This window comes from Pseudomonas sp. Leaf59 (genome assembly GCF_920984685.1).
Taxonomy (GTDB): domain Bacteria; phylum Pseudomonadota; class Gammaproteobacteria; order Pseudomonadales; family Pseudomonadaceae; genus Aquipseudomonas.
In genome coordinates, this window is sequence record NZ_CAKLBR010000009.1 from 107,964 (window position 1) to 165,350 (window position 57,387).

The 57,387-nt window shown below is 61.2% G+C and carries 50 protein-coding genes, 1 tRNA gene and 1 pseudogene (2 of these 52 running past the window's edge); 28 read left to right on the forward strand and 24 right to left on the reverse strand.

Annotation, left to right across the window (positions count from 1 at the left end):
- The 3 genes from LUB09_RS12235 to LUB09_RS12245 all read left to right on the forward strand — a co-directional run.
- Positions 1-18, forward strand: the end of a protein-coding gene (locus LUB09_RS12235) for a retention module-containing protein (protein ID WP_231422688.1). The gene continues 10,467 nt to the left of window position 1, outside the view; only the last 18 of its 10,485 coding nucleotides appear in the window; its start codon lies off the left edge, out of view; the stop codon is at positions 16-18.
- Complete coding sequence (locus tag LUB09_RS12240; protein WP_231422689.1) at positions 15-4,952, forward strand: beta strand repeat-containing protein; 4,938 nt, start codon at positions 15-17, stop codon at positions 4,950-4,952. Before LUB09_RS12235 ends, LUB09_RS12240 begins: the two co-directional genes overlap by 4 nt.
- Positions 4,953-5,075: 123 nt before the next feature.
- The gene (locus LUB09_RS12245; protein ID WP_209987399.1) at positions 5,076-5,414 is read left to right on the forward strand and encodes a tryptophan synthase subunit beta; all 339 of its coding nucleotides are present in this window, start codon (positions 5,076-5,078) and stop codon (positions 5,412-5,414) included.
- A gap of 55 nt (positions 5,415-5,469) precedes the next feature.
- Here the strand turns inward: LUB09_RS12245 and lapD are convergent, their stop codons facing one another.
- Both lapD and lapG read right to left on the reverse strand, forming a co-directional pair.
- Positions 5,470-7,416: a cyclic di-GMP receptor LapD gene (gene lapD, locus LUB09_RS12250; protein WP_231422690.1), complete on the reverse strand. Its 1,947-nt coding sequence runs from the start codon at positions 7,414-7,416 to the stop codon at positions 5,470-5,472.
- Between the two features lie 11 nt (positions 7,417-7,427).
- Positions 7,428-8,120, reverse strand: a complete 693-nt coding sequence (gene lapG, locus LUB09_RS12255) for a cysteine protease LapG (protein WP_373460635.1) — start codon at positions 8,118-8,120, stop codon at positions 7,428-7,430.
- A 290-nt stretch (positions 8,121-8,410) separates the two neighbouring features.
- Between lapG and bcsQ the strand changes: the two genes are divergently transcribed.
- Entirely contained in the window at positions 8,411-9,355 is a 945-nt protein-coding gene (gene bcsQ, locus LUB09_RS12260; RefSeq protein ID WP_209987405.1) for a cellulose biosynthesis protein BcsQ, read from the forward strand.
- A gap of 240 nt (positions 9,356-9,595) precedes the next feature.
- On the opposite strand, the gene LUB09_RS12265 is transcribed toward bcsQ, so the two are convergent.
- The 5 genes from LUB09_RS12265 to LUB09_RS12285 all read right to left on the reverse strand — a co-directional run bounded on the left by LUB09_RS12265 (position 9,596) and on the right by LUB09_RS12285 (position 13,800).
- Positions 9,596-10,783: a methyltransferase gene (locus LUB09_RS12265; RefSeq protein WP_231422691.1), complete on the reverse strand. Its 1,188-nt coding sequence runs from the start codon at positions 10,781-10,783 to the stop codon at positions 9,596-9,598.
- A complete protein-coding gene (locus LUB09_RS12270) occupies positions 10,764-11,453 on the reverse strand; it encodes an ABC transporter permease (protein WP_231422724.1) in 690 nt (229 codons plus the stop codon). The genes LUB09_RS12265 and LUB09_RS12270 overlap by 20 nt, the downstream gene beginning before the upstream one ends.
- Positions 11,454-11,491: 38 nt before the next feature.
- Positions 11,492-12,187, reverse strand: coding sequence for an ABC transporter permease (locus tag LUB09_RS12275; RefSeq protein WP_209987410.1), 696 nt, complete (start codon positions 12,185-12,187; stop codon positions 11,492-11,494).
- A gap of 73 nt (positions 12,188-12,260) precedes the next feature.
- Positions 12,261-13,013 (reverse strand): ABC transporter substrate-binding protein, encoded by a 753-nt coding sequence (locus LUB09_RS12280; RefSeq protein WP_057008583.1) that lies wholly within the window; start codon positions 13,011-13,013, stop codon positions 12,261-12,263.
- Positions 13,014-13,026: 13 nt separating this feature from the next.
- A complete protein-coding gene (locus LUB09_RS12285) occupies positions 13,027-13,800 on the reverse strand; it encodes an ABC transporter ATP-binding protein (RefSeq protein WP_209987413.1) in 774 nt (257 codons plus the stop codon).
- Between the two features lie 554 nt (positions 13,801-14,354).
- Here LUB09_RS12285 and gabP point away from each other — a divergent pair.
- Complete coding sequence (gene gabP / locus LUB09_RS12290) at positions 14,355-15,746, forward strand: GABA permease (protein ID WP_209987417.1); 1,392 nt, start codon at positions 14,355-14,357, stop codon at positions 15,744-15,746.
- Between the two features lie 123 nt (positions 15,747-15,869).
- On the opposite strand, the gene LUB09_RS12295 is transcribed toward gabP, so the two are convergent.
- A complete protein-coding gene (locus tag LUB09_RS12295; protein WP_209987420.1) occupies positions 15,870-16,283 on the reverse strand; it encodes a hypothetical protein in 414 nt (137 codons plus the stop codon).
- Between the two features lie 151 nt (positions 16,284-16,434).
- Between LUB09_RS12295 and LUB09_RS12300 the strand changes: the two genes are divergently transcribed.
- Both LUB09_RS12300 and LUB09_RS12305 read left to right on the forward strand, forming a co-directional pair.
- Positions 16,435-17,400, forward strand: coding sequence for an arsenic resistance protein (locus tag LUB09_RS12300; RefSeq protein WP_231422692.1), 966 nt, complete (start codon positions 16,435-16,437; stop codon positions 17,398-17,400).
- Positions 17,401-17,486: 86 nt separating this feature from the next.
- Positions 17,487-19,094 (forward strand): hypothetical protein, encoded by a 1,608-nt coding sequence (locus LUB09_RS12305; RefSeq protein WP_231422693.1) that lies wholly within the window; start codon positions 17,487-17,489, stop codon positions 19,092-19,094.
- Between the two features lie 24 nt (positions 19,095-19,118).
- Here LUB09_RS12305 and LUB09_RS12310 read toward each other — a convergent pair.
- From LUB09_RS12310 to LUB09_RS12330, 5 genes and pseudogenes are all read right to left on the reverse strand, one after another.
- Positions 19,119-19,355 (reverse strand): annotated as a pseudogene (locus tag LUB09_RS12310) (Fic family protein); the annotation flags it as partial.
- 333 nt (positions 19,356-19,688) lie between these two features.
- Positions 19,689-19,764 (reverse strand) — tRNA-Phe (locus LUB09_RS12315).
- A 103-nt stretch (positions 19,765-19,867) separates the two neighbouring features.
- Positions 19,868-20,140 (reverse strand): oxidative damage protection protein, encoded by a 273-nt coding sequence (locus LUB09_RS12320; RefSeq protein ID WP_231422694.1) that lies wholly within the window; start codon positions 20,138-20,140, stop codon positions 19,868-19,870.
- The gene (gene mutY / locus LUB09_RS12325) at positions 20,137-21,204 is read right to left on the reverse strand and encodes an A/G-specific adenine glycosylase (RefSeq protein ID WP_231422695.1); all 1,068 of its coding nucleotides are present in this window, start codon (positions 21,202-21,204) and stop codon (positions 20,137-20,139) included. The genes LUB09_RS12320 and mutY overlap by 4 nt, the downstream gene beginning before the upstream one ends.
- Positions 21,201-23,414, reverse strand: a complete 2,214-nt coding sequence (locus LUB09_RS12330; protein WP_231422696.1) for an AsmA family protein — start codon at positions 23,412-23,414, stop codon at positions 21,201-21,203. The genes mutY and LUB09_RS12330 overlap by 4 nt, the downstream gene beginning before the upstream one ends.
- Before the next feature lie 324 nt (positions 23,415-23,738).
- Here LUB09_RS12330 and LUB09_RS12335 point away from each other — a divergent pair, with 324 nt between their 5' ends.
- The 7 genes from LUB09_RS12335 to LUB09_RS12365 all read left to right on the forward strand — a co-directional run bounded on the left by LUB09_RS12335 (position 23,739) and on the right by LUB09_RS12365 (position 29,575).
- Entirely contained in the window at positions 23,739-25,373 is a 1,635-nt protein-coding gene (locus LUB09_RS12335; RefSeq protein ID WP_209987433.1) for an OFA family MFS transporter, read from the forward strand.
- A 257-nt stretch (positions 25,374-25,630) separates the two neighbouring features.
- Positions 25,631-26,224: an imidazoleglycerol-phosphate dehydratase HisB gene (hisB, locus tag LUB09_RS12340; protein WP_003237513.1), complete on the forward strand. Its 594-nt coding sequence runs from the start codon at positions 25,631-25,633 to the stop codon at positions 26,222-26,224.
- The gene (gene hisH, locus LUB09_RS12345; RefSeq protein WP_057008572.1) at positions 26,224-26,862 is read left to right on the forward strand and encodes an imidazole glycerol phosphate synthase subunit HisH; all 639 of its coding nucleotides are present in this window, start codon (positions 26,224-26,226) and stop codon (positions 26,860-26,862) included. The genes hisB and hisH overlap by 1 nt, the downstream gene beginning before the upstream one ends.
- Positions 26,862-27,119: a DUF2164 domain-containing protein gene (locus LUB09_RS12350; RefSeq protein ID WP_231422697.1), complete on the forward strand. Its 258-nt coding sequence runs from the start codon at positions 26,862-26,864 to the stop codon at positions 27,117-27,119. The genes hisH and LUB09_RS12350 overlap by 1 nt, the downstream gene beginning before the upstream one ends.
- A 39-nt stretch (positions 27,120-27,158) precedes the next feature.
- Positions 27,159-27,908, forward strand: coding sequence for a 1-(5-phosphoribosyl)-5-[(5-phosphoribosylamino)methylideneamino]imidazole-4-carboxamide isomerase (gene hisA / locus LUB09_RS12355; RefSeq protein ID WP_231422698.1), 750 nt, complete (start codon positions 27,159-27,161; stop codon positions 27,906-27,908).
- Between the two features lie 83 nt (positions 27,909-27,991).
- Positions 27,992-28,762 (forward strand): imidazole glycerol phosphate synthase subunit HisF, encoded by a 771-nt coding sequence (gene hisF / locus LUB09_RS12360; protein ID WP_003171107.1) that lies wholly within the window; start codon positions 27,992-27,994, stop codon positions 28,760-28,762.
- Between the two features lie 66 nt (positions 28,763-28,828).
- Positions 28,829-29,575, forward strand: coding sequence for a substrate-binding periplasmic protein (locus LUB09_RS12365; RefSeq protein WP_231422699.1), 747 nt, complete (start codon positions 28,829-28,831; stop codon positions 29,573-29,575).
- Positions 29,576-30,098: 523 nt separating this feature from the next.
- On the opposite strand, the gene LUB09_RS12370 is transcribed toward LUB09_RS12365, so the two are convergent.
- From LUB09_RS12370 to gpmI, 4 genes are all read right to left on the reverse strand, one after another.
- Positions 30,099-30,872, reverse strand: a complete 774-nt coding sequence (locus LUB09_RS12370; protein WP_231422700.1) for a divergent polysaccharide deacetylase family protein — start codon at positions 30,870-30,872, stop codon at positions 30,099-30,101.
- Position 30,873: 1 nt separating this feature from the next.
- Positions 30,874-32,202, reverse strand: a complete 1,329-nt coding sequence (locus LUB09_RS12375) for a S41 family peptidase (RefSeq protein WP_231422701.1) — start codon at positions 32,200-32,202, stop codon at positions 30,874-30,876.
- 30 nt (positions 32,203-32,232) lie between these two features.
- On the reverse strand, positions 32,233-33,528 hold the full coding sequence (locus LUB09_RS12380; RefSeq protein WP_209987446.1) for a murein hydrolase activator EnvC family protein: 1,296 nt from the start codon (positions 33,526-33,528) through the stop codon (positions 32,233-32,235).
- Positions 33,529-33,785: 257 nt separating this feature from the next.
- Positions 33,786-35,312, reverse strand: a complete 1,527-nt coding sequence (gpmI, locus tag LUB09_RS12385; RefSeq protein WP_209987448.1) for a 2,3-bisphosphoglycerate-independent phosphoglycerate mutase — start codon at positions 35,310-35,312, stop codon at positions 33,786-33,788.
- A gap of 151 nt (positions 35,313-35,463) precedes the next feature.
- Between gpmI and LUB09_RS12390 the strand changes: the two genes are divergently transcribed.
- Genes LUB09_RS12390 through secB form a run of 3 tightly spaced genes read left to right on the forward strand, consistent with a single transcriptional unit; the run spans position 35,464 to position 36,648 of the window.
- The gene (locus LUB09_RS12390) at positions 35,464-35,877 is read left to right on the forward strand and encodes a rhodanese-like domain-containing protein (RefSeq protein ID WP_003237494.1); all 414 of its coding nucleotides are present in this window, start codon (positions 35,464-35,466) and stop codon (positions 35,875-35,877) included.
- A 1-nt stretch (position 35,878) separates the two neighbouring features.
- Entirely contained in the window at positions 35,879-36,130 is a 252-nt protein-coding gene (gene grxC, locus LUB09_RS12395; protein WP_209987449.1) for a glutaredoxin 3, read from the forward strand.
- 38 nt (positions 36,131-36,168) lie between these two features.
- Positions 36,169-36,648 carry a protein-export chaperone SecB gene (secB, locus tag LUB09_RS12400; protein WP_057008561.1) on the forward strand — a complete coding sequence of 160 codons (480 nt, stop codon included), beginning with the start codon at positions 36,169-36,171 and terminating at the stop codon, positions 36,646-36,648.
- Positions 36,649-36,766: 118 nt separating this feature from the next.
- Here secB and LUB09_RS12405 read toward each other — a convergent pair whose 3' ends face one another.
- Positions 36,767-37,222 (reverse strand): tRNA (cytidine(34)-2'-O)-methyltransferase, encoded by a 456-nt coding sequence (locus LUB09_RS12405; protein ID WP_209987451.1) that lies wholly within the window; start codon positions 37,220-37,222, stop codon positions 36,767-36,769.
- Between LUB09_RS12405 and LUB09_RS12410 the strand changes: the two genes are divergently transcribed.
- Positions 37,221-37,661 carry a hypothetical protein gene (locus LUB09_RS12410; RefSeq protein ID WP_209987455.1) on the forward strand — a complete coding sequence of 147 codons (441 nt, stop codon included), beginning with the start codon at positions 37,221-37,223 and terminating at the stop codon, positions 37,659-37,661. The two genes, LUB09_RS12405 and LUB09_RS12410, sit on opposite strands and share 2 nt — an antisense overlap.
- 446 nt (positions 37,662-38,107) lie before the next feature.
- Here the strand turns inward: LUB09_RS12410 and ntrC are convergent, their stop codons facing one another.
- From ntrC to glnA, 4 genes are all read right to left on the reverse strand, one after another.
- Entirely contained in the window at positions 38,108-39,544 is a 1,437-nt protein-coding gene (gene ntrC / locus LUB09_RS12415) for a nitrogen regulation protein NR(I) (RefSeq protein ID WP_057008558.1), read from the reverse strand.
- Positions 39,541-40,626 (reverse strand): nitrogen regulation protein NR(II), encoded by a 1,086-nt coding sequence (gene glnL / locus LUB09_RS12420; RefSeq protein WP_003237475.1) that lies wholly within the window; start codon positions 40,624-40,626, stop codon positions 39,541-39,543. Before glnL ends, ntrC begins: the two co-directional genes overlap by 4 nt.
- Positions 40,627-40,947: 321 nt before the next feature.
- Positions 40,948-41,484, reverse strand: coding sequence for a chorismate mutase (locus LUB09_RS12425; RefSeq protein ID WP_209987459.1), 537 nt, complete (start codon positions 41,482-41,484; stop codon positions 40,948-40,950).
- A 178-nt stretch (positions 41,485-41,662) separates the two neighbouring features.
- Complete coding sequence (gene glnA / locus LUB09_RS12430) at positions 41,663-43,069, reverse strand: type I glutamate--ammonia ligase (RefSeq protein ID WP_057008556.1); 1,407 nt, start codon at positions 43,067-43,069, stop codon at positions 41,663-41,665.
- 334 nt (positions 43,070-43,403) lie between these two features.
- Here glnA and thiI point away from each other — a divergent pair, with 334 nt between their 5' ends.
- Together thiI and typA are read left to right on the forward strand one after the other, a co-directional pair.
- Positions 43,404-44,858 carry a tRNA uracil 4-sulfurtransferase ThiI gene (gene thiI, locus LUB09_RS12435; protein WP_209987462.1) on the forward strand — a complete coding sequence of 485 codons (1,455 nt, stop codon included), beginning with the start codon at positions 43,404-43,406 and terminating at the stop codon, positions 44,856-44,858.
- A 139-nt stretch (positions 44,859-44,997) separates the two neighbouring features.
- Positions 44,998-46,818 (forward strand): translational GTPase TypA, encoded by a 1,821-nt coding sequence (gene typA / locus LUB09_RS12440; protein WP_057008554.1) that lies wholly within the window; start codon positions 44,998-45,000, stop codon positions 46,816-46,818.
- 192 nt (positions 46,819-47,010) lie between these two features.
- Here typA and LUB09_RS12445 read toward each other — a convergent pair whose 3' ends face one another.
- Entirely contained in the window at positions 47,011-47,445 is a 435-nt protein-coding gene (locus LUB09_RS12445; protein WP_024072902.1) for a YkgJ family cysteine cluster protein, read from the reverse strand.
- 238 nt (positions 47,446-47,683) lie between these two features.
- Here LUB09_RS12445 and LUB09_RS12450 point away from each other — a divergent pair, with 238 nt between their 5' ends.
- From LUB09_RS12450 to LUB09_RS12465, 4 genes are all read left to right on the forward strand, one after another.
- A complete protein-coding gene (locus LUB09_RS12450) occupies positions 47,684-50,134 on the forward strand; it encodes a glycogen/starch/alpha-glucan phosphorylase (protein WP_209987464.1) in 2,451 nt (816 codons plus the stop codon).
- A gap of 162 nt (positions 50,135-50,296) precedes the next feature.
- Complete coding sequence (locus LUB09_RS12455; RefSeq protein ID WP_209987467.1) at positions 50,297-51,307, forward strand: class 1 fructose-bisphosphatase; 1,011 nt, start codon at positions 50,297-50,299, stop codon at positions 51,305-51,307.
- Between the two features lie 177 nt (positions 51,308-51,484).
- On the forward strand, positions 51,485-51,739 hold the full coding sequence (locus LUB09_RS12460; RefSeq protein WP_209987470.1) for a hypothetical protein: 255 nt from the start codon (positions 51,485-51,487) through the stop codon (positions 51,737-51,739).
- A 30-nt stretch (positions 51,740-51,769) separates the two neighbouring features.
- On the forward strand, positions 51,770-52,339 hold the full coding sequence (locus LUB09_RS12465) for a lipocalin family protein (protein ID WP_209987474.1): 570 nt from the start codon (positions 51,770-51,772) through the stop codon (positions 52,337-52,339).
- Between the two features lie 116 nt (positions 52,340-52,455).
- Here the strand turns inward: LUB09_RS12465 and LUB09_RS12470 are convergent, their stop codons facing one another.
- Positions 52,456-53,820, reverse strand: coding sequence for a formimidoylglutamate deiminase (locus tag LUB09_RS12470; protein WP_231422702.1), 1,365 nt, complete (start codon positions 53,818-53,820; stop codon positions 52,456-52,458).
- Between the two features lie 147 nt (positions 53,821-53,967).
- On the opposite strand from LUB09_RS12470, the gene hutC reads away from it, so the two are divergent.
- The 4 genes from hutC to LUB09_RS12490 form a co-directional block, all read left to right on the forward strand.
- Positions 53,968-54,678 carry a histidine utilization repressor gene (hutC, locus tag LUB09_RS12475; RefSeq protein ID WP_323571403.1) on the forward strand — a complete coding sequence of 237 codons (711 nt, stop codon included), beginning with the start codon at positions 53,968-53,970 and terminating at the stop codon, positions 54,676-54,678.
- Positions 54,675-55,235: a HutD/Ves family protein gene (locus LUB09_RS12480; RefSeq protein WP_209987488.1), complete on the forward strand. Its 561-nt coding sequence runs from the start codon at positions 54,675-54,677 to the stop codon at positions 55,233-55,235. Before hutC ends, LUB09_RS12480 begins: the two co-directional genes overlap by 4 nt.
- 321 nt (positions 55,236-55,556) lie before the next feature.
- A complete protein-coding gene (gene hutU / locus LUB09_RS12485) occupies positions 55,557-57,227 on the forward strand; it encodes a urocanate hydratase (RefSeq protein ID WP_231422704.1) in 1,671 nt (556 codons plus the stop codon).
- 150 nt (positions 57,228-57,377) lie between these two features.
- Positions 57,378-57,387, forward strand: the 5' portion of a protein-coding gene (locus LUB09_RS12490; protein ID WP_209987493.1) for a purine-cytosine permease family protein. Its footprint extends 1,448 nt past the window's final position; the window shows 10 of its 1,458 coding nt (coding positions 1-10); it begins with the start codon at positions 57,378-57,380; its stop codon lies beyond the right edge, outside the window.

Sequence of the window (57,387 nt, forward strand, 5' to 3'; positions counted from 1 at the left end):
ACTTCAACGGCACGGTGAACTTCACCTACACCGCCACCGACAGCGGCAACGCTGACGGCAGCAACGTGCTGACCTCACCGGCTGTCAACGGCACCATCACCGTGACTCCGGTCAACGATGCGCCGGTCGCCATTGCAACCACCGCGACCGGTGCCGAAGACCCAACCAGCGGCATCGCGGTCAAGCTCAGCGCGACCGACGTAGACGGCCTGGCGAACGTGAAATCCTTCAGTGTGGGCACGCCGAGCAACGGCACCTTCTACACCGACGCAGCGATGACCACGAAGGTGACCGGCCCGATCACCGCCAGCAATGGCGAGGCGACCGTTTACTTCAAGCCAGCCACCGACTTCAACGGCACGGTGAACTTCACCTACACCGCCACCGACAGCGGCAACGCTGACGGCAGCAACGTGCTGACCTCACCGGCTGTCAACGGCACCATCACCGTGACTCCGGTCAACGATGCGCCGGTGGCCATTGCAACCACCGCAACCGGTGCCGAAGACCCAACCAGCGGCATCGCCGTCAAGTTGAGTGCTACCGACGTAGACGGCCTGGCGAACGTGAAGTCCTTCAGCGTGGGCACGCCAAGCAACGGCACCTTCTACACCGATGCCGCGATGACCACCAAAGTGACCGGCCCGATCACCGCCAGCAATGGCGAGGCGACTGTCTACTTCAAACCGGCCACCGACTTCAACGGCACGGTGAACTTCACCTACACCGCCACCGACAGCGGCAACGCTGACGGCAGTAACGTGCTGACCTCGCCAGCCGTCAACGGCACCATCACCGTGACTCCGGTCAACGATGCGCCGGTCGCCATTGCAACCACCGCAACCGGTGCCGAAGACAGTGGCATCGCGGTCAAGTTGAGTGCTACCGACGTAGACGGCCTGGCGAACGTGAAATCCTTCAGCGTGGGCACACCGAGCAACGGCACGTTCTACACCGATGCAGCGATGACCACGAAGGTGACCGGCCCGATCACCGCCAGCAATGGCGAGGCGACCGTTTACTTCAAGCCGGCTACCGACTTCAACGGCACGGTGAACTTCACCTACACCGCCACCGACAGTGGGAACGCTGACGGCAGCAATGTGCTGACCTCGCCAGCCGTCAACGGCACCATCACCGTGACTCCGGTCAACGATGCGCCGGTCGCCATTGCTACAACCGCAACCGGTGCCGAAGACAACGGCATCGCGGTCAAGCTGAGCGCTACCGACGTAGACGGCCTGGCGAACGTGAAATCCTTCAGCGTGGGCACGCCAAGCAACGGCACGTTCTACACCGACGCGGCCATGACCACCAAGGTGACCGGCCCGATCACCGCCAGCAATGGCGAGGCGACCGTTTACTTCAAGCCGGCTACCGACTTCAACGGCACGGTGAACTTCACCTACACCGCGACCGACAGCGGCAACGCTGACGGCAGCAATGTGCTGACCTCGCCAGCCGTCAACGGCACCATCACCATTACGCCGGTCAACGACGCGCCCACGGCTACCAACGGCAACATCGCCAGCAACGAAGACACCTCGGTCGAACTGACCTGGGCCACCTTTGGCGTCAACGATGTGGACTCCGCCAACCCGAAAGTGGTGTTCACCAGCCTGCCTGCCGGCGCCATCGAGTACAAAGTCAACGGCGTGTGGACGCAACTGACCACCGCTGACCTGAAAACCGATACCTCGGCCGGCAAGGCGTTCAGCCAGGCTGACTTCGACAGCCACAACGTGCGCTACACCCCGGCGGCCAACGAGTCGGGCGATAACAGCTTCGGCGGCACCGGTGTGGGCAACAAGCAAAGCGACTACACCCAGCTGAAGTTCCAGGCCTACGACGGCAGCGCCTACAGCGACACCAAAATCATCACCGTGGATATTCACCCGGTGACGGACGTGCCGGTGGTAGGTGTCAGCCAATACGGCGCGGTGCCAACCGGTTTGACCCTGCAGACCTGGACCGGCGGCACGCTGGCCAAGGACCTGGGCAACAGCGGCAACGGCGTTGCGCTGTCCAGCGACCTGATCCGCGTGATCGACGCCAAGACCGCTGCCAGCGCAATCTCCACAGGTGTGGTCAGCAGCGTCAGCAACAGTAATGTGGCGGAGGGGACGGCAACCAAAGTCTCCGGCCTGATATACCTGGAAGCCGGCAAGAGCTACAGCTTCACCGGCACTGCCGATGACAGCCTGGCAATCACCGTGGGCGGCAAGCTGGTGGCCAGCGAGACCTGGAGTAAACAGGGCGGCACGATTACCGGCACGGCTTATACGCCGACCGAGTCGGGTTACTACACCCTCGACATCTACCACTACAACCAGGCCGCCGCAGGCAACTACGACATCAATGTGTCGATCAACAACGGCCCGTCGATGTCGCTGGGTAACAGCGGCGTGCAGACCTACACCGGCGTGGACGCCTTGAAGACCGCAGGTGCGGTGCTGGGCGACAGCCATGTGGTCAATGGCGAAGGCTACTACACCGGCTACGTCTACAACCGTGGGCTGGAAGACACCACCATCAAGGTCGCGCCGATCACCACCACGTTCGTCGACAACGACGGCTCGGAATCCCACAAGGTGGAAATCAGCGGCTTGCCGGCCGGCACCGTGATCACCGACGGCACCAGCGGTCACAGCTTCACCTCGACTGGCGCTACCGCGTTCTACGATGTGAGCACCTGGAACCTGAAAACCCTGACGGTCACCCCGTTCAAGGACTCGACGGCCAGCTTCGACCTGACCGTGAAAGCCACGGCCACCGAACTGAGTACCGGCGTTGCGCAAGTCACCACCGGCAAAGTGAGCATCGTGGTCACTGCGGTCAACGACGCCCCGACCCTGGACCTGAGCACGGCCGACGGCGCGGTCGCCACCGGCTTCGCCGCCACCTACAACGAACGCAGCACCAGCGGCGTGGCGATTACCGGCAGCGTGGCCATCGGCGACGTCGACAGCAGCCAGATGCAGAGCGCGAGCATCACCCTCAAAAACGCCAGTGCCGGGGATCAACTGACCTCCAGCCTGGTGACGGTGGGCGGCACCTACAAAGGCATTACCCTGACCAGCGTCGGCACTGACGTCAGCGGCAAGATCATGCTGAGCCTGTCGGGCGCGGCGGATGCGGCGACCTACAAGGCGCTGCTGGAATCGTTCCAATATTCCAGCACCAGCAAGTACCCGGCTACCGGCGACCGCACCATCGAGGTCTCGGTGATGGACAACGAAGGCGGCAACAGCCTGAGTTCCAGCATCGCCACCAGCACCATCACGGTAACGCCGCAGGCCTACCTGGTGACTGAAGGCACTGGCGTGGCCGATGTCATCAACTTGAGCAGCTCGTCGGTCAACAACGTGGTGGTCGGCGACAAGGCCGGCGTGGTCACCCAGGGCAGCAACTACAACATTGCCTTCCTGGTCGACACCTCGGGCAGCATCGGCACCAGTGCGATGGACTCGATCAAGAGCCAGCTGAACAGCGTGTTCAATACATTGATTGCCAATGCCGGCAATAAAGACTCGGGCGTGGTGAAAGTGCTGCTGGTCGATTTCGACACGCGTATCGAATCTCAGGTCTCGGTCAATCTGGCCGACAAGGACGCTGCCAAGGCGGCCTTGCAGGCGGTCTTGACCCAGATGACTTCCAACTCCAGCGACATGACCAACTATCAGGATGCGTTCGACGCGGCCACCAACTGGTTCAAGAGCAGCGACGCCACCAGTAACAAGGGCGCGACCAACCTCACGTACTTCATTACCGACGGTTCGCCGAACGTATTTACCGAGGTGCACGGCAACCCTTACCTGGGCACGACCAGCACGTTCTGGGGCTCGAACGTTTACTTCGACAGCGTGGTCAACAGCTCCAACTACGTGTTGGGCCAGGGCAGCGCGGTCTACACCACCATCAACGGCTGGTCGCGGATGATTGTCGACGGCGATGGCAAGGTTTACTCCTACAACGGCTGGGGCCAGGCGATCTATGAAGGCACCGTGGTCGCCAACGCCAAGGGCGGCTTTGACGTGGCGGCGGTCTATCAGGACTCCGACACCGCCCTGGCCAGCGCCAAGGCGGCCTACGCCAACCTGGTCAACGCGGTGGACAGCAAGGTCACGGTCGAGGCCATCGGCCTGGGGTCGAGCATCGATACCACGGTGCTCAAGCAGTTCGACACCGACAAGGTGGTTGCCACCATCGACACGGCGAAGCTAGCCGATGCCATCACCGGCCACACCGCCGATGCGGGCGCCGACAACCTCACCGGCGGTTCGGCCAACGACATTCTGTTCGGCGACCTGATCACCTACAAAGGCCAGGAAGGCAGCGCTGCGCTCAAGTCCTTCGCCGCCGAGAAACTGGCCACCACCGTCGACCACATCGACGACCGCACCTTGCACCAGTACATCACCGAGCACGTGCAGGACATCGGCGCACTGGCCAGCGCGTCGAACATCTACGGCACCAAGGATGGCAACGACACGCTGATCGGCAATGCCGGCAACGACATTCTGTTCGGCCAGGGCGGCAACGACAGCCTCTCCGGCGGCGCCGGCAACGACATTCTGGTGGGCGGCAAGGGCGATGATGTGCTCAGCGGCGGTGCGGGTGCCGATACCTTCGTGTGGCTCAAAGGCGACACCAACACCAGCGGCGGCTTCGATCGCATCACCGACTTCAAGCACGGCGAAGGCGACAAGCTGGACCTGTCCGACTTGCTGCAAGGCAATAACGACAACAACCTGTCCAACTACCTGAAGCTGACCACCGATGCGTCGGGCACCTCGACGCTGAGCGTCAGCAGCGCGGGCACGTTCACCGCCTCGGGCGGCGGCACGGCCGATGTCACGATCAAGGTCGACGGCGCCAGCTGGGGCAGTGGCAGCGCCGCGATCAATAACCTGATCGCCGGTGGCGACCTGACCGTCAAGCATCACGACTGATCACCCAGGCGGCACCCATCCATAAGGATTGGCGCCGCCGGGCATCAGCTTCGGGAAAATCTGTGTAATCTCTGTGGGCGCCGTGCGCGATGCCTGCAGGGATTTTTTATTGGGAGAACGCTGATGTTCTACGTGCAACGCGATCAATACAACGCGCTGGTTCGCGTCGAGGCACAGGCTTTTAGCGAGGCCACCGAGACACTGCCGGCCGACCACCATGAGATCCAGGCGTGGTTTGCCGGTGATGCGGTGGACAACAGCCTCAAGCAGCTCAAGCAAAGTGACCTTGAGATGATTCGAGTGCTGGATGACTTGATTCAGGTGCTGATCACCAAGAACGTGATGAGCATCACCGATCTGCCGCCGGCGGCGCAGGTCAAGTTTCTTGAGCGCACCCAGGCACGGGCCGCGCTGGGCGGCTTGAGTGAGCTGATCAACGACGATGAAACCGGCTTGATCTGACCCCCGCCACCTCCTTTACGGCGTGACCGTCAAGGAGGTTTCAGGTGTCAGCGCTTCACTTCCAGGGCGCGGGTTCACCGACCAGTCGGCCTTGCACCCCTTCGATGCCCATCTCGCGGATCACCCGCAACTCACCTTCGGTTTCCACGCGCTCGGCAATCAACGGCAGGTCGATGCTGTGGGCGGCGCGCTGAATGGCTTCGATGAAAAAGCGCTTGTGGCTTTCGTGGTCAATGGCGCGGATGTAGCTGCCGTCGATTTTCAGGTAGGCCAGCCCCAGGTTCGCCAGGTTGCCGATCATGCTGAAGCGCCCGCCGAAACGCTGCAGGCCGAGGCTGAAGCCCAGGTTGCGCATGCGCCGGGTCAGGCGCTCCAGTTCGGTCTGTTCGGGCACTTGCTCCTCGCCGATCTCGAGCGTCAGCTGTGCGCCCAGCGTTGGGTGCTGGGACAGGCGTTCGAATACCCGCTCCAGGGCTTGAGGGTCCTGCAGGGTCGCGGCCGACAGGTTCAAGGCCGCTGAGACGGGGTGCTGGCTCAGGTGTTTGATCACCAGGTCCAGCATCAGGTGGTCGAGCCGCGCGGTCCAGCCGAAGCGTTCCAGCCAGGGCAGGAAGTGGCCAGCCGCGATGGTCTGGTTCTGGTTGTCGAGCAGGCGCGACAGCACCTTGTAATGCAGCACCTGCCGGGTGTCGCCGCTGCTGACCACCGGCTGGAAAAACAACTGGAAGCGGCCTTGCTTCAGCGCGTCATCGAGCAAGGTGTGCCAGCTGTGCGGGTCATCGCTGACGGTGCCGGTGACCTGATGTTCCAGGCACACCCAGCTCTGGCCGCCGCTGGCTTCGGCCTGGGTCAGCGCCTGGTCGGCCAGCATCAGCAGGTCGGCGGAGGCGTCGCCCGGGCTGTACGGCGCCAGGCCGATGAAGGCCACGGTCGGCATGTCGGTGGCGCCGGTTTCGTGCAGGCTTTGCAGGGTCGCCTCCAGCGCCTGGGCCAACTGCAGGGCTTCGTCGCGCACCAGCCCCGGGGCCAGCACTGCGAATTCGCCGCCACGGCTGCGGGTGATGAGGTTGTGGGTTTCCGGGTACTTGGCGCAGGTGCGCACCAGTTGCTGGCTGACCGCCTGCAGCAACTGGTCGGTACGTTGCCCGCCCAGGCGCTGGTTGAGGCCGCTCAGGTCGTTGACGCGCAGCATCAGCAGGTAGCCGGAGCTGGATTCCTCCAGGTTGCTGACCCGCGATTGCAGCTGCATCTCGAAATAGCGACGGTTGGCAAGGCCGGTGAGGCTGTCCTGGTAGGACTCCACGCGCAGCTTCTCGCTGCGCTCGGTCTGCTCATGGAACAGGGCCTTGAGCTTCTCCACCATCTGGTTCATCGCCTGCACGACGCGGCGCAGCTCCGGGGTGCGCGGCAGGTCGGGCAGGCTCAGGAATTCACGACGGGCAATCGCATGGGACTGCTCGACCATGTAGTCCAGCGGCTTCAACTGCCGGCGCAGCAGCAGGGCGCCGAGCACCGCGCTCACCGCCCCGCACACCAGCAACCAACCGAGGCTGCCCAGGGCGCTCTGCCAGAGTTTGGCCAGGGCAAACATCGGGTGGCTGACCACCTCGACCCGTGCTGCCTGCTGCCAGCCGCGGCTGACGATGGCATCACCGCCGGCCGGTTCCAGGCCGATCATCTTCACGAACCACGCCGGTACGTTGCTGGCATCCGGCTCGGCGGCGCGCTCCACCAGTACCTGGTTATTGCTCAGGTCCACCACGCGGATGCTGGCGTAGTAGCCGCTGTCGAAGATCGAGCTGACCATCAGCTCGGTCATCGCCGGGTCATCGATGTTCGGGGTCAGCGACAGGGCCAGCGCGGTGGCCGCGTCCTGAGCGTGGGAGCGCAGCTGGTTGACGTACTGGGTACGCGAGCTCTCCAGGCTGACCATGAAGCTACCGCTGAACGCGACTATCAGGAACACGCAGATAGCGATCAGCAATTGTTTGAACAGTGACATCGTAGCTCCTGTTAATTGTCCGAACTGGCCGGAAACCCTTCAGCGGTCATTTTTTTCAACACATCCTGCCAGCGTGACAGGCGTTTGGTGTCACCGACTTTCTTGTTGCCCGCCGCGCCGGTCAGCCACAGGCCTTCGCCGTTGAAGGCATACACGGGGAGCAAATCCTGGCGTTGGCTGGCAGGCAGAATCGCGTCCATCAGGCTGTCGAGCACCAGGGGCATGGCCTCGGGGCTCGCATAATACGTCAGCACCATGTGCGCACGGTTCTGACGCAGCGCCTTGACGTAGGTAATGCGCAATTTTTCGGCCGGCACGCCGAGGTGGCGCAGGCTGAAGTACTTGGCGATGGCGTAGTCTTCACAGTCGCCCGCGCCTTTCCATAGCGACTGAATGGGGGTGGCCCAGTAATCGACCTCGTGCCACAGGTCGATGTCTTCCTCGTAGTGCAACTGCCGATTGAAGAAGAGGTTGACCACCTTGAGCTGCTCGGCCTCGCTTACCTGTTTCTGGGTGGACAGCAACTGTTGCCACGCATCGATGCGCTGGCGCCCGGCGCCAAGTGGACCGTACAGCGTTTCGGCGCGTCGGCTGATCTGGCTGAAATCCCAATCGGCCAGCAAATCGCCCAGCAGCCCGCCCGCCAACAGCAGCGTGACGGCGAAACCGTAGAGGACCCGAGGGAGTTTGAAGCGTAACGCCACTGCGATTACCCAGGCATGCAGCATGGAAGGTGCGGCAATGGTGAGGCGATACCCTGCAAAAGACAATGGCACAGTGAAATCACTTTTGATGAATTGCAGAAAGTGTTCGTCATTTAATTGGCTATTTTCCACTCGTCCGAAAAGCTGCTGGCAATTTGATCAAAATAATGACACTTGCGCGTCGCTGTCGGAGAATGAGCCATCAAAATGCCTACAAGAAGACCTGCGGTGAAGCCAGTATCTTGCCGACCTTTCACGTCTTTACACGGCGCTGTTAAGGAGTTCCGGCCATGAGCCGCACCGATTATCTATTTGCCCTGTTCGGCAAGAGCGTTTCCCGCGACCCTGAGGGAAGAAACGCTCGGCTGCACTTCTTCGGCACCGTGCCGTTTGACGATGGCACGCGGGTGAACCAGAGAGACGGCTCGCATTACCGTAGTCATCCTCAGGAGCGATTCCAGCCGGGCGAGCAGCAGGTTGCCCGCCCAACGGTGGTGGCGGTGGTGTCGATCAACGGCGGCGTGGGGCGCAGCACCCTGGTCACGGCGTTGAGCAGCGGCCTGCAACGACTCGGCGAGTCGGTGATGGCCCTGGATCTGGACCCGCAGAACGCGCTGCGCCACCACTTCGGCGTAGAGGCCGAGCAACCTGGCCTGGGCCGTGCCAGCCTGCTTAATGCACCGTGGACGAGCGTCGTGCAATCCGGGTTTGCCGGGTGCCAGGTCATCCCGTTTGGCGACACCGACAGCCATCAGAAGGAAAGCCTGCAGCGCTGGCTTACGCGTGAGCCCAAGTGGCTGGCGCAGCGCTTGTCGGCACTGGCGCTGGATGAGCGCGGCCTGGTGATCATCGATACCCCGGCAGGCAATAACGTCTATTTGCAGCAGGCATTGAGCGTGGCCGATATCGTGCTGGTGGTCACGCAGCCCAATGCCGCCTGCCTCGGCACACTGGATCAAGTGGATGCATTGCTGGCGCCGTGCCTTGAGCGTGCGCCGCGTTGCCACATTGTGATCAATCAAATGGATGATAAGTCGGCGTTCAGCCTGGAGATGTTCGAGGCTTTCAAGCAACGTCTGGGTGACAGATCCGTTCATGTGATCCACCACGATTCATCCATCAGCGAAGCCTTGGCGTTCGCCTCCGACCCGCTGGATAACATACGCGTGAGCCTGGCTGGCGACGATATCAACGGCCTGTGCCGGCTGTTGATTGCCCGTAAAAAACGTCCATAAGTCGCGGTTTATACGCGTAACGCCAGATGCTTATGCACAATCGTTCGGTGCCACCTGTCACAAAACAGCCATGGTGCGGCGTTGTTCGCGTTACGTTGCAACTGCCTGTTTTGCGTGCGTTTTATTATGTGAACAAAAAATGACCAGCACCGCTTGCGTGCTGTAGCGTAGGTGGCTACAGCCTCTGTAAAGATTTCATCAACAGAGTTATCCACAGGGCGTCCGGGTAAATGCTGCCCCTTAATCGCGCTCGGCCAGCAGCATCAGGTTACGCGGCGTCAGCGAGGGTTCGCAGAAGGTGCCCAGTTCAACGGCGTAGCCTTGTTCCTGCAAAAACAGCGCGCGATCCAGCACCAGCCATACTTCCAATGGCCGGCGAAACAGCCCACGCAGCAACTCGAGGTTCCTGACTTCGGCCAGACGACGCCAGCCGTACGCCTCCAGCGTTTCCCACGGTTGCTCTCCTGTGGATAAACCCTTGAGGCGTGCCAGCTCCTTGCAGTAGTCGGCGTAGGGTTTGTCCAGCCAACTGGCAGGCAACGAGGGAGTGGCGAGGTAGTCGTCGACGCCGCGCAGTTGCCGTTGCAGAGGGTCGAAGCCCAGGCGCCAGGCCATGGAGCGGTCGAGCCGCTGGCGCACGCGCTTGCCGGCGGTCACGGTCTCGGTGAGGGGCAAGCTGAGATCATCCACCGAAAGGTGCAGTGCCGAGGCTCGAGCTGCGCCCGAGAGTGGCTGATAGCGATCGGCATTGATGCGGTTATAGCAGCAGGGCGACAGCGCCAATTGCCTGCAGCCAGCGGCGCTGGCCACTTGCAGCAGACGCACATGCAGGTCACCGCAGGCGTGCAGGGCGACGGGCGTGTGCTCGGGGCCGATTGCCACGTCTGCCATCACGTCCTGCAGACGATGGGTGGCGGGCAGCCGATGGTGATCGCTCAGGGCTTGCCCGGCCGCGATCAGGTTCGGGTCGTATTCGAGGCACGTCAGCGTTTGCCCGGTGTGCAGCAGGCGGCGGCCAAGGTGACCTTTGCCCGCGCACCAGTCCAGCCAATGCCTGGGCGTGTCGGCAAAGTGCAGGGCTGCGCCGAAGGCTTCGATCTGTTGCCATTTGCGGCCCGGTACGTCGACGTTCAGACGAGGTCGGGCAGGTGCCAGGGTGTGGGCTGGTAATTTATCCACAGCGCTCAGTTGCAATGCTTGTCGCGCGAGCTGTGGAAACGGCGCCGGTGCGGGTAAATCGTGGGGTTGGTTGTGGCTGTCTTGCGCCTCGCCCAGGGTGCGTTGGCGCAGCCAGGCGGCGAGTTGCGGGTGCTCGGTTTCCCAAGGCAAATGGCGATGAACAAAGGGCCGTGGTCGCCACAGCCCCTGGTGCTCGATCAGGAACGCATCCAGCGCGTGGAAGCGCGCCTCAACGTCCCTGGCAGGCATCGACGCGTAGCCAGCGTTCCAGCAGTTTGAAGCCGCGTACCAGGATGTAGGCCATCAGCAGGTAGAACAGCCCGGCAGCGAAGAAGATCTCCACCGGCAAATAGGTGCGCGCGATGATGGTACGGGCCATGCCGGTCAGTTCCAGCAGGGTCACCGTGCTGGCCAGGGCGCTGGCCTTGAGCATCAGGATCACCTCGTTGCTGTACGCCGGCAGGCCGATGCGCGAGGCGCGCGACAGGATGATATAGAACAGCGTCTTCGGCCTGGACATGCCCAGGGCACGCGCCGCTTCGATCTCGCCGGGCGGGATCGCCTGGATCGCGCCGCGCAGGATCTCGGCGATATAGGCAGCGGTGTGCAGGGTCATGGTGGCGGTGGCGCACCAGAACGGATCGCGCAGGTACGGCCACATGAAGCTGTGGCGCACTGAGTCGAACTGCGCCAGGCCGTAGTACACCAGAAACAACTGCACCAGCAGCGGCGTGCCACGGAAGAAAAAGATGTAGCTGTAGGGCAGGGCGCGCACGTACCACAGGCGCGATGAGCGGGCGATCCCGAGCGGGATCGCCAGCAGCAGGCCGGCGATGACCGCAATGGCCACCAGCTCCAGGGTCAGGGTGGCGCCCTGTGCCAGTTTGGGCAGCCACTTGATGATCACCGCCCAGTTCAGGCCCAGGTCGAAATGCGCCAGCCAGCTATAGTCGCCGCTCATTGGGTGCTCCTTGCAAAGCCGCGGGCGGCGCGTTTTTCCAGGAAGTACATGCCGCTCATGGCCAGCACCGTGAGGCCCAGGTACATGAGTGCCGCGACCATGAAGAAGGTGAACGGTTGCTTGGTGACGGTCACGCCGATCTGCGCATGGCGCATGATTTCTTCAAGGCCGATCACCGACACCAGCGCAGTGTCCTTCATCAGGATCATGAACAGGTTGCCCAGGCCCGGCAGGGCGATGCGCCACATCTGCGGCATGATCAACCGGGTAAAAATCCGCAACCGGGACAGCCCCAACGCCACACCGGCTTCGCGGTGGCCCTTGGGAATGGCGAGTATCGCACCACGGAACACTTCCGTGGCGTAGGCGCCAAAGCACAGGCCCAGGGCGATGACGCCAGCGGCGAACGCGCTGAGTGACAGATCGGGGATACCGAAGGTCTCGCCCAGGCTACGCATCAGGTTGACCGTGCCGAAATAAATCAGCAGCACCCACAGCAGTTCGGGAATCCCGCGAACGAGGGTCGAGTAGGCTCCGCCCAGCCATTGCAACGGCTTGTAGGGGGACGTCTTGCCCAGGGCGCCGGCAAGGCCCAGCAGCAGCCCCAGACACAGGGCGGTGAGCGCCAGTTTGACGGTCATCAGCGCACCGGCGGCAAGCGCGGGGCCGAATCCGTAGAGATCGAAATTCATGGTGTTTTCATATCGTGGCAGGCAATGCAAAAGCCGGCGCGCTCAGGTGAGCGCGCCGGGCAGGCCGTTCAGGTCATTCGATGCTGAACGGGAAGTACTTGTCGTTGATTTTCTTGTAGGTGCCGTCGGCCTTGATCTCTGCCAGGGCTTTGTTCAGGCGCTCGCGCAGCGGGTCGCCCTTGCGTACGGCGATACCGATCTTGTCGCTTTCCACCACCGGGTCGCCCTTGAACTCATAGGCCGAACCGTCTTTGCTCTTGAGCCATTCGTATTGCACGTACTTGTCGGCAAGAATGCCGTCCAGACGACCGGACGTCAGGTCGAGATAGGCGTTTTCCTGGGTGTCGTACAGCTTGGCTTCGGTGTCCGGCAGTTTGTCTTCAAGGTAGGTACCGGCCAGCGTTGCGCGCTGTGCACCGATGATCTTGCCCTTGAGGTAGTCGGCATCGGGCTTGAAGTCGGTAGTGGCTTTCGGCGCGATGAACTGCAGCTTGTTGGAGTAGTACGGGTCGGTGAAGTCGACGGCCTGCTTGCGCTCATCGGTGATCGACAGCGAAGACACCAGGAAGTCGAACTTCTTGGCGTTCAGGGCCGGGATGATGCCGTCCCAGTCGGACACATACACTTCGCACTTCTCGACTTTCATCTTGGCGCACAGGGCGTCGCCGATGTCCTTGTCAAAGCCCACCACGTTGCCGCTGGCGTCTTTATTGTTGAAAGGCGGGTAGGCCGCTTCGATCCCCATTTTCAAGGTTTCCGCCATGGCCGTGGCGCTGAACGCCATCGAGACGGCCGCGGCCAGAAGGAATTTTTTATAGTTCTGCATGCAGGTTGCTCCGTTAGCGGTTGCTGGACATGAATTGTTTGCAGCGCGCCGAAAGCGGGTTTTCAAACACCTGCTGTGGCGATCCTTGCTCTTCGACCAGGCCCTGGTGCAGAAACACCACTTCGCTGGAAACCTGACGGGCAAACCCCATTTCATGGGTGACCAGCAGCATGGTGCGGCCTTCTTCGGCCAGTGCGCGGATCACATTAAGTACTTCCTGGACCATTTCCGGGTCAAGCGCGGAAGTGGGCTCGTCAAACAGAATGACTTTGGGCTGCATCGCCAGGGTGCGCGCGATGGCCGCGCGTTGTTGCTGGCCACCGGACAATTGCGCAGGGTAGGCGTGGCGCTTGTCGGCGATGCCGACCTTGGCCAGCAGGGCTTCGGCCACTTCGATCGCTTCGGCCTTGCTCTGGCCGCGCACGCGGCGTGGCGCCTCGATGATGTTGTCGAGGATGCTCATGTGCGGCCACAGATTAAAGTTCTGAAACACAAAACCGATTTCGCTGCGCAGGCGGTTGATCTGCTTGCCGTCGGCAGCTTGCAGCTCGCCGTTTTTTGCGGCCTTGAGCTTGAGCTCTTCGCCGGCCACCAGGATCTGGCCCTGGTGCGGGTTTTCCAGCAGGTTGATGCAGCGCAGGAGTGTGGATTTGCCGGAACCGGAAGAACCCAGGATCGAGATCACGTCGCCGTCGCGGGCGGTCAGCGAGATACCCTTGAGCACCTCCAGCTCGCCATAGCGTTTATGCAGGTTGCGGATTTCAAGCGCGGGCGTGGCCTCGGCCATGGGGGGTCCTCATTGTGTTCGTTGCATGCGGCGCTGCGGGGCCACCTTCTGGCGAGGCGCCAAGCTAGCATAGCGTCTGGATGACAGCCAACAGCGCTGCGGGCGGTTAAACGGTGGTCTGCGGCAGGGTGTCGCATCGGCACAGCGGCGTGTCGCGCCATCAACAACCGAACAACCGTTTGCCCCGGAATATGCGCAGGCTTTGCGTAAAAAGGGCGCGATGGTGCCAGCTTTGGCCAAGTGTTGGAAGGGTAAAACCGGCAAACGGTGCATATCAGCCCTTTAATAGGGCGTCACGCACTTTTTGTGTGTGTTTTTGGTGCGCTCAAACGTCTTGAATATGGGGTGCACGGTAACGCTATAGCGAAATGCCATTGTTCTCAATGACTTGCGATTTATGCGGAAGCGTCCTACAGGCCGCGCCGGCTGTGGATTCGTAACATTTTGGCGCAAATCTTGCGTAAAAAATAAAGAACGCCCCTGTTGGTTTCTTTTCACGAGAAAGCATCCAGGCCGGGCGGACCGTTTTCGCAATTCCTCGCAAAGGTGTGTCAATGAGTAGTACGCAAAGCTCCAATGACCTCGAACAGGGGCTCAAACCGCGTCACGTCACCATGCTGTCAATTGCCGGCGTCATCGGTGCCGGGTTGTTCGTCGGCTCCGGCCACGCGATTGCTGCCGCTGGCCCTGCCGTACTGCTGGCGTATGCCGCGGCGGGCACGCTGGTGGTATTGGTGATGCGCATGCTCGCCGAAATGGCCGTAGCGTCGCCGGACACCGGTTCGTTCTCCACTTACGCCGACCGTGCGATCGGGCACTGGGCCGGCTTTACCATCGGCTGGTTGTACTGGTGGTTCTGGGTGCTGGTGATTCCACTGGAGGCCAACGCGGCGGCGACCATCCTGCATGCGTGGTTCCCCGACGTGGCCATCTGGGCCTTTACCCTGATCATCACCTTGCTGCTGACGGCGACCAACCTGTTCAGCGTGAAGAACTACGGCGAGTTCGAGTTCTGGTTTGCGTTGATCAAGGTTGTGGCGATCGTGGCCTTCGTCATCCTCGGCCTGGCGGCGATTTTCGGCGTGTTGCCCACCAGCCAGGTCAGCGGCGTGTCGCACCTGTTCGATACCCAAGGTTTCATGCCCAACGGCATGGGCGCGGTGCTGGCGGCCATCCTCACCACCATGTTCTCGTTCATGGGCACCGAGATCGTCACCATTGCGGCGGCTGAATCGAAGAATCCCGGCCAGCAAATCACCAAGGCCACCAACTCGGTGATCTGGCGGATCGGTTTGTTCTACCTGTTGTCGATTTTCATCGTGGTGTCGCTGGTGCCGTGGAACGATCCGACCCTGGCGGCGGTAGGTTCCTACCAGACCGTGCTGGAGCGCATGGGCATCCCGAATGCCAAGCTGATCGTCGACCTGGTGGTGCTGGTGGCGGTGACCAGTTGCCTGAATTCGGCGCTGTACACCGCGTCGCGCATGCTGTTCTCCCTGGGCCGTCGCGGTGATGCCCCGGCTGTGGCCAAGCGCACCAACAAGAGCGGCACGCCTTATTGGGCGGTGTTGCTGTCGACGGGGGCTGCGTTCCTGGCGGTATTCGCCAACTACGTGGCACCGGCGGCGGTGTTTGAATTCCTGCTGGCCAGCTCCGGCGCTATCGCGTTGCTGGTGTATCTGGTGATCGCGGTGTCGCAACTGCGCATGCGTCAGAAGCGTGTGGCGGCGGGTGAGAAGCTCGAATTCAAGATGTGGCTGTTCCCTGGCCTCACTTATGCGGTGATGGTGTTTATCGTGGGTACCTTGACCATCATGCTGTTCCAGGAAGCGCACCGGGTCGAGATCATCGCGACTGGGGTGTTGAGCTTGCTGGTGGTGGCTGCGGGGCTCGTTGTTGCGAGCCGGCGCAAGGCTCAGCGGGCGAGTGCTGCCGTGCTTAACTGATGGTTGAGTGGATGTAGTTCAGGTGTGGGAGGGGGCTTGCTCCCGATAGCGGTGTGTCAGCATCAGGTGTGCTGACTGACAGGCTGCTATCGGGAGCGAGCCCCCTCCCACATTTGTTTTGCGTCAGTCCTGGGAATTCACCAGTGACTGTGACGCCGCCACGTAATCGGCCTGGAACTCTGCAGATTCAATCCACGCCAGCGCCGCCGCTTCATCGTCACTGTCCGTGGTCCATTGCCGATACTCGATCAGCGCGGCCAGGATAAAGTCGGTGGCTTCTTCTTCGCCTTCCTGCTCCAGCACCAGCGCCAGCAACGGGTGCGCCAGGAACGCTGCACACATTGCTTGTTGGCTGACTTCGCTGGCAACGCGCATCTCCAGGAACAATTCGGTCAAATCCACCGACTCAAGGTCGATACGGTCGTCGTCACCGGCAAACGCATCCGGCTTGGCCGCCACGGCGCGCTGGGTGCGGTTTTGCTTGGCTTTGGCCTTGGCCCGATGGGCACGTTTCTGCTGCTTGTTCGGCGAGGCCATGGGTCGGCTTCCTTGGGTTTGGGGGGTATTGAAGCGCAGGTTGGGGTAAATCCCAAGGGGTTGTGTGGAAGGGGCGATTCGCGGTGCTGCTATTGCTCCTTGTTTGTGCTGCTAATACGCTCGCGTCTTTGGATCGGCCTAGAGCGTCTTCATGACCCGCGAAACCCTCGAACACAAGCAGATCCCCCTCTACTTCGTCGCGGTCCTTCTTGCTGCCACGCTGGGCCTGTTCGCGCCTTCGCTGGGGCATGGCCTCGCCGCTCTGGTCACGCCCGCTATCGCCGTGCTGATGTATGCGATGTTCCTGCAGATCCCGTTTCTGGAGCTGCGTCAGGGGGTGGGCAGCAAGCGCTTTATGGCGGCGCTGCTGCTGGCCAATTTCATTCTTGTGCCGTTGCTGGTCTGGGCACTGACCCGAGGCCTTGTGGAGCGCCCGGCACTGCTGGTGGGGGCGTTGCTGGTGTTGCTGACGCCGTGCATCGATTATGTGGTGGTGTTCACCCATATCGGCAAGGGCGATTCGCGGTTGATGCTGGCGGCGACGCCGGTGTTGCTGCTGTTGCAGTTGGCGCTGTTGCCGGTGTACATGGGGTTGATGTTGGGCACGCAGTCTGAGGTGGTGGTTGAGGTCGGGCCATTTGTCGCGGCGTTTGTGTGGTTGATTGTGGTGCCGATGCTGCTGGCGGTACTGACGACGTCCCTGGCGCGACGATCTGCTGTCATCAGTGCGTGGAACAGCGCCTGGGCCTGGTTGCCGGTGCCGGCGATGGCGCTGGTGCTGTTTGTGGTGATCGGTTCGCAGATCACCTCGGTGGTGCGCGATCTCAACCTGCTGCTGCCGGTGATTCCGGTCTATCTGGGTTTCGTGTTGCTGGCGCCATTGCTGGGGATGCTGGCCGCGCGATTGTTCGCGTTGCCGGCGGGGGCGGCGCGTGCGGTGACCTTCAGTGCCGCCACGCGTAACTCGCTGGTGGTGCTGCCGTTGGCACTGGCGCTGCCGGAAGACGTGCGCGGGTTGGCGGCAACGGCGGTGATCCTGCAGACCCTGGTCGAGTTGGTTGCCCAGTTGTTCTACGTGCGCCTGATTCGCGCAGTGGTGTGGCGCAAAAATCGGTAAACGCATGAAGTTTCAGGTCTGTTCAGGCGCTATTCAGGGGTGCGTTGTGCACCATGAGCGGCGCCTTACACCTGACAGGTCAACCGATGGATCACCGCAACCGTTTTCGTCTGGAATCCCTGGGCCTGTTTCTGGTCGCCCTGTTGCTGTTCACCTTGGGTATCTGGGACCAGCAGCCCCAAGGCTTTGACGGTCGCTGGGCGCTGTTCCTGCAGGAAATGTTTCGCCATGGCGCGAGTCTTTTCCCTACTACCTACGGCCAGCCCTACGCGGACTACCCCGGCACTGCGACGTTCTTCAGCTTTGTGTTTGCCCGAGTCTTCGGTGCGCCCAATCACCTGGCGAATATCTTGCCCACCGCGCTGGCATCCGCCGGGGTGATTGCCGTGATCTACCGGCTGTTGGCCCCTCGCAGCCGGCAATGGGCGCTGCTCACTGTGCTGTTGACCTTGCTCACCACACAACTGCTGGAAAAGTCCCGCTCGGTCTGCCTCGATCAGATGGTCGCGCTGCTCTGCGTGGGCAGCTTCTATCTGCTGCACAGTGGTGAGCGCCTGGGTTCGCGCTGGCGGCAACTGGCGGTGTTTCCGTTGTTCATCCTGGCGTTTGCGATTCGCGGCCCGTTGGGGCTGATCGAGGTCTGCGGCGTGGCGTGCGTTTACTGGGCGCTCGGCCGTCCCGGCGAACGGGTCAGGCAGGTGCTGATTCACGGTGTGGTCGGCCTGGTGCTGTTGGCGGCCTGCTGGTGGCTGCTGATGAAGCTGGCGCGGATCAGCGGAGGCGATGCGTTTGCCGACGAGGTATTCAAGATGCAGGTGGGTGGGCGCCTCGATGAAAACGGTGAGCCGTTCTATTTCTACTTCCAGTTGAGTTTGTACCGTTACTTTCCCGTGGTGCCGCTGGCCCTGGCGACCCTGTTTGCGCTGCGCCATCGCTGGGCGCTACGACGGACCGATGAAGACGTGCAAATGGTGGTGCGTCTCGGTGCGTGCGGCTTGATGATTCTGCTCGGCCTGTCGGTGCCGCATTTCAAGCGTGCCTATTACATCCTGCCGATGGTGCCGATGTTTGCCGCTGTCGCCGCCTATGGGCTACTGCAGTCGCAGGGCTGGCTCGCTGGCGTGCGCCGATGCTACGAAGGCCTTGTCGCGGCGCTGCCAACGCTGTGCCTGATTGCCGTCCTGGTGTGTCGGCACGCGTGGCAGAAACATGGCTACTGGCCGGACGTATCGTTGCCGCTATTGTTCAGCGTATTGGTGTTGCTGCAGGTGGCGGTGCTGTTCGCCTGGCATCGGGCGGCGCGCCTGGTGTGGCTCAGTCTGATCGCACTGGCGGCGCAATGGCTGCTGCTGGTGGCGGTGGTAGAGCCGTCCAAGGACCTGCAATTCGACACCCGCACGTTTGTCGGTCAGGTCGAATCGCTGCGCGACGTCACCCCTGGACCGTTGGTGTTCGTCGATCTTGGCCAGGACGCCTGGGGCGTGCGCTACATGATGAACCTGGATCACGACGAGCGACCGTTGTTCGTAGGGCGCCATGAACTGGAGAAATTGAACGCGCTGCCAAGGCCGTCCTGGGTGATTGTGGAACGCACGCAAACGGTCTTGCTGAAGGGCTCGCCGGTGGAGCATCTGGCTCCGGCGTTCAACGGGCGATTGAATGACAATCCGTTGATGGTGTTTTTGTTGAAGTGAGTGCGACCTTGTCTGGATAAGTCTTCATGCATAAGGCCTGTCCAGCTGCTCAGGGATGAATCCTTCCTCGCGTAGTGACTTGATAACGCCTCTGATCAGGTAGTTGTTGGAGAACCCGATGGTGTAATGCCGTGCACCTGGGTTAACGGGAAGAAGCATGCCCTGATCGACCAGTTTTTTTATCTGGTAGGTTCTTTGTGCGGCGGACAGGCTTGGCAGTACATCGGCAATGTCGCTTGATTTGCCAGACCTGAGTCGAATGAAGGGTTCAGAAGCTCAAGATCGTGGTGAAAAAACTCTGCCATGTCGAAAAATATCTCTAATCGATTTTTTATTATCTCAAAAAAGGAGCGCTCTGATGCCCGTAAAACCAGGGTTCAGGGTCTCAATAGGGACTACGTTATCTCAAAAACACAATTCAGATAAGTGAAAAGCTTGAGGGGCGCAAGTGGGTTTGGCCAGGTGATCCTTCGTCAGCGGGCCTGTGCCTGAGGGGTGGTATAGGGCCTGCTCAAATCGCAGGCAACAAAAAACCCGCACAAGGCGGGTTTTTTTGTGTTTCGGATGATAGTTGCACCACCTGAAACTAATTAGTGGTGCCCAGAGACGGAATCGAACCGCCGACACGGGGATTTTCAATCCCCTGCTCTACCGACTGAGCTATCTGGGCAACGGGGCGCATTAAACGGGTTTTTCAGGGGGGCGTCAAGCAAGTTTTAGAAAAATATTTAATTATTACCGTCGCTTACGTGCTGACCCCGATTTTTGCTCAATTATTGAGCAGGTGGTACGTAGCCCTCGGCCTGGGCGTATTCCTCGCCGGAAAAGAACTTGTCCATTTCGCCCGCCAGGTATTTGCGGTCTTCGGCGTTCATCATGTTCAGGCGTTTTTCGTTGATCAGCAGGGTCTGGTGTTTAAGCCAGTCGCCCCAGGCTTTGGCGGAGACATTGTCGTGAATGTCCTGGCCCTTGGCGCCCGGGTACGGAGGGCGGTCCAGAGCTGGCAATTCTTCTTTGTACTTGCGGCACATTACGGTGCGGGTCATGACGACACTCCTGCATTCAATACGTCGGCCGCGCGCTTCAGCAGTTTCTTGACCGGGGCGGCAAGGCCCAGGCGCGGCGGGGTGGCGAGGTTATACCAGAGCCAGTCGGCCTCGGCCACGTGATGGGCCGATTCCTCGACCTGTACCAGCCAGGGTTCGATGGCCAGCTGGAAGTGGCTGAAGGTGTGGATCAGCCCCGGCAATTCCTGATGCTTGCCCAGTTCGAGCGCGTGTTGCTCGGCCAGGTGTTCGAGGTCGCCAAGGTCATCCAGCTCCGGCAGGCTCCACAACCCGCCCCACAGTCCGGTGGAGGGGCGGCGATAAAGCAGAATGGCGCCTTCGGTGTTGGCCAGCATTGGCATCAGTGTGCGTTTCTGCGGGATGGTCTTGCGCGGCTTGGGGATCGGGTAGCGCGTTTCCAGGCCGAGCATGTGGGCCTCGCAGCCTTTTTCCAGCGGGCACAGCAGGCAACTGGGTTTGCTGCGGGTGCAAAGGGTCGCGCCCATGTCCATCATTGCCTGGGTATAGGCGTTGACGCGTTCATGGGGCGTGAAGCGCTCTGCGGTGGCCCATAGCTGCTTGGCCACCTTGGGCTCGCCCGGGTAGCCCTCCTGCGCGGTAAAGCGCGCCAGCACGCGTTTGACGTTGCCATCGAGGATAGGCGCACGCAGGCCCATGCTCAGGCTGGCGATGGCGCCGGCGGTGGACAGGCCGATGCCGGGCAGTTCGGTGAGTTTTTCGACATCCCTGGGAAACTCGCCACCGTACTCGGCCACCACGATCTTCGCGGTCTTTTGCAGGTTGCGCGCCCGAGTGTAGTAGCCCAGGCCGGTCCACAGGTGCAGCACTTCGTCTTCCGGCGCGGCGGCCAGGGCTTCGACCGTCGGCAGCGAGGCCATGAACCGGTCGAAGTAATTGAGCACGGTGCTCACCTGGGTCTGTTGCAGCATGATCTCCGAGACCCACACCCGGTAAGGCGTGATGCCCTGTTGCCAGGGCAGGTCGTGGCGACCATGGCGGTCGTACCAGTCGAGTACGGCCTCTGAAAACTGCTCGTTTCTCATCGTTTGAACAGGCCTTTCAAAGCATCTTTGAGCTGCGGGTTGACCTTGTCGAGCTTCTCTTCCAGTTTCTCGTTGAGGCGATTGCCGGCGGCCTTGATGGCGACCTGGCCGAGGCCGTCCTTGTCCAGGCGGCAGGCCTTGGCACCCAGCTCCAGCGGGCCGCGGCAGCGCAGCGGCACTTCGATGTTCTGGAAGTTGGCACCGACCTGGCACGCCGGGTCCGGCACTTCGCGCTGATCGCCTTCGACAATGATGCCGACGCGGTAGTCCATGCCCAGTACGCGCAGGTCGACGTCACCGTTGCCGTTGACGGTCAGGCCCGGGATGCGCACTTTCAGGTCGGGGTTGCTGGCTACGCCATTGCGGAACGTGAGGTTGCCGCGCAGTTCCTCGAACGGCGTGTCCTTGCCCGGAGGCGTGCTGCTCAGGGTCTTGCGGTTTAGCAGGGCGATGCCGGTGCACACTTGTTGCTCAATATTGGCATTGAGCAGCACGCCGTTGTTGATCACGAAGCTGGCGGTGCCGTTGAGACTGTCGATCAGCGCTTTCTGGCTGTTGCCGCGGCCGCTGAGGTTGCTGTCGAGGGTGACCTGGCCTTTCACCGGCGGGGTTTGCCCCTGGGCCTGCAGGATGCGTTCGACCGGCACTTGCCTGATATGGCTTTGCAACGCGAGCAGCGGAATATCCTGGCGCACGTCGAGCGTGCCGTTGGCCTGGAAGGTGCCGTTGTAGAGGCCGCCGCTGAGGGCGTCGAGCTTGAGCTGGCCGTCGATGCCGGAGGCTTTCAGCACGGCGTTCTGGATTGGCAGTTTGCTCAAGGTCAACTGACCAAAGGCAAGGTCGGCATTCACGTCGAGGGTACGCAGGCGGGTGAGCGGCAGCAGCTTGTCGGTGCTCCAGGCGCTTTTGGTCGGCGCGTCGGGCAGCGGCGTGGTGCCACCGGCAGCCATGGCCCCGGCTTCGCTGTTTTGCACTTCGGCCTGGCGGGCGGCGGTGGCGCCCTTGGCGGACTCGGACTTGGCCGGCAAATAGTTGTCGGCGTTGAAGGTGTCGCCCTTGAGCTGCATGCGCAGCGACTGTTTGGCGAAATCTTCCACGGCGATGCGGCCGGTGAAGGTGCTGCCGTCGAGCTTCAGGTTCAGGTCTTCGAGCGCCACGCTGGTGGGCGTGCCCTTCAGACGGCTGACCAGCTCGACCTTGCTCAGGCTGCCGTCGGCCATCGGCGGCAGCGGGTGGCCGACGCTGTCGAGGAATTTGGCGAGGTCGAATTGGGCGATGGACAGGGCGCCGCTGAGCTGCGGGGTCTTGTCCAGGTCGTTGACCTTCAGTTCGCCCAGCGCGCGCAGTTGGTTGGCCGACAGTTTCAGGTTGGTCCATTCGGCGATGTTCGCCGCCTGGTCCACCAGCAACTGGCCCTGGGTGGAGAAGGTCACGGTCTTGCCCTGCAGCGGCTCGCCGGTGGCTTCACCGGAGATCTTCATGTCTTCGAACTGGTAACGCTTGAGGGCGCGCTGGATGCGCAGGTTGCCGTTGAGCTCGGTCTTGATGCGCATCACCGGCTGGTTGCTGCCGAAGAACGCGGTGAGCTTCACCGGAATGCTTGCGCCTTCATGCACGGCGCCAGCGCTCAGCTGGATACTCTCGGCGCTGAACTGCTTGCCGGTCTGCTCATCGTTGTATTCGACGCGCGCGTTGTTGACGGTCAGGCTGTCGATGTCCAGGCGAATCGGCTTGGCCGGTTTCTCCGGCTCGGCCTCGGCCGGTTGTTCCGCCGGAGCAGGGGTGCCGGTGGTGGTCGCTACCGTCACGTTCTTGCCGATATCTTCCCAGTTGCCATGGCCCTGCTTGTCGCGGTTCAGGCGCAGGTTCAGGCCTTCGACCCGCACATCGCTCATCTGCACTTCGCGGCGCAGCAGGGGCAGCACGCGCACCGACAGGCCGAGCATCTGCAGATCGGCGAATGGCTGGGTCGGGGTGGTCAGGGTTGCCACGCTGGCGTCATGCAGTTCAAGACCGAGCCAGGGGAACAGGCTCCAGCCGATATCGCCATTGAGCGTCAGCTCGATGTGGGCCTTGTCGCGGGCAATCTGGCGAATCTCTTCCTTGTAGTCGTTGGGATCGAAGAGGTGGGTCAGGGCAAAGCCGAGAGCCACAATGATCAGCAACAGCCCGAGGAGTACCAGACCCAGGATTTTGCCGAACGCTTTCATGGGCGAGTCCTTGTATGTCGATTTCAAAATTTAGCCGCAGAGTATAACGCCCGGCGGCCTGAGTCAGTTCAGCGATCGTTACATTGTATCCAGATCGAGAAGAACAGGAATTTGGCGTCAGAAAAAACGAATTTCCTGAAAAAGTGATATCAGTTTGGTTTTTCTTGTCTCTACAGGTGCTAATCTCTGCGCGTTCGTCCGCCTTCTGCGACCTATCGTCGCGCCAAAATGGAGCTTTACTCGACCACCACGGCCACGCTTTGCGTGCAATGCCGAGGGGGAGAGCGCCTGACGGACACACACTAACAACTGGGGGAAACACCAATGAGCACAAAGCCTGCGTTCCTGTCCAAGGAGCGCATTATCGCCAAACCGGGGTTCAACCGCTGGCTGGTTCCACCGGCCGCCCTGGCCATCCACCTGTGCATCGGCATGGCCTACGGCTTCTCGGTGTTCTGGCTGCCGCTGTCCAAAGCGCTGGGTATTACTGCGCCGGTCGCGTGTGCACCGGACATGAGCTTTATCACGCAGGTCTTTTCGTCCCAGTGTGACTGGCCCATCTCCATGCTGGGCTGGATCTACACCCTGTTTTTCATTTTCCTGGGCTGCTCGGCAGCGATCTGGGGCGGCTGGCTGGAACACGCCGGGCCGCGCAAGGCTGGCGTTGTATCGGCCCTGTGCTGGTGCGGTGGCCTGTTGATTTCGGCGCTGGGTATCTATACCCACCAGATCTGGCTGATGTGGATCGGTTCCGGCGTGATTGGCGGTATCGGCCTGGGCCTGGGCTATATCTCGCCCGTTTCGACCCTGATCAAGTGGTTCCCGGACAAGCGCGGCATGGCCACCGGCATGGCGATCATGGGCTTCGGCGGCGGCGCGATGGTCGGTGCACCTCTGGCCGCAGCGCTGATGGGTCACTTCGCTTCGCCAACCAGCGTGGGCGTGTGGCAGAGCTTCCTGGTGATGGCTGCGATCTACTTCGTGTTCATGATCGGCGGCGCACTGTCCTACCGCGTACCGCCGACCGGCTGGAAGCCTGAGGGCTGGACGGCACCGGCGAAAAAAGCCAGCAATGCGATGATCACCCACCGTCACGTGCACGTGAACGTGGCCTGGAAAACCCCGCAATTCCGTCTGGTGTGGCTGGTGCTGTGCCTGAACGTTTCCGCCGGTATCGGCATCCTGGGCATGGCTTCGCCGCTGCTGCAGGAAGTGTTCGGCGGCAAGTTGCTGGGCGTGAATGTGCCGTTTGGCCAGCTGGATGCCGGGCAACTGGCGTCGATTGCTGCGATTGCGGCGGGCTTTACCGGTCTGTTGAGCCTGTTCAACATCGGCGGCCGGTTCTTCTGGGCGTCGTTCTCTGACTACCTGGGCCGCAAAAACACCTACTTCGTGTTCTTCGCCCTGGGCTTTGCCCTGTACGCGCTGATCCCGAACCTGGGGCACCTGGGCAACGTGGCGCTGTTCGTGGCGGCGTTCTGCGTGATCCTGTCGATGTACGGCGGCGGCTTCGCCACCGTGCCGGCTTACCTGGCCGACCTGTTCGGTACGCAAATGGTCGGTGCGATCCACGGTCGCCTGCTGACCGCCTGGGCTGCGGCCGGCGTGCTGGGCCCGGTGTTGGTGAACTACCTGCGTGAATATCAATTGAGCATTGGCGTTGAACGCGCTGCGGCCTATGACATCACCTTGTACATCCTCGCCGGTCTGTTGGTGCTGGGCTTCATCTGCAACCTGCTGGTGCGCCCGGTGGCCGACAAGTACTTCATGAGCGACGCCGAACTGGCTGCCGAACAGGCGCTGGGCCATGACAAGGGCGCTGATGCGTCCACCGTGCTGGAGTGGAAAGCCTCCCCTGGCAGCAAGCCGCTGGCGATTGCCGCCTGGCTGGTGGTGGGTATTCCGTTGGCGTGGGGTGTGTGGGTAACCCTGCAGAAGACGGCGGTACTGTTCCACTGATAACGCCGCAATAACTTGTGGGAGGGGGCTTGCTCCCGATGGCGATGGGTCAGTTGCCTATGTGCAGGCTGATCCGCCGCTATCGGGAGCAAGCCCCCTGCCACATTGGGGGTGCCGAGTTCGCATCAGCGGGTTCCAGTTGTATGCACATGTCTATCCCCGACACTCCATCAGTCTTATCCCCTCCGATGTTTCTGTTTGCCGCCCGCACCCCTATAATGGCCACCTTTTTCGCCCAATGATTTGCGGAGCTGGTGATGGTCGAACGTATGGCGTCCGTCGAGCGCGACACTCTGGAAACCCAGATCAAAGCCTCGATCAACCTGGATGGCACCGGAAAGGCCCGATTTGATATCGGTGTCCCCTTCCTTGAGCACATGCTGGACCAGATCGCCCGTCACGGGCTGATCGACCTGGATATCGTCAGCAAGGGCGACCTGCACATCGACGACCACCACACGGTGGAAGACGTGGGCATCACCCTCGGCCAGGCCTTTGCCAAGGCCATCGGCGACAAAAAAGGCATCCGTCGCTACGGCCATGCCTATGTGCCGCTGGATGAAGCGCTGTCGCGCGTGGTCATCGACTTCTCCGGTCGCCCGGGCCTGCAGATGCACGTGCCCTACACCCGCGCCACCGTAGGCGGCTTCGACGTCGACCTGTTCCAGGAATTCTTCCAGGGGTTCGTCAACCACGCACTCGTCAGCCTGCACATCGACAACCTGCGCGGCACCAACACCCACCACCAGATCGAAACCGTGTTCAAGGCCTTCGGCCGCGCGCTGCGCATGGCGGTGGAGCTGGACGACCGCATGGCCGGGCAAATGCCGTCGACCAAGGGCGTCCTGTAATGCAGACGGTCGCGGTTATCGACTACGGCATGGGCAACCTGCATTCGGTGGCCAAGGCCCTCGAACACGTGGGTGCCGGCAAGGTGCTGATCACCAGCGATGCCGATGTGATTCGCGAAGCCGACCGCGTGGTGTTCCCCGGTGTGGGCGCGATTCGCGACTGCATGGCCGAGATTCGTCGCCTGGGCTTTGACAGCCTGGTGCGTGAAGTCAGCCAGGACCGTCCTTTCCTCGGTATCTGCGTGGGCATGCAAGCCCTGCTGGATCGCAGTGAAGAGAACAATGGCGTCGACTGCATCGGCCTGTTCCCCGGCGATGTGAAGTTCTTCGGCAAAGACCTGCACGAAGACGGCGCCCACTTGAAAGTCCCGCACATGGGCTGGAACGAAGTGCGCCAGACGCTGGATCACCCGTTGTGGCATGAGGTGCCGGACATGGCGCGCTTTTACTTCGTGCACAGCTACTACATCGCCGCCGGTAAAGCCGGCCAGGTGGCAGGCGGCGGGCATTACGGCGTCGACTTCGCCGCCGCGCTGGCCGAAGGCTCGCGTTTTGCCGTGCAGTTCCACCCGGAAAAAAGCCATACCCATGGCCTGCAACTGCTGCAGAACTTCGCCGCGTGGGATGGCCGCTGGTAATGGCCAGGAAGGCCAAAGCACCGATCTTGACCCTCACGCCCGAGCAGGAGCGTGAGGCCACCGACAAGATCAAGCGCTTCATGCAGGACCGTTTCGAGCTCACGCTGGGCTCGTTCGAAGTGGCCGAGATTCTTGAGCTGTTCACCCTTGAGGTGGCGCCGCACTATTACAACAGGGCGATTTTCGACACGCAGACGCTCCTTAAAGAAAGGTTCGAAAGCCTCGAAAGCGACTTGTGGTCGCTTGAGAAACCCTGATTTCCCAAGCATTGCTGAATATCGAATAAGGTTTGCCAGATGCTGATTATCCCCGCTATCGATCTCAAGGACGGCGCTTGCGTACGTCTGCGCCAGGGCCGCATGGAAGACTCCACCGTGTTCTCCGATGACCCGGTGAGCATGGCCGCCAAGTGGGTGGAAGGGGGCTGCCGTCGCCTGCATCTGGTGGACCTGAACGGCGCCTTCGAAGGCCAGCCGGTCAATGGTGAGGTGGTCACCGCCATCGCCAAACGCTACCCCAACCTGCCGATCCAGATCGGTGGCGGTATCCGTTCGCTGGAAACCATCGAGCACTACGTCAAGGCGGGCGTGAGCTACGTGATCATCGGCACCAAGGCCGTGAAAGACCCGGCCTTCGTCGCCGAGGCCTGCCGCGCGTTCCCCGGTAAGGTGATCGTCGGCCTGGATGCCAAGGACGGTTTCGTCGCCACCGACGGCTGGGCTGAAATCAGCACCGTGCAGGTGATCGACCTGGCCAAACAGTTCGAAGCCGACGGCGTCTCCGCCATCGTTTATACCGACATTGCCAAGGACGGCATGATGCAGGGCTGCAACGTGCCGTTTACCGCTGCGCTGGCCGCCGCGACGAAAATCCCGGTGATTGCTTCCGGCGGTATCCACAACCTGGGCGACATCAAGTCGCTGCTGGACGCCCGTGCGCCCGGCATCATCGGCGCCATCACCGGCCGTGCGATTTATGAGGGCACCCTGGATGTGTCCGAAGCTCAGGCCCTGTGTGATGGCTATGAGGCCAGCTTCAAGTTGTAAGCTGCAAGCTGCAAGTAAAAGCAGACCCGCTTCTACTTGCAGCTTGCAGCTCAAAGCTTGCAACTCTTATCGGAGATAAGCCCATGGCGCTGGCCAAACGCATCATCCCTTGCCTGGACGTCGACAACGGTCGCGTGGTCAAGGGTGTCAAGTTCGAGAACATCCGGGATGCCGGCGACCCGGTGGAAATCGCCCGTCGCTACGATGAGCAGGGTGCCGACGAGATTACCTTTCTCGACATCACCGCCAGCGTCGACGGCCGCGACACCACGCTGCATACCGTCGAGCGCATGGCCAGCCAGGTGTTCATCCCGCTGACCGTGGGCGGTGGCGTACGCACCGTGCAGGATATTCGCAACCTGCTCAACGCCGGTGCCGACAAGGTCTCGATCAACACCGCCGCAGTGTTCAATCCGGAGTTCGTCGGCGAGGCTGCGCAGCACTTCGGCTCGCAGTGCATTGTGGTCGCCATCGACGCCAAGAAAGTCTCGGGCCCCGGCGAAACCCCGCGCTGGGAGATCTTCACCCACGGCGGGCGCAAGCCGACCGGCCTGGACGCGGTGGAGTGGGCGATGAAGATGGAAGGCCTGGGTGCGGGCGAAATCCTGCTGACCAGCATGGACCAGGACGGCATGAAAAACGGCTTCGACCTGGGCGTGACCCGCGCCATCAGCGACGCGCTCGGCATCCCGGTGATCGCCTCCGGCGGCGTCGGCAACCTGCAGCACCTGGCCGATGGCGTGATCGAAGGCCACGCCAGCGCAGTGCTGGCGGCGAGCATTTTCCACTTCGGCGAATACACCGTTCCCGAGGCCAAGGCCTACATGGCCGCGCGCGGTATCGTGGTGCGCTAAACGCTGCTGGACAGCATGGCAGGCGCGCGGCACTCTCTGCGCTTGCCATGGATTCCGGTAGCCTACATGTTCAAACAACTCCTGCTTGCCACGTCCCTGCTGTTGGCTGGTGCGGCCCACGCCGACGAACCCTCTGACGCCGCGCTGGTGTTGCTGACGGAAAATTTTCCGCCCTACAACATGGCAAAAAACGGCAAGAACTTCGCCAGGGACGAGAACATCGAAGGCATCGCCGCAGATATCGTGCGCGAGACCTTCAAGCGTGCCGGCATTGCCTACAACCTCACCCTGCGGTTCCCCTGGGAGCGCATCTATAAACTCACCCTGGAAAAACCCGGCTACGGCGTTTTCGTGATGGCGCGCCTGCCCGAGCGTGAAGCGCTGTTCAAATGGGTCGGCCCCATCGGCCCGGATGATTGGGTGCTGCTGGCCAAGGCCGACAGCAGGATTGAGCTCAGCAGCCTCGAGCAGGCGCGCCGCTATAAAATCGGTGCCTACAAGGGCGATGCCATTGCCCAGACCCTGGACAGGCAAGGCCTAAAGCCGCTGGTTGTGCTGCGCGATCAGGACAATGCGCAACGACTCATGGACGGCCAGATCGACCTCTGGGCCACCGGCGATCCCGCCGGGCGTTATCTGGCGCGTCAGGTGGGCGTGACGGGGCTCAAGACCGTGTTGCGCTTCAATAGCGCTCAACTCTACCTCGCGTTGAACAAGAACGTGTCGGATGAACTGGTGGCGAAGCTTCAGGCCACGCTGGATCAATTGCGTAAAGACGGCGTGGTCGACGAGATCATGGCGCGCTACCTTTAACCTGCAGTCACCAGCTCCCACGACTGCAGCACGGCAATCAGCGGGACAAACACGGTCAAAAATGTGGGAGGCTCCGCCAAGTCTTCGACTTAGCGCTGTCGCGCAGCAAACTGGGGCCTCTGTGGCGAGCGGGCTTGCCCCGCGTTGGGGTGCGAAGCGCCCCCAATCAAGCAAAACGCGGTGTACCTGATACGGCTCAGCGCCTGGTTTTGGGGCTGCTGCGCAGCCCAACGCAGGACAAGCCTGCTCGCCACAGGGAATCTGCGCTTGACTGAACGGCATTGGGGCAAGCCCGCTCGCCACAGGAATGTGGCTGACTGAAACTTCAGGTTTTAAAATCAATACGTTATTTTGTGTTTGATAAGAGCTGGCTTGCCTGCGAAGGCGTCGGCCCGGTAAACATGGATGCTGACTGACGCACCGCTTTCGCAGGCCAGGCACACCGCCGCTCACATAGGGGTCTGCTCTTAACTGAATAGCATTAGGGCAATCCTGCTCCCACAGTGGTATGTCGCCATCTTGTCTAACGGTACTGGCCGTTCTTGCCATGGCCGCCCATGGCCTGATTGCTGCGCAGGCTGATCATCGATTTGATATCGATCCATTCGACGCCTTGTGCCTTGAGCCGGGGCAGTTCGCGCTCCAGCACCGCCAGGGTTTGTGGATAAGGGTGGCCGATCATCACCACCGATCCCTGCTTGTGCGCCAGCTTGATCGCGGTTTGCAGTTGGGTGGCGATGGCCGCTTCGGTGCGTTCGTCATCCAGAAACACATCCCGCGAGACACTGGCCAGGCCAATCTTCTGCGCCTCGGCGGCGGCAACGGTCTGCGCGCTGGTGCGGCTGTCGACAAAGAACTTGTGACGACGCTGCAGCTCGCCCATCAGCCAGGCCATCGCCTGCGGCTGGGCGGTCATGCGGCTGCCCATGTGATTGTTGATGCCAGCGGTGAAAGGCACGGCTTCGAAGGCGGCGTCCAGGCGCTTGCCGAGTTCTTCGATGGGCAATTCAGGGTGCCAGGCGAACGGGCCGGTGGCCGGGTCCATGGGCATGTGCAGGATCACGATCTTGCCGGCCTTGTGGGCTTCGCGGGCGAATTCGGCGGCGTGGGGCGTGTCGGGCATGATCGCGGTGGTGACCGGCCCGGGCAGGGCCAGCACACGCCGATCCCGTGGCAGGTTTTGCCCCAGGTCGTCGATGATCAGGGTCAGGTAGGCCTTTTGAGATTCGCCGGCAGGCGTCGCGTGGGCGACACCTGCCAGGCTGCACAGCACGGCGATAATCAGGGCAAGGCGCATATCAACGGTTGCGCGTGATGCTCAGGCCCTTGAGCAGGCTCAACGCCTGGGCCAACTGGTAGTCGTCGTCCTGTGGCATCGGCTTGGCTTTGGCGCCGCTGCCGGTAGGCTGGTCGGCGCCGCCGTTGCCATTGCCCAGGTGACCTTGCAGGTCGGCCTCCTTGTAATACTCGCTGTCGATCTCGTTGGTGATCTTGGCCTTGCGCACCTCAATGTCCGGCACGATGCCCTGGGCCTGGATCGAGCGCCCGTTCGGCGTGTAGTACAGCGCAGTGGTGATTTTCAGGGCGCGCTCGTTGTTCAGCGGCAACACGGTTTGCACCGAGCCCTTGCCGAAGCTGGTGGTGCCCATCAGCACGCCGCGCTTCTGGTCCTGCAGGGCACCGGCGACGATTTCCGAGGCCGAGGCGCTGCCGCCGTTGATCAGCACGGCCAGTGGCACGTTTTCGCTGAGGTCGTTACCGGTGGCCGAGAAACGCAGCTCGGAATTGGCGATGCGGCCCTTGGTGTAGACGATCAGGCCCTTGGTGATGAAGTGGTCGACCACTTCCACCGCCGATTGCAGCACGCCGCCCGGGTTGTTACGCAGGTCGAGCACGATGCCGTTGAGTTTCTTGCCGTTGTCCTTGCGCAGCTTGGCCAGGGCCTTGGCCACTTCGTCGCCGGTCTTGACCTGGAACTGAGTGATCCGGATGTAGCCGTAACCCGACTCCAGCAATTGGCTCTTCACGCTCTTGACCGTGATGGTCGCGCGGGCCAGGGTCACGTCAAACGGGTTGCCGCCGTCGCGCACCAGGGTCAGGGTGATTTTCTGGCCGAGCTTGCCGCGCATCTTGTCGACGGCTTCGGTCATGGTCTGGCCGCGGGTGGGCTGGCCGTTGATCTTGACGATCAAGTCGCCGGCCTGGATGCCGGCCTTGGACGCCGGGGTGTCGTCGATTGGCGAGACCACTTTGATCTGGCCGTCTTCAGCGCCCACCTCAATGCCCAGGCCACCGAACTCACCGCTGGTGCTTTCCTGCAGCTCGGCGAAATCTTCCGGACCAAGGTACGCAGAGTGCGGGTCGAGGTTGCTGAGCATGCCCTTGATGGCATTTTCCAGCAGGGTCTTGTCGTCTACCGGTTCGACATAGGCTGCCTTGATGCGGTCCATGACCTCGGCAAAGGTGCGCAGCTCGTCCAGCGGCAACGGCGCCTTGGTGGTCGCGGCAGAGGTCGCGGCTGTGGCGGCGGGTGCGGCCGCAGCGGCCTGATCGGCGAAAGCCAGCGGCGCGCCGGTCACCAGGGCGATCGTCAGGGCCAGCGAAGTGAGGCGGGACAAATGCAGCATGTCGAACGAACTCCTAATGTAGGTACGGCCCTATCCTTGGGAACGGCACCATTGTGCAGGGTCGCTCGGGCGGCCCTGCTGACGAATAGCGAAGTACAGCGCCGGGGTGTCCTGGCCACCACTGTTACCCACAGTGGAGATGGATTCACCGGCTTTTACAACATCACCTGCCGACTTGAGTAATGTCTGATTGTGGCCGTAAAGGCTCAAATAGCCATTGCCGTGGTCAAGAATCACCAGCAGGCCAGCGCCGCGCAGCCAATCGGCGAACACCACGCGCCCACCGTGAACGGCGTGGACCTGGCTGCCGGCAGCGGCGCTGATCATCACGCCATCCCACTTGGCGCGGGTGTCATCGCCACGGGTTTCACCAAAGCGTGCCAGTAATCGACCATCAACCGGCCATGGAAGTTTGCCGCGTGCTGAAGCAAAAGGGCCGCCGAACGACTCGCCGGTGCTGGAAACCAGCGGGCCGGGCGCTGCACGCGCCGGTTTACGCGGCGCTGGCGCGTCGGTGGTGGCCGCCTGTTCGGCCTCACGCTGGCGCTTTTTTTCGGCTTCCTGCTGGGCGATCAGCGCTTTTTGCCGCGCCTCTTCAGCCTCGCGAGCCTGGCGGGCCAGGGTTTCCTCGATGGTTTTGAGCACCTTGGCCAGGTCGGCCTGGTCCTGCACGCGGGCCTGCAACTTGGCGTCGCGGGCCTTGACGTCGTCGTTGAGCTTGGCAAGGGCCAGCTGGCGTTCCTTGCGTACCTTGTCGAGCTGGTCACGCTGGGTATCGAGTACGGTTTTCTGGTCGAGCAGCTGCGATTGCTGGTCGGCGATTTCCTGTTCGACATTGGCCAACTGGCGCAGGGTTTCGTTGAACCCTTTCAATTGCTCCAGCCGCGCTTTGCTCAGGTAATCGTAATAGGTCAGGGTGCGTGCGAATTTCTCGGGGTTCTGCTGATTGAGCAGCAGCTTGAGGTATTCCTGGCGGCCGCTCTGGTAAGCGGCGCGGGCCTGGATCGCAATCAGGCGTTGCTGTTCAACGCGTGCGCTCTGGAGTTTTTTTTTCTCAGCGTCGAGTCGCTCCAGTTCCGACTCGCTCTTCTTTAGTTCTTTTTGCAGCTCCTGGACTTGCTTCTCCAGCTTGCCCATCTCGGTTTCCGTACCGCGCAGGTCTTTCTGCACCCCGGATTTTTCTTCCTGGAGTTTGCCGAGCAGTTTTTTCAGCTCGGTAATATCCTGACGCGTAGCGTCCAACTGTTGTTGGGTTTGTGCGCGCTCATCGGCAAACGCCGGTTGGAGCAGGCAGACAAGAGCAAGGGTAATCAAGGCGCGAAGCATAGAGGCGGGCGACACCAGGGAAATGGACGGCCTAGTATGCCCGCCAAGCGCGGCAAAAAAAACGCCCAATTCGGGCTGGAAGGCAAGATAGGTTCCGAGTGGCGCCGGTATGGCAATAGGACATCTTCTAAACACTGGAGATCCAATGTGGGAGGGGGCTTGCTCCCGATGGCGGTGTGTCAGCTAAATATAGGCTGGCTGAGCCACTGCTATCGGGGGCAAGCCCCCTCCCACATTGTTTCGCGGCGCTTTTTAGATCAAACCAGGATCGAAGTCCCGGTCATCTCCACCGGCTTCTCCATCCCCATCAGCATCAGCATGGTCGGCGCCACATCTGCCAGTACGCCGCCGTGACGCACCTTGAAATCGCGCTTGCCCACATAGATGAACGGCACCGGCTCGGTGGTGTGGGCGGTGTGGGCTTGACCGGTGGATTCGTCGGACATCTGCTCGCAATTGCCGTGGTCGGCGGTGATCAGGGCTTCGCCGCCGACCTTTTCCAGCGCATCCACAATGCGACCCACGCACAGGTCCAGGCATTCCACGGCCTTGGTCGCCGCTTGCAGGTTGCCGCTGTGGCCGACCATGTCGCCGTTGGCATAGTTGACCACGATCACGTCATAACGCTGGTGCTCGATGGCATCGACGATTTTGTCGGTCACCTCAGGCGCGCTCATTTCCGGCTGCAGGTCGTAGGTGGCCACTTTTGGCGATGGGATCAGGATGCGTTCTTCGCCCGGGAATGGTTCTTCACGCCCACCGGAGAAAAAGAAAGTTACGTGGGCGTACTTCTCGGTCTCGGCGATGCGCAGCTGGGTCTTGCCATTTTTGGCCAGGTAATCGCCCAGCACGTTGTCCAGGCTGCTCGCGGCAAAGGCGGCGGGGGCCGGGATGCTGGCGGCGTATTGGGTCAGCCCCACGTACTGGACTTTGGGCTGGCGCGCGCGCTCGAACTCCTTGAAGCCATCTTCGACGAACACGCGGCTCAGCTCGCGGGCGCGGTCGGCGCGGAAGTTCATGAATACCACGGCGTCGCCGTCTTCGACCTTCACCGGCTCGCCGATGGTGGTGGCCTTGACGAACTCGTCGCTCTCGCCACGCGCATAGGCCGCTTCAAGACCTTGCTGGGCGGTGGCGGCATTGAATTCGGCCTGGCCGTCGACGATCAGGTTGTAGGCCTGGGCGACGCGGTCCCAGCGGTTGTCGCGGTCCATGGCGAAGTAGCGCCCGACCAGGCTGGCAATGCGGCCCTTGCCCAGGGCGGCGAAGGTGGCGTCCAGCAGTTCGATGGACGATTGCGCGCTTTTTGGCGGAGTGTCGCGGCCATCGAGGAAGGCGTGCAGGTAGATCTTCTCGGCGCCGCGCTTGAAGGCAAGCTCGGCCATGGCGACCAGGTGGTCCTGATGGCTGTGTACGCCGCCGTCGGACAGCAGGCCCATGAAGTGCACGGCCTTGCCGGCGGCCACTGCTTTATCGACCGCTGCGCAGATGGTCGGGTTCTCGAAGAACTCGCCGTCGCGGATCGCTTTGGTGACGCGCGTGAAGTCCTGGTATACCACTCGTCCGGCGCCGAGGTTCATGTGGCCCACTTCCGAGTTGCCCATCTGGCCGTCCGGCAGGCCCACGTCCATGCCCGATCCGGAGATCAGGCCGTTGGGCACAGTGGCGGTCAGGCGGTCCAGCACCGGCTTGCGCGCCGCGTATACCGCGTTGTCGTGGTGGCTTTCACTGTGTCCGAAGCCATCGAGAATTATCAGGACCAAAGGTTTAGGCGTGGTAGTCATAGATCCTCTCGCGGCGGTAATAAAGGAAGGCGTTTGAAAAGTGAGTGGCAGTTTAAAGCGAAGTTCAGACTGAGTCACCGCTTTACAGGGGTTGGCCCCCCCTGACGGCTGTGTATACTTACCGCCATTTTAACGCCCTGGAACCTCCTTGATGGTTGATCACCTGATTGCATTTGCCACTGCCCACTATCTGCTCGTGGGTGCTTTCGTCATCCTGCTGGCGCTGCTGATCGCTCACGAGATGAGCCGTGGTGGCCGCAGCTTGAGCACGTCGGAGCTGACCTCGCTGGTCAACAAGGACGAGGCCGTCGTGGTGGACATTCGCCCGGCCAAGGATTTCGCCGCCGGCCACATCGTCGGTGCTCTGAACATTCCTCAGGACAAGCTGATCGCGCGCCTGCCCGAGCTGGAAAAGCACAAGGCCAAGACCATCATTCTGGTCGATGCCCAGGGCCAGCACGCCGGCACCCACGCTCGCGAAATGCTCAAGCTTGGTTTCACCGCCGCCAAGCTGTCTGGCGGTATCGGCAGCTGGAAGGCCGATAACCTGCCGCTGGTGAAGTGATATGAGCCAGGTTGTCGTGTATTCCAGCGATTGGTGCCCTTACTGCATGCGGGCCAAGGCCTTGCTGGAGAAGAAGGGCGTTGCCTTCGAAGAGATCAAGGTCGACGGCAAACCCCAGGTGCGCGCCGAAATGGCCCAGAAGGCGGGGCGCACGTCCGTGCCGCAGATATGGATCGGCGCCAAGCACATCGGTGGTTGCGACGACCTGTTTGCCCTTGAGCGCGGCGGCAAGCTCGATGCGCTGCTCGCCTGACTCCCAACCCCTAACAGCCCCAAGATCAAGGACCTGCGATGACTGACCAACAGAACACCGAAGCAGCAGAAGCCCAAGGCCCACAATTTTCGCTGCAGCGCATCTACGTGCGTGACCTGTCGTTCGAAGCGCCGAAAAGCCCGGCCATCTTCCGTCAGGAATGGACCCCAAGCGTTGCGCTGGACCTGAACACCCGTCAAAAGGCGCTGGAAGGTGACTTCCATGAAGTCGTGCTGACCCTGTCGGTTACCGTCAAGAACGGTGAAGAAGTGGCCTTCATCGCCGAAGTGCAACAGGCCGGTATCTTCCTGATCCAGGGCCTGGACGAAGCGTCCATGAGCCACACCCTGGGCGCGTTCTGCCCGAACATCCTGTTCCCGTATGCCCGTGAGACCCTGGACAGCCTGGTTACCCGTGGCTCGTTCCCGGCGCTGATGCTGGCTCCGGTGAACTTCGATGCGCTGTACGCGCAAGAGCTGCAGCGCATGCAACAGGAAGGCACGTCGACCGTTCAATAAGTCGATGCTGTAAAAATGTGGGAGGGGGCTTGCCTCCGATTGCAGTGGGTCAGCTACAGATAAGCTGGCTGATCCACCGCTATCGGGGGCAAGCCCCCTCCCACATTTGTTATGTGTGTTATTTGAAACCGAGTTGGCGCCAGCCTTCGTACACGGCGACGGCTACGGTGTTGGACAGGTTCAGGCTGCGGCAGCCCTCGCGCATCGGCAGGCGCAGTCGATGACCCTCGGGCAGCGCGTCGAGCACCTCGGCCGGCAGGCCACGGCTTTCCGGGCCGAACAGGAACGCGTCGCCGTCGGCAAAACTGGCATCATGGAAGGGCCGCGAACCCTTGGTGGTGAACGCGAACAGCCGGGGGTGGCCCAGGCTTTCCAGGCAACTGGCAAGGTCGGCATGGCGCTTGAGCGTGGCGTACTCGTGGTAGTCCAGCCCGGCGCGGCGCAGGCGCTTGTCGTCCATGTCGAAGCCCAGAGGCTCGATCAAATGCAGGTGGCAGCCACTGTTGGCGCACAGCCTGATAACGTTGCCGGTATTCGGCGGAATTTCTGGTTGAAAAAGGATGACGTGAAACATGCACGGCTCCGAAGGCAAAGATGCGCTGCATTCTACCCCTGAAGACGATCCGAGGCCGAAGCTATTGCCGCGTGTGATCGGCTCTTTGGCCATTGTCGGCTTGATGGTGGGGTTGATGATTGGTCGCCTGACCATTCCGGACCCGGTGGAGCTGCTGCGGGTGGAGACTGTCGCTGATGGCGTCGTGGTGTGGTTCAACCGCGAACCCAAGCTGCATGGCGAACACATCGACGGCACCGTGGCACTGCTGTTCGGCGCGCAGGGCAAGTCTGCCGGAGGGCAATTGCAGGTCAATGAAAGTCTGGTGAACTGGCGCGTGCGCAAGACCGATGGTGGCCTGCTGCTGAACCTTGTGTCAGCTCGGCCGTTGCGCGGGGAGTGGAAGGGCGAGTCGTTCGACGACCGCTGGCGGTTGGAGGTCCATCTCCAGGAGCAATAAAAGAGGGAGTTCCCGGCCTGCCTGTACCAGGGCTCCCAAAACGGGGTGAAGCCAGAGGCTTCGGTGTTAAAGAGGGGATTCTCGGCCTGCCTGTACCAAGGTCCCCGAAACTGGGTTGTACAAGGGTTACTGCAGGGCGCGTGCCAGAGTTTGCATGGTTTGCTAAAAACGTTTGCCATAAAGCGCAAAGCCCCGGAATACGGGGCTTTGGTGTTTTCAGCTTTAAACTTTTTTCAATGGGTCTGGTTTTTGGGCGCGGTGTTCATGCCCGATGCCGGTTCATGGTGCATTGAAGCGGTGCACGTTCCGAATGTGTATGCAGATCCAAATGTGGGAGGGGGCTTGCTCCCGATTGCGGTGTGTCAGCTAAAGATAAGCTGACAGAAACACTGCCATCGGGAGCAAGCCCCCTCCCACACTTGAACGGTGATGGATGCTGAAAAGTATCAGGCGTCATCGCCCTCGTCGTCGTCTCCACCGTCCACCTTCATGCCCAGTTCCTTGATCTTGCGCGTCAGGGTATTGCGTCCCCAACCCAGCAACACCGCCGCGTCGCGACGACGCCCAGCCGTATGCTTGAGCGCGGTTTCGATCATGATCCGCTCGAACGCCGGCACTGCACTGTCCAACAGGTTCGACTGGCCGCGTGCCAGCGCCTGGTCGGCCCATTGGCGCAGGGCCTGTTCCCAGTTGGTCACCGGGGCCGAATCCTGCGGCAGGCTCAGCAGTTCCGGCGGCAGGTCGCTGATATGCACTTCGCGCCCGGACGCCATCACCGTGATCCAGCGGCAGGTGTTTTCCAGCTGGCGCACGTTGCCCGGCCACGGCAGGTTCTTGAGGTATTCCTCGGTCTCGGTTTTCAGCAACTTCGGCTCAACCGCCAGCTCAAGGGCAGCGCGGCTGAGGAAGTGGCGCGCGAGGGTGGGGATGTCTTCGCGACGGTCCGACATGCGCGGAATATGGATGCGGATCACATTGAGGCGGTGGAACAAGTCCTCACGGAATTTGCCCGCATGCACCAGGGTTTCCAGGTTCTGGTGGGTCGCAGCGATGATGCGCACATCCACCTTGACCGGCGTGTGTCCGCCAACCCGGTAGAACTCGCCGTCCGCCAGTACGCGCAGCAGGCGGGTCTGGGTATCGGCCGGCATGTCGCCGATCTCATCGAGGAACAGCGTACCGCCGTCAGCCTGTTCGAAGCGTCCGCGACGCAAGTTGGCCGCGCCGGTGAACGCGCCTTTCTCGTGGCCGAACAGTTCGGATTCCATCAGGTCCTTGGGAATGGCGGCCATGTTCAATGCAATGAACGGCGACGCTGCTCGTGGGCTGTGACGGTGCAGGGCGTGGGCCACCAGTTCCTTGCCGGTGCCCGACTCGCCGTTGATCAGCACGGTGATGTTGGAATGGCTCAAGCGGCCGATGGCGCGAAACACTTCCTGCATCGCTGGCGCTTCGCCGATGATTTCCGGGGTGCGGGTCAGGGCCGGTGGCGCTTCCTGATTCTGCTGTTCCTGGGCGTGCTGGTTGGCGCGTTTGACCAGCGCCACCGCCTCGTCCACGTCGAACGGCTTGGGCAGGTATTCAAAAGCCCCGCCCTGATAGGAGGCGACAGCGCTGTCCAGGTCCGAATGCGCGGTCATGATGATCACCGGCAGGCGCGGGTGCTGCTCACGAATCCGCGCCAGCAGGTCCAGGCCACTGGCGCCGGGCATGCGGATGTCGGAGATGATCACGTCGGGCTGCTGACGCGCCAGGCGGCTCATGACGCCGTCGGCGCTGTCGAAGCTCTGGGTGGTCATGCCTTCCTGTTGCAGGGCTTTCTCCAGGACCCAGCGGATAGAACGGTCGTCATCGACGATCCAGACAGTTTCACTACGGCTCATGTCGATGGGGCTCCTTGTTCCAGTGGCAGAAAGATCGAGAACGTGGTGTGGCCGGGATGGCTCTCACATTCGATCAGGCCCTGATGCTGGCTGATGATGTTCTGGGTAATGGCCAGGCCCAGTCCGGTACCGTCCGGACGGCCGCTGACCATGGGAAAGAAAATGGTGTCCTGCAGGTCCGCAGGAATGCCCGGGCCGTTGTCGATGATCTCGACCTTGGTGACCAGGCGATGGCGTATGTGGCCAATGGTGAACTGGCGCAACGCGCGGGTGCGCAGGCTGATGCGGCCCAGGCGCAACTCGTTCTGGCTGCTGATGGCCTGCATGGCATTGCGCACGATATTGAGTACCGCCTGGATCATCTGTTCGCGGTCGATCAATACGTCGGGAATGCTCGGGTCGTAGTCGCGCACCAGCGTGATGCAGCCCTGGCTTTCGGCCTCGACCAGTTGGCAGACGCGTTCGAGCACTTCGTGCACGTTGGTCATCGCCAGGGACGGCAGCTTGTTGGAACCGAGCATGCGGTCCACCAGATTGCGCAGGCGGTCGGCCTCTTCAATGATGACGTTGGTGTAGTCCTTGAGATGCTCCTCGGGCAGCTCGCGCGCGAGCAACTGCGCTGCGCCGCGAATACCGCCGAGGGGGTTCTTGATCTCATGGGCCAGGCCGCGCACCAGCATCTTGCTGGTTTCCTGCTTGGACAGTTGGGCTTCTTCCTTGGTGATGCGCAGCAAGCGATCACGCGGGTGCACTTCCAGCAGCAGCAGAGTGGCGCCGTTGCTCAGGATGGGGGTTACGGCGTAGTCGACGGTCAGCGTCTGGCCGGTGAGGGCGGTGAGCATCGCTTCGCGCTTGGTAAACGGGTGTGCCTGCTCGACCGCCTGGCGCAACGAGCTCAGGGCTTCGGCGGACTCGGTGAACAATTCGCTGATGAACTGCCCATGGCTGCGCTGGCCGCTGATGGCCAGGAGCATCTCCGCCGCGGGGTTCATGTACTCAAGGCGCAAGTCGGCATTGAGCAGGATGGTCGCGGTGGTCAGGTTGTCGAGTAACAAACGGTGCAGTGCATCGCTGATGGTCATCAGGACCTCTTTTGGAGCAAGGCGCAGGCTTGAGGCACACGCTGATACAAGGAAAATGCAAAAACCAAACCAAGGCTCCGAAAAGAAGCGCGCAGGCCCTGAAATAGGGGGTTCAGGCGCGAAACTGTGGCGTTCTGCCAGCTTGAACGGGAAGTTTCGAACCAAAATGGGGTCGGCGAATGGGTAGGGTGCAAACTGTCGCACTAATATAGTGCGATTTTGTGAAGGTTGTTCAGGAAGGTGTCAGAGAGGGTCCTGAATGCATACAGTCCAATGTGGGAGGGGCAAGCCCCCTCCCACATTTTTAATCGGTTTACAGGCCTAGCCTTTGTAGATGCACAACTCGGCCGTGGCGCGGATCATCGCCAACTGGCGCAGCGGGTCGTTGAGCGGTTCATGCACGGCTTCGGCCAGCCATTGCGGGCACTGCGGATCCGTGCGCTGAGGGGTGAAATCAGCCAGTTGCTTGAGCAGGCTCTTTTGCAGCTCATCCAATTGCGGGCGGATTTGCTTGACCAGGTCAGGGCGCGGATCGTCGGGCGCCTTGCCCTGGAACTGCCAGTCGGACAAGTGGGTGTACTGCACCAGTTTGTTCGCTTCGATCTGTGCCGAGAAGAACTGCTCGGCGGCGGCAGGGTCGAGCTTGTAGCTCGGTGCCTGGGCGACAACGCTGGCGATCACTTCCTGCTCGCGCTTCCTGTCTTCCACAGGCTTGTGGCTGTCCCACTTGCTCAGGGCCACCTGGTCGGCGATCTCCAGACGCTCGGCGATGCTGTTGAGCAGCGGCTCAAGGGTGGGCGGCGCGGCACTGGCGGTGGCGCTGGCAAACATCAAGGCAAACAAAAAACGTACTTTCAAAGGTGATCTCCTTGTGGGAGGGGGCCTGCTCCCGATGGCGGTGGGTCAGGTTATACAGGTATTGCCTGACACTCTGCCATCGGGGTATGCCCCGTCCCGCATTCTTCATGCTCAGGCAAAAAAAAGACCTCCGAAGGAGGTCTTTTTTCATCACGCCGCCTTAGGCGGCGCTACCGGATCAGCAGCTGTAGTACAGCTCGTATTCCAGTGGGTGTACGAAGGTGCGCACCTTGATTTCTTCAGCGCTCTTGAGCTCGATGTAGGCATCGATGAAGTCGTCGCTGAACACGCCGCCTTTGGTCAGGAACGAACGGCCCTTGTCCAGCTCTTCCAGGGCCTCTTTCAGGCTGCCGCACACTTGCGGGATTTCCTTGGCCTCTTCAGGCGGCAGGTCGTACAGGTTTTTGTCGGCGGCGTCGCCAGGGTGGATCTTGTTCTGGATGCCGTCCAGGCCAGCCATGACCAGCGCAGCGAAGGCCAGGTACGGGTTGGCTGCCGGATCCGGGAAACGTGCTTCGATACGGCGAGCGCGCGGGCTGGACACGTAAGGAATACGGATCGAGGCCGAACGGTTACGGGCCGAGTAGGCCAGCATCACCGGCGCTTCGAAACCTGGGACCAGACGCTTGTAGGAGTTGGTCGACGGGTTGGTGAAGCCGTTCAGGGCCTTGCCGTGCTTGATGATGCCGCCGATGAAGTACAGGGCGGTATCGGACAGGCCGGCATAGCCTTCGCCGGCGAAGGTGTTCTTGCCATCTTTGGCGATGGACAGGTGAACGTGCATGCCCGAACCGTTATCGCCGTACAGAGGCTTTGGCATGAAGGTCGCGGTACGGCCGTAGGCAACGGCGGTGTTGTGTACGCAGTATTTCAGGGTCTGAACTTCGTCAGCCTTGGCTACCAGGGTGTTGAACTTCACACCGATTTCGTTCTGGCCGGCAGTGGCCACTTCGTGGTGATGCACTTCGATGACCAGGCCCATGTCTTCCATGGCGTTGCACATGGAGGTACGGATTTCGTGGTCGTGGTCGAACGGTGGCACCGGGAAGTAGCCGCCTTTGATGCCTGGACGGTGGCCATGGTTGCCGCCTTCCACGTCCTGGTCGGACATCCAGGAGCCTTGCTCGGAGTAGATTTTGAACATGGAGCCGGAGATGTCGGACTTGAACTTCACTTGGTCGAAGATGAAGAACTCTGGCTCCGGGCCCACGAATACGGTGTCACCGATACCGGTCGACTTCAGGTATTCCTCGGCACGCTTGGCGATCGCACGTGGGTCGCGGTCGTAGCCTTGCATGGTCGAAGGCTCGATCACGTCGCATACCAGGATCAGGGTAGGCTCTTCGGTGAACGGGTCGAGGACGGCAGTGCTGTCGTCCGGCATCAGGATCATGTCGGAAGCTTCGATGCCTTTCCAGCCAGCAATGGAGGAACCGTCGAACATTTTGCCTTCTTCGAAGAAAGCATCATCCAGCGCGTCGCGAGCCGGCATGGTCACGTGGTGCTGAGTGCCTTTTGTGTCCGTGAAGCGCAGATCAATCCATTTAACGTCATGATCTTTGATGAGTTGAACCGACTTCGACATGGTGTCCTCCGGGTGGCTTCGGGCTGGGGTAGTGGAGTTAGCCCTTAGAATGTGGGTGATGCCGGCGCGGATAGTCCGCCATGGCAACCTGCCTCACAAGAGAGCAAATTGCATGCCAGTGCGCCAACATGGGTTTTGTGCTCCAAATGCGACCCTATAAAGGTGCATAACGACAAATGGCAAAAAGATGCGCACTGCAATGTAGCGTTGCCCGATGAAAATGCACGCATTTAGTGCGTGGCAAGTGCGGTGCATATTAACTGGTTAAACCTTGAGCGATTTCCGCTATAATCCGCGCCCCCCTTTTTCAGCAGGCCCGGCACGCGCTGTTTCCATGAAATTAATCGTAAAAGTCTTCCCTGAAATCACCATCAAGAGCCGACCGGTACGGATGCGTTTCATCCGTCAGTTGGCCAAGAACATCCGTGCCGTGCTCCGCGATCTGGACCCGGCTGTGGTGGTCAACGGTGTGTGGGACAACCTCGAGCTGGAAACCCGCCTGACCGACGCCAAAGCCCTGAAGGACATGACCGAGCGCCTGAGCTGCATGCCGGGCATCGCGCATTTCCTGCAGGTGGACGAGTACCCGCTGGGCGACTTCGATGACATCACCGAGAAGTGCAAACTGCACTTTGGCGATGAGCTGGAAGGCAGGATTTTTTCGGTACGCTGCAAGCGCGCCGGCAAACATCCGTTCAGCTCCATGGATGTGGAGAAATACGTCGGCAGCAAGCTGCGTCGCGAGTGCGGCGCGGCCGGAATCTCCCTCAAAGCGCCGCAAATTGAAGTGCGCATGGAGATTCGCGACCAACGGTTGTTTGTGATCCACAGCCAGCACAACAGCATCGGCGGCTACCCGCTGGGCGCCCTGGAACAGACCCTGGTGCTCATGTCCGGTGGTTTCGACTCCACGGTGGCGGCCTACCAGATCATGCGCCGCGGCCTGATGAGCCACTTCTGCTTCTTTAACCTGGGCGGGCGTGCACACGAATTGGGCGTGATGGAAGTCGCGCACTTTATCTGGAAGAAGTACGGCAGCTCCCAGCGCGTGCTGTTTGTGAGCGTGCCGTTTGAGGAAGTGCTGGGCGAAATTCTCGCTAAAGTCGATAACAGTCATATGGGCGTGGTTTTGAAGCGTATGATGTTGCGCGCTGCGTCCCGCATTGCCGATCAGTTGCAGATCGACGCGCTGGTGACCGGCGAAGCGATCTCCCAGGTGGCCAGCCAGACGCTGCCCAACCTGTCGCTGATCGACTGCGTGACCGAGAAGCTGGTGTTGCGCCCGCTGATCGCCAGCCACAAGCAGGACATCATCGACCTGGCCGAAGAAATCGGCACCGCCGATTTCGCCAAGCATATGCCGGAATACTGCGGGGTCATCTCGGTGAACCCCAAGACCCACGCCAAGCGCAACCGCGTGGAGTATGAAGAACAACAGTTTGATATGGCGGTTCTGGAGCGTGCGCTCGAGAACGCCAAACTGGTCCCGATCGATCGCGTGATCGACGAGTTGGGCCAGGATGTGCAGATCGAAGAAGTCAGCGAAGCCCTGGCCGGTCAGATCGTCGTCGATATCCGTCACCCGGATGCCGCCGAGGATGAGCCGCTGGAAATCGCCGGCATCGACGTACAAACGCTGCCGTTCTATGCATTGAACGCGCGTTTCAAGGAACTGGATAACAGCCGTCAGTACCTGCTGTATTGCGACAAAGGCGTGATGAGTCGCCTGCATGCCCACCATTTGCTCAGTGAGGGGCATGCCAATGTGCGCGTTTATCGACCGAGCTAAGAGCCCGGGGCTGTTTGCCTGTGGCCTGCGTCACCGGCCCCCCGACTCTGCCGTCAAGCTGTAACGGCAAGGCCTGACTCTACTGTTAATCGCTGCCACGACCTGTCAGCACACCGAATCCTCTGATCGAGATACACAAGTGATCGAAAATCTACGTAACATCGCCATCATTGCTCACGTTGACCACGGTAAAACCACCCTGGTAGACAAACTCCTGCGTCAATCCGGCACCCTGGAGCGCAACGAGCTCAACGACGAGCGCGTGATGGACTCCAACGACCAGGAAAAAGAGCGCGGTATTACCATCCTGGCGAAAAACACCGCAATCAACTGGAACGGCTACCACATCAACATCGTGGACACCCCGGGCCACGCCGACTTCGGCGGCGAAGTAGAACGCGTAATGTCGATGGTCGACTCCGTGCTGCTGCTGGTTGACGCTCAAGACGGCCCTATGCCGCAAACCCGTTTCGTGACCAAGAAGGCGTTCGAAGCCGGCCTGCGTCCGATCGTGTGCATCAACAAGGTTGACCGTCCAGGCGCGCGTCCGGACTGGGTTCTGGACCAGATCTTCGACCTGTTCGACAACCTGGGCGCCACCGAAGAACAGCTCGATTTCCAGGTGATCTACGCCTCGGCCCTGAACGGTATTGCTGGTCTTGACCACACCGACATGGCTGAAGACATGACCCCGCTGTACCAGTCGATCGTCGACAACGTACCGCCGCCGAAAGTTGACCGTGAAGGTCCGTTCCAGATGCAAATCTCGGCACTGGACTACAACAGCTTCCTGGGTGTTATCGGCGTTGGCCGTATTGCCCGTGGCAGCGTCAAGCCGAACACCCCGGTTGTGGCTATCGGCGCCGACGGCAAGAAGCGTAATGGTCGTATCCTGAAGCTGATGGGCCACCACGGTCTGCACCGCATCGACGTTGAAGAAGCATTTGCCGGCGACATCGTGTGCGTCAGCGGCATGGACTCGCTGTTCATCTCCGACACCCTGTGCCAGCCGGACACTGTCGAGGCGATGAAGCCTCTGACCGTTGACGAGCCAACCGTTTCGATGACCTTCCAGGTGAACGACTCGCCGTTCTGCGGCAAGGAAGGCAAGTTCGTGACCTCCCGTAACATCAAGGAGCGTCTGGACAAAGAGCTGCTGTACAACGTTGCACTGCGCGTTGAAGAAGGCGACTCGGCTGACAAGTTCAAAGTCTCCGGCCGTGGTGAGCTGCACCTCTCGGTACTGATCGAAACCATGCGTCGCGAAGGCTTCGAAATGGGTGTTGGTCGTCCGGAAGTGATCATCCGTCAGGTTGACGGCGTGAAGCAGGAACCGTTCGAAAACGTCACCATCGACACCCCTGAAGAATCCCAGGGCAAGGTCATGGAAGAGATGGGCCTGCGTAAGGGCGACCTGACCAACATGGTGCCGGATGGCAAAGGCCGTGTACGTCTGGAATACAACATCCCTGCTCGTGGTCTGATCGGTTTCCGTAACCAGTTCCTGACCCTGACCAACGGCGCTGGCATCCTGACCTCGATCTTCGATCGCTACGACACCATGAAGTCCGGCGACATGTCCGGTCGTCAGAACGGTGTTCTGGTATCGGTAGAAACCGGCAAGGCGCTGACCTACTCCCTGGAAACCCTCCAGGCGCGTGGCAAGCTGTTCGTTGAACACGGTCAAGAGATCTACAACGGTCAGATCGTTGGTCTGAACAGCCGTGACAACGACATGGGCGTCAACCCAACCAAAGGCAAGAAGCTCGACAACATGCGTGCTTCGGGCAAAGACGAAACCATCGCTCTGGTCCCACCTGTTCGCTTCACCCTGGAACAGGCCCTGGAATTCATCCAGGACGACGAGCTGTGCGAAGTGACGCCTAAGTCGATCCGCCTGCGTAAAAAGATCCTGGACGAAGGCGAGCGTACCCGCGCTGCCAAGAAATCCAAGAACTGAGTTAACTCAGGCTGAATAAAAACGCCCCCGGTCGAAAGGCCGGGGGCGTTTTTTTATGCCTGCAGTTTTGGTGGTGGCCGTACTGGCCTCATCGGGGGCAAGCCTCTTCCCACCTTTGAATGTGTTCACAGATCAAAATGTGGGAGGGGGCTTGCCCCCGATAGGGCCCTCAACAGCCCCACAAAACCCGAATCAGAACTTATCGAGGGTCTTGAACTTGGTCTCGCGCACCACTTCCTTCGGCTTGTACGCGCAGTACCCCGGCCGCGGGCCGATTTTCGGGTGGTTGCGGCAGGTATCCGGGCGCTTGTCATAAATAGTGCAGAAGCGCGTCTTACGATCCAGGTACAGGCAATCGTTGTTGCTCATGCGCTGCAGGGTAAAGATCTCGGATTTGTTGTTGTAGCGCTCCACGATGCCTTCCTTCTGCAACCGCTTGGCGATGTTCTTCGGCGGGTCACCGCGCTCGAATTCGTCGACGATGCCAATGCGGATCAGGTCCTTGATCTTCACCTCGACCGGCAGCGTGCAGCAGCTGGACACGCAGCCGCCGCACATGTGGGCGGAATATTTCTGCCAGGTTTCCAGACGGTCGAGTTCCGCGGCGGCGATCAGTTGAGGCTTCATCAGGGTTCCAGGGTGGGGCGGTAGCAGGGCGCGCGATCATACCGGGATTGGTGGTTTTTTGAACAATATTTTGCGGATTTCAGCCAAAAGGCACGCCTGAGCCAAAAGCGGGCACGGCGCCTGCATCAAATTCACCAAACCGTTAATGAGTTAAAAAACTGACGAACCGCAGCCGCTACCGTCTGTCAGACGGTCTAGGCTCTAGCAACTCCTTCTATCTCGCCCGAGGTCGCAATTGATGTCTCAGGAACCACTTGCACGAGAAGCAGAGGTAGCCGCATTTCGCGATGCCGTCTTGACCAAACTCACTTACGCGGTGGGCAAGGACCCGGATCACGCCTTCGACCACGACTGGTTCGAAGCCATTGCCCTGGCCGCCCGCGACCAGATGGTCGACCACTGGATGGACCACACGCGGCGTATTTACCGCAAAGGCCAGAAGCGGGTGTATTACCTCTCGCTGGAATTTCTTATTGGCCGCTTGCTCTACGACAGCTTGAGCAATCTGGGCGTGCTGGAGATCGCGCGCGACGCACTGGCTGAGCTGGGCGTCGACCTTGAGCGCATTCGTCTGCTGGAGCCCGATGCGGCGCTCGGCAACGGTGGCCTGGGGCGTCTGGCCGCGTGCTTCATGGAAAGCATGTCCACCCTCGGCATCGCCGGGCATGGTTACGGCATCCGCTACGAGCACGGCTTGTTCCGCCAGGCGATTGTCGATGGCTGGCAACAGGAGCAGACCGAACGCTGGCTGGATTTCGGCAACCCATGGGAATTCGAACGCGCCGAAGTGATTTACCCGATTGGTTTTGGCGGCAGCGTCGAAACCCTGCCGGATGCGTCCGGCAAGATGATCCAGGTGTGGACGCCCGGCGAAACCGTGCGCGCGGTTGCCTACGACACGCCGGTGGTCGGCTGGCGCGGTGCCAGCGTCAATACCCTGCGCCTGTGGCGTGCGCGCGCCGTTGAGGACTTGCACCTGGAGCGCTTCAACGCCGGTGACCACCTGGGCGCCGTCGCCGAAGTGGCCCGCGCCGAAAGTATTTCCCGCGTGCTTTACCCGGCCGACAGCACCGAAGCCGGGCAGGAACTGCGCCTGCGCCAGGAGTACTTCTTCGTCTCCGCTTCGTTGCAGGATCTGCTGCGCCGCCACAAGAACATGCACGGCTCGGTACTGAGCCTGGGCGAACACGCCGCGATCCAGCTCAACGACACTCACCCGTCCATCGCCGTGGCCGAACTGATGCGTCAACTGGTGGACCTGCACGACATTCCCTGGGAAGCCGCGTGGGACGTGACCGTCGAAACGCTGTCCTACACCAACCACACCCTGCTGCCTGAAGCCCTGGAAACCTGGCCGGTCGGCTTGATGGAGCGCATGTTGCCCCGGCACATGCAGATCATCTACCTGATCAATGCCCAGCACATCGACTCGCTGCGCGCCAAAGGCATCCACGATTTCGACGTGCTGCGCGCCGTTTCGCTGATCGAAGAAGACAACGGCCGCCGCGTGCGCATGGGCAACCTGGCGTTCCTCGGTTCCCACAGCGTCAACGGCGTATCCGGCCTGCACACCCAGTTGATGCGCAGCACCGTGTTCTCCGAACTGCACAAGCTCTACCCGGAACGCATCAACAACAAAACCAACGGCATTACCTTCCGCCGCTGGCTGTACCAGGCCAACCCCAAGCTCACGCAGATGCTGGTGGAAGCGCTGGGGCCGGACATTCTCGACACCATGGAAACCCGCCTGACGGAGCTTGAAACCTTCGCCGAGAAACAGGCCTTCCGCAAAGCCTTCGCCGACCAGCGCCTGCACAGCAAGCGTGCGCTGGCCGAGATCATCCATGAGCGCCTGGGCATTTCGGTCAACCCGGCGGCGATGTTCGACGTACAGGTCAAGCGTATCCACGAGTACAAGCGCCAACTGCTGAACCTGCTGCACACCGTGGCGCTGTACCAGGCGATCCGTGCCGAGCCGGGCACCGACTGGGTGCCGCGGGTGAAGATCTTCGCGGGCAAGGCGGCGGCGAGCTATCACCAGGCCAAGCTGATCATCAAGCTGACCAACGACATCGCGCGCACCGTGAACAACGACCCGACCGTACGTGGTCTGCTCAAGGTGGTGTTCCTGCCCAACTACAATGTGAGCCTGGCAGAAAGCATCATCCCGGCGGCGGACTTGTCGGAGCAGATTTCCACCGCCGGCTTCGAGGCCTCGGGCACCAGCAACATGAAGTTCGGCCTCAACGGTGCGCTCACCATCGGCACCATGGATGGCGCGAATGTGGAGATGCACGAGCAGGTCGGCGCCGAGCACATGTTCATCTTCGGCCTCAGCGCGCAGCAGGTGGAAGCCCGCAAGCACGCCGGTGAATTCAGCGCCGGGCCGGACATTGCTGCGTCCCATCGTCTCAACGACGTGCTGCAGGCCATCCGCGGCGGGGTGTTCTCGCCGGATGATCCGGGCCGCTACGTGGGCCTGATCGACGGGCTGATCGACTACGACCGCTTCCTGGTGTGCGCCGACTTCGATTCCTACTGGGACGCCCAGGCACGGGTCGAAGCGCATTGGCACGACTCCAAGGCGTGGTGGCGTTCGGCGGTGCTCAACACCGCGCGCATGGGCTGGTTCAGCTCGGACCGCACGATCCGCGAGTACGCCACCGAAATCTGGAAAGCGCTCGACTAAACGCTGCAATGCACAGTGCGGGAGGGGGCTTGCTCCCTCCCGCATTGGATCTGTTGCCAGACCATGAACTCTATTGCGCTTAAATCCTCTGATGAGAGGATTTAAGCCCCGACTCGCGCTAAACTGCGCGGGTTTTCAGCCCCCCATTGTCCGGAGCCTTACATGTCCCGCGTTACCTTGAGTCGCTATTTGATCGAGCAGACCCGCAGCAATAACACGCCTGCCGATCTGCGCTTCCTTATCGAAGTGGTGGCGCGTGCCTGCAAGGAAATCAGCCACGCCGTGTCCAAAGGCGCATTGGGGGGTGTCCTGGGCAGCATGGGCACTGAAAACGTGCAGGGCGAAGTGCAGAAGAAGCTCGACGTGATCTCCAACGAGATCCTGCTCGAAGCCAACGAATGGGGCGGTCACCTGGCCGGCATGGCGTCCGAGGAAATGGACAATGCCTACCAGATTCCGGGCAAATACCCGAAGGGCGCCTATCTGCTGGTATTCGACCCATTGGACGGCTCGTCCAACATCGACATCAACGCACCGGTCGGCACCATCTTCTCGGTACTGCGTTGCCCCAACGAATACCTGAGCCAGAACGAAGCGCTGAACGAAAAGGCCTTTCTGCAGCCAGGCACCGAGCAGGTGGCTGCCGGCTACGCGATCTACGGCCCGCAGACCATGCTGGTGCTGACCCTGGGCGACGGCGTAAAAGGCTTCACCCTGGACCGCGAAATGGGCAGCTTCGTACTCACCCACGAAGACATCACCATTCCTGCGTCCACCCAGGAGTTTGCGATCAACATGTCCAACCAGCGTCACTGGGAAGAGCCGGTGACCCGCTATGTTGGCGAGCTGATGGCTGGCGAAGAAGGCCCGCTGAAGAAAAACTTCAACATGCGCTGGGTGGCTGCGATGGTGGCCGACGTGCACCGTATCCTCACCCGTGGTGGCTTGTTCATGTACCCACGCGACAGCCGCGAGCCTTCCAAACCGGGCAAGTTGCGCCTGATGTACGAAGCCAACCCGATGTCGTTCCTGGTTGAGCAGGCTGGCGGCGCGTCCACCGACGGTCACCAGCGCATCCTCGACATCCAGCCTGAAGGCCTGCACCAGCGTGTGGCGGTGTTCCTGGGTTCGAAGGAAGAAGTTGAGCGCGTGACGTCGTATCACAAGAAGTAAGCGCGTGCGATAAACAATCCGCCGTGTTGTGAGGCGGATCACCGTTGAAGAAGCCCCGAAACGTTTCAGCGTTTTCGGGGCTTTTTTTGTTTTTGCGCGTCGGGAACCAGACCCCCCTTTTCCCTTCTAAGGTTCTGGCAGATACCCACGCTGCTTCGCCCTTCCAGGAGTTTATCCATGTCGTTACGTCGTCTCGCCTTGCTGACTTTTTGCGTGCTGCTGGCCGCTTGCAGCAAGGTCAATCAAGAGAATTACGCAAAGTTGTCGGCCGGGATGCCCAAGGCTGAGGTGGAGTCGTTGCTGGGCACGCCGACTGACTGTTCCGGCGCACTGGGCATGTCCAGCTGCACCTGGGGCGATAAAAACAGTTTTATCAGCGTTCAATATGCCGGTGACAAGGTTGTGTTGTTTTCCGGGCAAGGCCTGAAGTAAACCGGGGCGCAAGCCTGCGGGAGAAGAAGAATGATGCGTTTTGTTTTGTTCCTTTGCGCCAGCCTGTTTTTGGCAGGCTGCGCCAGCCATTCTGGCGATGATCTGCAACCCAAGACCGCGAGCAACGTCAACCTCAAACGTTACCAGGGCACCTGGTACGAGTTGGCTCGATTGCCGATGTACTTCCAGCGCAACTGCGCGCAGTCGGAAGCCCGCTACAACCTGCTGCCGGATGGCGACATGTCGGTGTTCAATCGCTGCCTGACCACCGAGTGGAAGTGGGAAGAAGCCAAGGGCACCGCCACACCGCAAGTGCCGGGCAAGACCGACAAGCTCTGGGTGGAATTCAATAACTGGTTTACTGCGCTGCTGCCGGGCGTTGCCAAGGGCGACTACTGGGTGTTGTACGTCAGCGATGACTATAAGACCGCCATCGTGGGCAGCCCCAGCCGTCGCTACATGTGGATTCTGTCGCGTACACCAACGGTGAGCGCTGAAACTCGTGAAGACCTGCTCAGCAGGGCGCGGCAACAGGGCTATGACACCACGCGCCTGATCTTCCGCACCTCGGACAAGCAGATGGCCAAGACCTCGCAATAACCTCGACAACGCCCTGAACCGAATGTGGGAGGAAACTTGTTTCCGATAGCCGTGCATCAGTCGCTATATTCATGACTGACATGCCGCAATCGGGAGCAAGCCCCCTCCCACATTTTTTATCCGAGTAGAGTCCTCAACACCTGCGTGAAGGCCCTCGCGCTTTCCTCTTCGTCGGCATGATGCCCCTCGCGCACCACCCATTTGCCGTTCACCAGCACATCACGCACCTGCCGATCTCCTCCGGCGAACAGCCAGCGATTGAGAATCCCATCTCCGCTCGCCGTGGCCAGGTACGGATCATTACCGTCAAGCACGATCCAGTCCGCCCGCTTGCCCACTTCCAATCGACCCACCGGTTGCCCCAGCGCCTGGGCCCCACCGTCCAGCGCCGCATCAAACAGCGTGCGGCCGACCATCGGCTGATCGGAGCGATACAGACGATTGCGCCGCTGATCCCGCAACCGCTGGCCATATTCCAGCCAGCGCAATTCCTCCACCACGCTCAGCGACACATGGCTGTCGGAGCCGATGCCCATGCGCCCACCCTGGGCGAGAAAATCCACCGCCGGGAAAATCCCGTCACCCAGATTCGCCTCAGTGGTCAGACACAACCCTGCAATCGCACGGCTTCTGGCCATGCGCGCGACTTCGTCCGCATCGGCATGGGTGGCGTGCACCAGGCACCAGCGCTCATCGACCTCAACGTTGTCATACAGCCATTGCAGGGGGCGCTTGCCGCTCCAGGCCAGGCAATCGTCGACTTCTTTCTGCTGCTCGGCGATGTGGATATGCACGGGGCACGCCTTGTCGCCGGCTGCCAGCACGTCGTGGATCTGCTGCGGGGTGACCGCGCGCAGCGAGTGGAAACACAGCCCCAGCTGCTGCGCCGGTTGTGCCGCCAGCATCGGTCGCAAGCGGGCCTGCAGGTCAAGGTAACTGTCGGTGCTGTTGATAAACCGCCGCTGGCCTTCGTTCGGCGCCTGGCCACCAAACCCCGAGTGGGTGTAGAGCACCGGCACCAGCGTCAGGCCGATACCGCTGTGGGCGGCCGCCTGGCTGATCTGCCGCGACAGCTCGGCGCGGTCGGCGTAAGGCTGGCCGCTGACATCGTGATGCACGTAATGAAACTCGGCCACCGAGGTGTAGCCGGCCTTGAGCATTTCGATGTACAGCTGGCGCGCGATCACCTGCAACTGGTCCGGGCTGATCTTGCCGACCATGCGGTACATCAGCTCGCGCCAGGTCCAGAAACTGTCATTCGGGTTGCCCGCCACTTCCGCCAGGCCGGCCATGGCGCGCTGGAAGGCATGGGAATGCAGGTTCGGCATGCCGGCCAACAGCGGGCCTCTGAGCCGCTCGGCGCCGTCTGCGTCGGCATTGGCCTCGACCCGAGTCAGCAGTCCGTCGACGCCCACCTCAAGGCGTACATCGTTGGCCCATCCATCAGGCAGCAGCGCGCGTTCGGCAAAGAATGCGGACATGATCAGAAGACTCCGGTCGTGTGTTTATTTGTATATACATATACAGATGTTTGCCTGCTCGGTAAACTCCGGCAATCTATGCTTCTTTTTTCCCTGCAAGGATTCCCTGTGCCGACTCCGCCTGCCAAGTCTTCGCTGGCTGCCCACATGGACGAAAGTCCGGCGCCCTTGTATGCCCGCGTCAAACAGATGATCAGCCAGCAGATTCTCAACGGCAACTGGCCGCCCCATTACCGCGTGCCGTCGGAAAGCGAACTGGTCAGCCAGTTGGGCTTCAGCCGCATGACCATCAACCGCGCCCTGCGCGAACTCACCGCCGAAGGGTTGCTGGTGCGCATGCAGGGCGTGGGCACATTCGTCGCTGAACCCAAGAGCCAGTCGGCACTGTTCGAAGTGCACAACATTGCCGATGAGATTGCCTCGCGCGGCCATCGTCATACCTGCCAGGTCATCCACCTGTGCGAAGAGGCTGCCGGTTCCGAGCGCGCCGTTGCGCTGGAAATGCGTGAAGGCGGGCGGGTGTTCCACTCGCTGATCGTGCACTACGAAAACGATATCCCCGTGCAGATCGAAGACCGCTTCGTCAACGCCGCAGTCGCGCCCGACTACCTGCAGCAGGACTTCACCCAGCAAACCCCCTACGCGTACCTCAACCAGGTGGCGCCGCTCACCGAAGGCGAGCACGTGGTCGAAGCGATTCTCGCTGACGCCGCCGAATGCAAACTGCTGCAGATCGAGCCGAGCGAACCCTGCCTGTTGATTCGCCGGCGCACCTGGTCGGGCCGTCAGCCGGTAACCGCCGCACGCTTGATCCACCCCGGTTCCCGGCACAGCCTCGAAGGGCGTTTCAGCAAATGAGTGAAGTCAGCGTGTGGCGCGCCACCGACTATGTGCGCATGCCCTGGAAAAATGGCGGCGGCAGCACCGAAGAAATCACCCGTGATGCAGGCGAAGGCCTGGAGGGGTTTGGCTGGCGTCTGTCGATTGCCGATATTGCCGAATCGGGCGGTTTCTCCACCTTCGCCGGCTACCAGCGCGTGATCACCGTGATCAAGGGCGCAGGCATGGTGCTGACCGTGGACGGCGAGGAGCAGCGCGGCCTCTTGCCGCTGCAACCCTTCGCCTTCAGTGGCGACAGTCAGGTGTCCTGCCGGCTGATCACCGGGCCTATTCGCGATTTCAACCTGATCTATTCGCCCCAGCGTTACCACGCGCGTTTGCAATGGGTGGACGGCGTGCAGCGCTTTTTCAGCACCGCGCAGACGGTGCTGGTGTTCAGCGTGGCGGATGAAGTGAAGGTGCTGGACCAGAAGTTGGGCCATCACGATTGCCTGCAAGTGGAGGGTAATACCGGCTTGCTGGATATTTCCGTGGCAGGCCGTAGCTGCATTATCGAACTGACCGCGCGCGGTTAAAAAATGTGGGAGGGGGCTTGCTCCCTCCCACATTTCTCGGCGGTGTTTACAAAACGGTGCACCAATTTGTTACCGAATGCCCCAGCGTGATGCAACTCCAGTGTTTCGCCCTCGTTGAAAACACCCACCCAGGAAATTTCACAAAGCCCCCAAAGCCTTAATTCTCAAGGCTCCCGTGTATTCGATAAAAAATTCCCCCTGACCGACTCATCAAGTTGGCCGCTCGATTGCATATGCTTGTACATACAAGTAAAGGTGTGTGCGTAAGACTCTTCTTCCCCACGCACCTGTTCGCGCATCGATCGCCCAGGAGTCAGCGTTGTGACCAAGCCTACCCAGTTCCGTGATGTCGAAATCCGTGCCGCCCGCGGTAACAAGCTCACCGCTAAAAGCTGGCTGACCGAAGCGCCGCTGCGCATGTTGATGAACAACCTCGACCCGCAAGTGGCCGAGAACCCGAAAGAACTGGTGGTGTACGGCGGCATCGGCCGTGCGGCGCGCAATTGGGAGTGCTACGACCAGATCGTCGAGAGCCTCACCCATCTGAACGACGACGAAACCCTGCTGGTGCAGTCGGGCAAGCCGGTCGGCGTGTTCAAAACCCACAGCAACGCGCCACGCGTGCTCATCGCCAACTCCAACCTGGTGCCGCACTGGGCCAGTTGGGAACACTTCAACGAACTGGATGCCAAGGGCCTGGCCATGTACGGCCAGATGACCGCTGGCAGCTGGATCTACATCGGTAGCCAGGGCATCGTCCAGGGCACTTACGAAACCTTCGTCGAAGCCGGTCGCCAACATTACGACAGCAACCTCAAGGGCCGCTGGGTGCTCACCGCCGGCCTCGGCGGCATGGGTGGCGCGCAGCCACTCGCGGCCACGCTGGCCGGTGCCTGCTCGCTGAACATCGAATGCCAGCAGGTCAGCATCGATTTTCGTCTGGCCAGCCGCTATGTCGACGAGCAGGCCACCGACCTCGACGACGCCCTGGCCCGTATCGCCAAATACACCCAGGAAGGCAAGGCCATTTCCATCGCCCTGCTGGGTAACGCCGCCGAAATCCTGCCGGAGCTGGTCAAGCGCGGCGTGCGCCCGGACATGGTCACCGACCAGACCAGCGCCCACGACCCGCTCAACGGCTACCTGCCGGCCGGCTGGACCTGGGACGAATACCGCGCCCGCGCCAAAACCGAGCCGGCCGTCGTGATCCAGGCCGCCAAGCAGTCGATGGCCGTGCATGTAAAAGCCATGCTCGAATTCCAGAAGCAGGGCATCCCGACCTTCGACTACGGCAACAACATCCGCCAGATGGCCCAGGAAGTCGGCGTGGAAAACGCCTTTGATTTTCCGGGCTTCGTGCCGGCCTATATCCGCCCGCTGTTCTGCCGTGGCATCGGCCCGTTCCGCTGGGCTGCGCTGTCGGGCGACCCGCAGGACATCTACAAGACCGATGCCAAAGTCAAAGCGCTGATCCCGGACGACGCCCACCTGCACAACTGGCTGGACATGGCGCGTGAACGCATCAGCTTCCAGGGCCTGCCGGCGCGTATCTGCTGGGTCGGCCTGGGCCAGCGCGCCAAGCTGGGCCTGGCGTTCAACGAAATGGTCCGCAGCGGCGAGCTGTCGGCGCCGGTGGTGATTGGCCGGGACCACCTCGACTCCGGCTCGGTCGCCAGCCCCAACCGCGAAACCGAATCCATGCAGGATGGCTCCGACGCCGTGTCCGACTGGCCGCTGCTCAACGCCTTGCTCAACACCGCGAGCGGCGCGACCTGGGTCTCGCTGCACCACGGCGGTGGCGTGGGCATGGGCTTCTCCCAGCATTCGGGCATGGTCATCGTCTGCGACGGCACCGATGAAGCGGCCGAACGCATCGCGCGGGTATTGCACAACGACCCGGCCACCGGGGTGATGCGGCATGCGGACGCCGGCTACCAGATCGCGATCGACTGTGCCAAAGAGCAGGGCCTGAACCTGCCGATGATCAAATAAAGACCGGCTCGGTTGTTGTGGGAGCCGGGCTTGCCCGCGATGCAGGCGACTCGGTTTGTCAGTAAGACCGAGGTGATGCCATCGCAGGCAAGCCAGCTCCCACAGAAGAGCAATGCGCATGCAGAACAATCCATCAGAGGTTGAACAACAATGGCTGTAA

Excerpts from the sequence above, each read along its gene's own strand:
- gabP (WP_209987417.1), top strand. The coding sequence starts at position 14,355 with ATGAGTAGTACGCAAAGCTCCAATGACCTCGAACAGGGGCTCAAACCG.
- LUB09_RS12390 (WP_003237494.1), top strand. The coding sequence starts at position 35,464 with ATGGTTGATCACCTGATTGCATTTGCCACTGCCCACTATCTGCTCGTG.
- LUB09_RS12320 (WP_231422694.1), bottom strand. The coding sequence starts at position 20,140 with ATGACCCGCACCGTAATGTGCCGCAAGTACAAAGAAGAATTGCCAGCT.
- LUB09_RS12470 (WP_231422702.1), bottom strand. The coding sequence starts at position 53,820 with ATGTCCGCATTCTTTGCCGAACGCGCGCTGCTGCCTGATGGATGGGCC.
- LUB09_RS12410 (WP_209987455.1), top strand. The coding sequence starts at position 37,221 with ATGCACGGCTCCGAAGGCAAAGATGCGCTGCATTCTACCCCTGAAGAC.
- LUB09_RS12245 (WP_209987399.1), top strand. The coding sequence starts at position 5,076 with ATGTTCTACGTGCAACGCGATCAATACAACGCGCTGGTTCGCGTCGAG.
- bcsQ (WP_209987405.1), top strand. The coding sequence starts at position 8,411 with ATGAGCCGCACCGATTATCTATTTGCCCTGTTCGGCAAGAGCGTTTCC.
- LUB09_RS12285 (WP_209987413.1), bottom strand. The coding sequence starts at position 13,800 with ATGGCCGAGGCCACGCCCGCGCTTGAAATCCGCAACCTGCATAAACGC.
- secB (WP_057008561.1), top strand. The coding sequence starts at position 36,169 with ATGACTGACCAACAGAACACCGAAGCAGCAGAAGCCCAAGGCCCACAA.
- LUB09_RS12300 (WP_231422692.1), top strand. The coding sequence starts at position 16,435 with ATGACCCGCGAAACCCTCGAACACAAGCAGATCCCCCTCTACTTCGTC.
- LUB09_RS12335 (WP_209987433.1), top strand. The coding sequence starts at position 23,739 with ATGAGCACAAAGCCTGCGTTCCTGTCCAAGGAGCGCATTATCGCCAAA.
- LUB09_RS12450 (WP_209987464.1), top strand. The coding sequence starts at position 47,684 with ATGTCTCAGGAACCACTTGCACGAGAAGCAGAGGTAGCCGCATTTCGC.
- LUB09_RS12295 (WP_209987420.1), bottom strand. The coding sequence starts at position 16,283 with ATGGCCTCGCCGAACAAGCAGCAGAAACGTGCCCATCGGGCCAAGGCC.
- LUB09_RS12480 (WP_209987488.1), top strand. The coding sequence starts at position 54,675 with ATGAGTGAAGTCAGCGTGTGGCGCGCCACCGACTATGTGCGCATGCCC.
- mutY (WP_231422695.1), bottom strand. The coding sequence starts at position 21,204 with ATGAGAAACGAGCAGTTTTCAGAGGCCGTACTCGACTGGTACGACCGC.
- LUB09_RS12350 (WP_231422697.1), top strand. The coding sequence starts at position 26,862 with ATGGCCAGGAAGGCCAAAGCACCGATCTTGACCCTCACGCCCGAGCAG.
- ntrC (WP_057008558.1), bottom strand. The coding sequence starts at position 39,544 with ATGAGCCGTAGTGAAACTGTCTGGATCGTCGATGACGACCGTTCTATC.
- grxC (WP_209987449.1), top strand. The coding sequence starts at position 35,879 with ATGAGCCAGGTTGTCGTGTATTCCAGCGATTGGTGCCCTTACTGCATG.
- LUB09_RS12275 (WP_209987410.1), bottom strand. The coding sequence starts at position 12,187 with ATGAATTTCGATCTCTACGGATTCGGCCCCGCGCTTGCCGCCGGTGCG.
- LUB09_RS12375 (WP_231422701.1), bottom strand. The coding sequence starts at position 32,202 with ATGCTGCATTTGTCCCGCCTCACTTCGCTGGCCCTGACGATCGCCCTG.
- hisF (WP_003171107.1), top strand. The coding sequence starts at position 27,992 with ATGGCGCTGGCCAAACGCATCATCCCTTGCCTGGACGTCGACAACGGT.
- hisB (WP_003237513.1), top strand. The coding sequence starts at position 25,631 with ATGGTCGAACGTATGGCGTCCGTCGAGCGCGACACTCTGGAAACCCAG.
- LUB09_RS12405 (WP_209987451.1), bottom strand. The coding sequence starts at position 37,222 with ATGTTTCACGTCATCCTTTTTCAACCAGAAATTCCGCCGAATACCGGC.
- lapD (WP_231422690.1), bottom strand. The coding sequence starts at position 7,416 with ATGTCACTGTTCAAACAATTGCTGATCGCTATCTGCGTGTTCCTGATA.
- LUB09_RS12280 (WP_057008583.1), bottom strand. The coding sequence starts at position 13,013 with ATGCAGAACTATAAAAAATTCCTTCTGGCCGCGGCCGTCTCGATGGCG.
- LUB09_RS12370 (WP_231422700.1), bottom strand. The coding sequence starts at position 30,872 with ATGCGCCTTGCCCTGATTATCGCCGTGCTGTGCAGCCTGGCAGGTGTC.
- hisA (WP_231422698.1), top strand. The coding sequence starts at position 27,159 with ATGCTGATTATCCCCGCTATCGATCTCAAGGACGGCGCTTGCGTACGT.
- hutC (WP_323571403.1), top strand. The coding sequence starts at position 53,968 with ATGGACGAAAGTCCGGCGCCCTTGTATGCCCGCGTCAAACAGATGATC.
- thiI (WP_209987462.1), top strand. The coding sequence starts at position 43,404 with ATGAAATTAATCGTAAAAGTCTTCCCTGAAATCACCATCAAGAGCCGA.
- LUB09_RS12460 (WP_209987470.1), top strand. The coding sequence starts at position 51,485 with ATGTCGTTACGTCGTCTCGCCTTGCTGACTTTTTGCGTGCTGCTGGCC.
- LUB09_RS12265 (WP_231422691.1), bottom strand. The coding sequence starts at position 10,783 with ATGCCTGCCAGGGACGTTGAGGCGCGCTTCCACGCGCTGGATGCGTTC.
- LUB09_RS12330 (WP_231422696.1), bottom strand. The coding sequence starts at position 23,414 with ATGAAAGCGTTCGGCAAAATCCTGGGTCTGGTACTCCTCGGGCTGTTG.
- LUB09_RS12445 (WP_024072902.1), bottom strand. The coding sequence starts at position 47,445 with ATGAAGCCTCAACTGATCGCCGCCGCGGAACTCGACCGTCTGGAAACC.
- LUB09_RS12365 (WP_231422699.1), top strand. The coding sequence starts at position 28,829 with ATGTTCAAACAACTCCTGCTTGCCACGTCCCTGCTGTTGGCTGGTGCG.
- LUB09_RS12305 (WP_231422693.1), top strand. The coding sequence starts at position 17,487 with ATGGATCACCGCAACCGTTTTCGTCTGGAATCCCTGGGCCTGTTTCTG.
- gpmI (WP_209987448.1), bottom strand. The coding sequence starts at position 35,312 with ATGACTACCACGCCTAAACCTTTGGTCCTGATAATTCTCGATGGCTTC.
- LUB09_RS12455 (WP_209987467.1), top strand. The coding sequence starts at position 50,297 with ATGTCCCGCGTTACCTTGAGTCGCTATTTGATCGAGCAGACCCGCAGC.
- LUB09_RS12465 (WP_209987474.1), top strand. The coding sequence starts at position 51,770 with ATGATGCGTTTTGTTTTGTTCCTTTGCGCCAGCCTGTTTTTGGCAGGC.
- LUB09_RS12380 (WP_209987446.1), bottom strand. The coding sequence starts at position 33,528 with ATGCTTCGCGCCTTGATTACCCTTGCTCTTGTCTGCCTGCTCCAACCG.
- glnL (WP_003237475.1), bottom strand. The coding sequence starts at position 40,626 with ATGACCATCAGCGATGCACTGCACCGTTTGTTACTCGACAACCTGACC.
- hisH (WP_057008572.1), top strand. The coding sequence starts at position 26,224 with ATGCAGACGGTCGCGGTTATCGACTACGGCATGGGCAACCTGCATTCG.
- glnA (WP_057008556.1), bottom strand. The coding sequence starts at position 43,069 with ATGTCGAAGTCGGTTCAACTCATCAAAGATCATGACGTTAAATGGATT.